The following is a 50,861-nucleotide window of genomic DNA, read 5'->3' as shown; positions in this document are numbered from 1 at the left end:
AACATTCCAGACATCGAAGCCCAGTTAATTTTTGTGTTAACGTTTTGTGCGGATTAATCGCTTATTCTCATCAACCTAAGAAACCTAGCCTTCAACTGGAGTGGCTTTTACCTTCTTATCTTTAACCCGAACTCAGGTTAGGTACTTTTCAACTTAAATAGCAACATAAAATTAATTAAGCGATTTCATTAATAGCAGCAGAAAAGATGTGATAATTCTAGCCTTGACCTGCAAAATCATTAAATTTCAGGTTAATCGCCTAGATGAACAGTGCCGATAAAATCAAAATTCTGTTTCTAGCAGCAGATCCCAGTGATGCGGCGCGATTACGCATAGGAGAAGAGTTACGTGAGATTCGCGAGCGACTGCAACTAGCGAAAGAGCGAGATAAATTTGTTTTAGAATCCCGTGAATCTGTGCGTCCGGGGGATATCAGCCAAGCAATATTTGATGTTGAGCCGCAAATAGTGCATTTCTCTGGACATGGAACAGGTACAGGTGAGCTTTGCTTTGAAGATTTACTGGGAAAATACCAGCCTGTGAAATCTGAAGCTTTAGCCGCGTTATTTGAATTGGTAGCCGATCGCATAAATTGTGTGCTGTTGAATGCTTGTGATTCCGAAGCCCAAGCAAAAGCGATCGCAGAACATATTCCGTTTGTCATTGGTATGAATAAGGCAATTGGAGACAAAGCCGCGATCGCTTTTGCTGTTGGTTTTTACAAAGCATTGGCAGCAGGGCAGACGATAGATAAAGCTTATAAGTTCGGTTGTGTAGAAATCAGACTGCAAGGCATCTCAGAACATTTGACTCCAGTTCTACATACAAAACAAAGCCCAGTGTCTCAAGTCACAGAGATACAGCAGATAGTCTCAAATAAAACAATGACTATAAATCCACGACAAAAGCAACGATTGCAGCAGCAACTAGAAACCCTTCAGGCTGAATGGAACCTGAGGCACAAGAAACTCACGCGAATACAGGAAGCTCTTGCTATTGAGACAAGTGTGACGATTAAATTTCAATTAGAACAGCAACGTCATGATGAAGAGGCTCAATTAGAAAGTCTGGCTAACGAGCTAGACAAAATTGAGCAGATATTACAGTAAATTGCTCAAAGAAAGTAGACAATGCCCACCGTTCAACTTTTACTTAATAAAGTCGAGAGGTTAAAAGAAAAATATGATAGTCTTCACGAAGAATGGAAACAGCGTAATCATAAAGTAAAGCGACTACGCACAAGTTTAGCAATAGAAACCAGTACATCCGTAAAGATTCAGTTAGAACAGCAAATTCAGGAAGAAGACGTTCAGCTTAAGGGACTAGATTGGAAGCTTCAAGAACTGGAAGAGGAGATTGAACAGGCTGAAAACTTCCTTACTAGAAATAAACAACAGGATGCTGCGAAATCTGTTAGTGATGAGCTTTTTAAGAGAGAAACACTTTACAAAGTCCTATTAGGGCTAGATTACATTGACCATGTGCGCTTATTCCGGAGCTTTCTAAAAACAAAACAAGCTGCCGCTTTTGTAATTCATGGCTCTTCGGAAGATACAGAGTGTAGTTTACAACTACTTCTGAAGCGCCTGATAGGTGTCATGATGCAGGGTAAAACAAGCTTTCCACTACTGAAAACAAAGTTATCTTGTAGAGTTCGTAGGCGAGATGTCAGTGCGCTGTGGCGAGAGTTGGGGCGTGAATTTGGTGCTAATTATGATGATTCACCTGATGAGATTGCTATTAAGGTTTGCGAAAGATTGCAAACAGAGCATGTTATCCTGCTATTCGACGATCTAGACCGTTTGAATGATATTAATCAATTCATTCAAGATTTCTGGCTACCTTTAGTGAAAGTAGCAAAAAAACATTTATATCAGACAAACAGTTGCCAGTTGCTGATGTTTCTAGTTGACTACAACGGTTGTGTTATCAATTCAACTTTTGAGTGCATCGACGAATATACTTCAACTTGGGAACCTCATATTCCTATTCGATTACCAATGGTGTCCCAATTTCCAGTGGATATATTAACTGAATGGGTTAGATCTCTAGTCGAGGATCTGCCTGATGAATTTATTACCCAGGAAAATTATGTGGAATACACAGTCAAGTTTATTTTGCAAGACGGTAATCATGGAGTTCCCGATCTAGTCATGAAACGTATCTGCGGCATTTGGGGTTGTGATTTGCACGATGAGGGAACGAGCAGATGGCTGGAACTGTAGACAGAAAACAATTGAAATATACGGGAAAGGTGCAGCCCCAGGCAGGAGAGCAAGATCCGCAGACAGGGCAAATTTTGTATCCCTACCTGCCGAGTGAAAAATTGGTAGAAGCAGTGAATTTAGCGATCGCTCTCGAACGCCCCTTACTATTGAAAGGAGAACCAGGGTGTGGCAAAACAAAATTAGCTCGTGCAGTGGCTTATGAGTTGGGTTTGCCTTATGAAGCTTGGTACATCAAATCTACCAGTCGGGCGCGAGATGGTCTTTACACTTATGATGCTGTGGGCAGATTACGGGATGCTCAACTTGCAGCTTCCAAAATAGATGAAGAAGCCGCAGTGCAAGCAAAAAATGCAGATGCCTACGTAGAGTGGGGGTCATTAGGGCGTGCCTTTCGCAACGAACAGCCCACCGTCGTGTTAATTGATGAAATAGATAAAGCCGACATTGACTTTCCTAATGACTTGTTGCTAGAGCTTGATGAGCAAAGGTTTGAAGTCACAGAAGTAAAACACAACAGTCCGCTCAAGAAAATTCAGGCGAAAGCAATACCAATTGTTTTTATCACCAGTAATGACGAGAAAGACTTGCCTGATGCTTTCTTGCGTCGGTGTTTGTTTCACTACGTTAAATTTCCCGAACGTCAGCAGTTAATCAATATTGTTAAGACTAGGTTTTCAATTTCACCTGTGGAATTGGTGGACGCAATTATTGACCGCTTTTTAGAACTGCGTGAAGAAATGCGGCGAGACAAGGGCGAAGCTGGTAAAAAGGTCAGTACCAGCGAATTGATGGATTGGGTGCGGATTCTTAGCCATCATCAAAACGATGAAATTCTCAGCAAGTTGAAAACTGAACTTTTGTATCCTGGGGTGTTGCTGAAGAGTTGGGATGATTATCGCCGCTATGGCGAACAAATGCGATCGCAGTCTGAAGCATGAAGATAGAATCTCCCCAAGAAGAACTACCACTACTCGACCTTTTTACACGACTGCGCGAGGCAGGTTTACCATTGGGTATTGATGAATACCGTCTTGTTTTGACAGCTTTACAGAAAGGCTTTGGCACAGCTGACCAAGAAGCGTTAGCAGAACTGTGCCGTACATTGTGGGTAAAATCTCAGGATGAAGAACATCTCTTCAATTATCACTTTCAGCAGGTAACAACTCCTGTAAAGCTCTCTGTTACAAAGCAAGAAGATAAAACTACTATCTCTCCTTCTCCTACGCAAGAAACGATAGAAAGTGAGAGTAATTATTCATCTGAGCCACCAAATACAACACCTGCAACTGTGGCCGTTTCATCGGAACTGATGGAAGTACAGGATGAAATGCAAGTAGCTGAAGCAGTACATATTACTACTCAAAGCAATGAGGAAATTACTGTTAATCGCTTCACCCAAACTGACGAATATTTTCCGGTGACGCGGCGGCAGATGAAACAAAGCTGGCGACATCTACGGCGAATGGTACGCCAAGGTTTGCTCACAGAGTTAGACATAGAGGCAACTATTGAGCAAGTGGTACGCCAAGGAGTTTTACTAAAGCCTGTACTGATGCCCAGTCGGGTAAATAGAACTGAACTGCTGTTACTGATTGACCATAAGGGATCGATGGTTCCCTTTCACGCCTTATCCCAGCGATTAGCTGAGACGGCATTACGAGGTGGACGCTTAGGAAAAGCTAGTATTTATTACTTTCATAATTGCCCAACTAAGTATCTTTACCATGACCAGACGCGCCAAAAAGCCGAACCTGTCGCGGATTTTCTAGCTCAGTTGCGCCCGGAGCGTTCCGCTGTATTAATTTTTAGTGATGGAGGAGCAGCACGAGGCGGTTTTAGTTTAGAACGGTTGGAGTTAACCCAAAAATTTCTTGAGCAACTAAAACAGCGATCGCGTTATATTGCATGGTTAAATCCTATGGCAACAGACCGTTGGTTTGGCACTACAGCGGGAGAAATTGCGTGTTTAGTGCCGATGTTTGAAGTTAGCCGACAGGGTTTTGATGGTGCGATCGATGTGTTACGAGGTCGGGGAATCAATGCACAATTAAGGTAAGGGCTGTAATTAATCTAACTGAGAGTATTTAAGGGTAGAGAGCATGAAGCCAGAAGTTGCTAGTCATCGAATTGAATCTTTTGGTCAACGCTTCGGAGAAGCGCACCTATATCTGGCTTACCATGCTGCTTTCCCGTTAGCCCTTACACCAGATTTGCTTTACCGCTTGTGGGCGAATTTTCAAAGAGATATTGATGGTGAAGTACTAAGTATTCCTTGGATGGCTGTGGCGGATCTGCTGCTTTCTAGTCTCTGTGATGAAGTAGGGCATGAACTCTATGAGATGAATACAGCAGTACGAAATGCCCTGTTGAAACAGTTGAAAGCAGATCCCCGTTTTGGCGAAAAGCGGATTAATGAACTGTCTGATTTTTTACTTACTTATGTGCGGCAACAGCTTGAGAGCCACGATCCCGATATGCGTGATTTTGCTCAGGCTCAGAGGTGGACAGCGTTAGCTTATACGCGCCCAAGTCAGGCAGCACATGAATTGGCATTAACTCTTTCACAATTGAAATTAGAGGAAAAAGCGGAGTGGGTTCGTATGGCATCCCTAATGGAGACGTTTACAGAACCACTTGCTGAGTTTAAGCCACTGCTAATTTATGCTCGTGGGATGGCAAACTTTGTCCGTAGTAAACAAGAACCTGCAACAGCCGAGATGATAAGTTTACTAGCAAACCCAGAGCCTCAATTACGTATTGCTGGAGTAAACTTGCCAATTCCCGAACAAATAACCAGTTCTGTTGACGAATTTAGCTCTATTGCTCAATCCCCAACTAGCTTGAATTCTTCACAATCATCTACTACCGTAGCTCGCATTCTGGTTGTGGATTATAAGCCTGCTACCATCGTTGCACTTCAAGCTATTCTGGAACGTTGGAATTATCAAGTGGACACAGCAACCAGTAGTATGACTGTAGTATCTACAATAGAAACTTCACCACCAGATTTAATATTACTTGCAGTCAGGATGCCAGAAATGGATGGTTACGAGCTTACACATCATATTCGTAATAACTCCAATCTCTCTTATATTCCAATTCTGCTAATAACTGCTTTTCCTGACAGATCCAGCATCATTAAAGGATTCGACGCTGGAGCAGACGATGTTATTGGTTTACCACTGGATATGAACGAACTACTAGCAAGAGTGCGATCGCTGTTACGACTCAAAAGCGAGATTAACAAACGTGACCAAATCTTAATATATAGAGATGGTTCTTTTCAAGAGAATGAGATTTTCTCGGATACAGAGAAAATTAAATCTATTCAAATTAGGAGTAAAGTTACCAACCCAACACCCCAACAAAAGGAAAATCTTGCTTCAGCCGCAGCAGAAATTCAACAACTTATTCAAAATATTGAGCAGACTTATCCCAGTACAACAAATACCGAAAAAATGGTAGTAGCAGCTAAAGCGGTTGAAGAAATAGAAAAAAATAAAACTCTAAAAGACCGTATACTTGGAGCGCTTAAAGCTGGTGCTACTCAAGCTTTGGAAGAGATGATAGTAGCTCAACCTGTAGTTAAAATAGTTTTAGCCGCTTTTGAAGGATGGCAGAAAACAGAATAAACATGTGCGTTTAGGCAATGTTTAAGAATTGAAGCGTATTGCTGAAAATTAATAAAATTTTTGGTTAAATCTCTCAAAATACGATCGCACCTTTTTATTAACGCGATCGCCTGACTATTTAAAGCTTATACTTTACCTTCTAACGTCTTTAGCAATTTTCTCAAGAAACTCAGGGTAATTGTCAAAGTCATCCATTGAATTCAAAGGTGGCATTGTTACCCAATTTTCTTCTGTCTTTGACTTATCCATGTAAGCATAGAAAGCTTCGTTATCGTTTTGATGAGCCAGCACATAGACTCGTAATTCTTTGAGGCTCATTTCATTAAAATTTGGTTTCATATTTAAAAGTGGTAGAACAAGAGCGATCGCGCCTTTTCTCAACGCGATCGCATTTTCATCCATGCCCTAAACAATTAGATTTATCGCTGCACTAATCAAATGATGGGTAATCGGCAGGCTATCAACCACCATGCCCAAGCACAACAGCATCATGTAGGAGATGGAATAAAGAAATAAATCTCTAGCTACAGTACGATCTTCTGGATTTTGCAACAAGCGCCAAGACTTGTGGATAAATAATCCTCCCAGACTCAGGGCGACTGCTGCATAAAAAATTCCACTTGCGTGCAAGGGATAAACCAATAACAGAGTTGCTGTGACTGTGATCAGCGTATAGTACCAAATCTGTTTCACTGTTACTGTAGTACCTTCAATCACAGGTAACATTGGTATTCCAACTTTTGCGTAGTCATCTTTAATCATCAGAGCTAATGCCCAGAAATGAGGCGGTGTCCACAAAAAGACGATCGCAAAAATCAACCATGCTGCCCAGCTTAAAGTCCCTGTGACAGCTGCCCAACCCACTAATGCCGGAATTGCCCCAGCTGCCCCACCAATAACAATATTCTGGGTGCTGTGGCGTTTTAGCCAGTGGGTATAGACCAAAACATAAAATACGATCCCCGAAAATGCCAACACTGCGGCTAAAAGGTTAGCAAACACTGCCAGCAGCGTGAAGGACATCACAGCCAGAGCGATCGCAAAAATCAAAGCATCACGCGGCTGCACCTTACCAGCAGGCATCGGACGGTGGCGCGTCCGCTCCATGTCATAATCTATATCTCGGTCATAGATACAGTTAATAGTTTGGGCGCTAGCAGCAGCCAACGTGCCACCAGTAAGAGTTACTAGCAACAGCAATGGGTCTACTTCTCCCTTAGCAGCAATCCACATACTGCCAGCAGTGGTAATCAACAGTAACGGAATAATCCGTGGCTTCGTTAACTGGTAGTAGCTTTGAACTACTTGGAGAAAAGTTTCGTGGTGGCGAGAGACATTAGTCTCAATCATGTTGACTCTACTTCCTTATTTTTCAATAACTTATGTGCAGCCCCTGCTCGGTCTGGTTCTTAACATTGAGCGAAAACACAGACTTTTTGCACCTGCTTGGGTCGCAATCTTCGCCGTTGCAGTTTTCATGAAAGAGTGCTACTAACAGCTTTATTTGTAGAGTCACTGATTTGTAGTCTCTTGGAGTGCAGGCGAAGGTTAGGGTGAGGGTTTAGATGGTTCCACCACTTCTAGTTGCTAGGTTTTGGTGCTAGATGTGATGTCAAGTTCGCTGTTTGAGACTGGGGATCGGGGATCGGGAATTAGGAATTAGGAAAATTTATGACTATATCTCTTTCCTAGTCCCTAGTACCCAGTACCCAGTTATGGATTCGATCCATTTGTTTGTGTAGTTGTACCAACTGCTGTTAATCCGGCAGGATAAGCGTCAATTTCACGACTAGCAGCCCAGTCACGCAGTGCCAGAACTGTGAAAGCCGCCAAACTTCCTAGCAAAGCAGCCCCTACAGCTTGGTGAGAGACGGTGAGTGGCTCGACTTGCAGGTGTAACCGGAAAGTCGCAAATCCCAACAGGATTTGTAAAACTAACAATACACCAGCCATATTTGCTAGTCGCCGCAAAGCTGGATGCAATGCTGGTGTACGCCAGGAAATAAATACCACTGCCAAGGTAGCTACAGTTGGCGGTACTAATCCGAAAATATGGCTGTACATCACACTGCAAAGTTGAGAACCGCCAAAGCATTGGTGCAGTGCCCAGCGCGACCCTACCAAAGCACCTAATAGACTTTGTAAGTAAACTAAAATCGCCGCAGTTAAACCTACCCAAGGCAAATTTCCAACGGTTCTAGTACCCTGATAGGGGGTGAGTGCTGTGCCGACAATCAGCAGCGTTGTGAAAAACAACAGTGCCGTTCCTAAGTGGGCAGTGACAATATCAAACCGCAACAGTTCGGTGACGGTGAGTCCACCCAAAACGCCTTGAAAGACGATTAAAAACAGGGCGAATGTGGATGCCCAAGGCAGCCAACTGGGTAAAGAACGACGATGCCACCAAGATAAACCAAACAGGGCGATCGCGCTGACTCCAATTAAACCGGCATCCAATCGATGAAACCACTCTAAGAACACTTGGAAATTCATTTGCTTGGCTGGCACTAGTTCCCCGTAGCACAAAGGCCAATCAGGGCAAGCGAGTCCAGCATTCATCACGCGGGTGGCGCTACCTATTGCCATCAAAATTAAGGTGGCGATGCACATCCTCCACACCAAGCGACGAATCACTTCCTTGGGCTTTTGCTGTTCTGCTGCCGCTTCATTTTGTTGTTCTAGGACAATTTCGTTCATGAACAATACCTTTTGCCCGCTCTTGGTAAGGCTTGGAAAATCCTCAATTTTTAGTACCGATCCATCTTTACCCTAGCGTACAGACTAAGGTTAATAAATTTAGCTTTCACTTATACTTTGAAGCACTCCAGCTAGTTTTAGCCTGAAGCTTTAGGTATTTTTCAAGTTGTCACAGATGATAAATGGCTGTTAATTTTGCTATCCTAAATTTTTCCTTAAATTTTCTCACTGATGTACGTCTATTCTTGGCAGTATCTAATAAGTCTCTTTTACTCAAGATTAGTAAATTAGCCAAAAAAATTAATAAAAATTTCAGACCAGTAGACTCAATGTCTTCTAGCCTAGACTACCTTAGTAAGTGAGTCGCTTTGAGATAACGTAGTAAATTAATTTAAGTAAACCGTGAAGATTCCAAGTTCGATCTGGACATTACTCATTGGCATTGGGCTAACGCTAGTCAGCCTTTGGTATGGTCAAAATCACGGTCTGTTGCCAACAGCCGCCTCAGATGAAGCCGTCTTGGTAGATGGTCTATTCAACGCGATGATGATCGTTTCCACAGGTATATTTCTGATAGTTGAAGGTGTCTTAATTTACTCTGCAATTAAATACCGTCAGCGTGCAGGTGACAATGAAGACGGCCCTCCAGTTGAAGGCAACGTGCCTCTAGAAATACTCTGGACGGCGATCCCAGCAGTTATCGTTATCGGCATTTCTGTCTACAGCTTTGATGTGTACAACGAAATTGGTGGCTTTAACCCCCATGCTGTTCATGAAGCCCCGATTACTCAGAATATGTCGATGAAGATGCCAGGAGCTGCGTTCGCACAGCGTGCAGGAACTGCTCTCGCCGCAACTTTAAACGATACGCAACCTAGCACAGAACCCAACCTCAATCAAGAAAAATCCGATGAGGCGATGCAAGACCCAGCCACCGCAGCAGTCCGCAACGCTGACCAAATTCCCCAAAAGCGGAATGCTCCTGGTGTCGGTGTGGTTTCGCCCACCATTGGCCCAACTCCTGAAAAAGCAGACCAACCACCAGAATTAGCGGTCAACGTCACAGGTCTACAGTACGCTTGGCTTTTCACCTATCCTGAAACTGGTGTAACCACCGGTGAATTACATGTTCCCATCGGGCGCGAAGTGCAAATTAATATGACAGCCAACGATGTCATCCACGCCTTTTGGGTGCCAGAATTCCGCTTGAAACAGGATGCGATCCCCGGTAGGCAAAGCGAGATTCGCTTCACGCCCAACAAAGAGGGTGATTATTCCCTCATCTGTGCTGAACTTTGTGGGCCGTACCACGGTGCAATGAGAACACAGGTGGTAGTTGAAAAACAAGAAGCATTTGATAAATGGATGCAAGAGCAGCTAGTTGCCAGCAAAGAAACGCTTAACCAAGCCGTTGCTGTGAACCCCGCAGATCTATCCCCAAATGAATTTCTCGCTCCTTACACCAAGGACATGGGAATTCAGCCAGAGATGCTACATCAAATTCACAAATAGTCAAGAGTCCACGTCAAAAGCAACAACTCAGGACTCTTGTACAGACGCGATTAATCGCGTCTCTACTCAATACTCAGCACTCCTATGACACAAGCTCAGTTGCAAGAAACTGCCAACATCCCCGCTCATGGTGAAGAACCACCGGTGAGAAAATGGCAAGACTACTTCAGCTTTAACACCGACCATAAGGTGATTGCGATTCAATATCTTGTCACCACGTTCATTTTTTACTGTATAGGCGGCGTTTTAGCTGACTTAGTTCGCACGGAACTGCGAACACCAGAAGTGGATTTTGTCACGCCTGAAGTCTATAACAGCTTGTTTACGCTGCACGCCACAATCATGATTTTTTTGTGGATTGTGCCAGCGGGCGCGGGTTTTGCGAACTTCCTGATCCCTCTAATGATTGGGGCAAAGGATATGGCATTCCCACGTTTGAATGCTGTTGCCTTTTGGATGATTCCGCCTGCTGGTTTGTTGCTGATCGCCAGTTTACTAGTCGGCGATGCACCCGATGCGGGTTGGACTTCCTACCCTCCCCTGAGCTTGGTAACAGGTCAAGTGGGTGAGGGAATTTGGATTATGAGCGTCCTCTTGCTTGGGACATCATCAATTTTGGGGGCAATCAATTTCCTCGTCACCATGCTGAGGATGCGTATCCCAGGTATGGGTTTCAATCAATTGCCCTTGTTCTGCTGGGCGATGTTTGCCACCTCGGCCTTAACGCTGGTGTCAACGCCAGTATTAGCAGCTGGTCTGATTCTGCTGGCTTTTGACTTATTGGCAGGAACGACATTTTTTAACCCGACTGGGGGTGGCGATCCGGTTGTGTACCAGCACATGTTCTGGTTTTACTCCCACCCAGCGGTTTACATCATGATTTTGCCTTTCTTTGGGGCAATTTCAGAAGTGATCCCCGTGCATTCTCGCAAGCCGATTTTTGGCTATAAAGCGATCGCCTATTCCTCCCTGGCTATCAGCTTTTTAGGACTAATCGTCTGGGCACACCACATGTTTACCAGTGGTATCCCCGGTTGGTTGCGGATGTTCTTTATGATCACCACGATGATCATTGCCGTACCCACAGGAATTAAAATTTTTAGCTGGTTGGCAACCATGTGGGGCGGCAAAATCCGACTCAACAGTGCCATGCTGTTTGCTATGGGTTTTGTCGGTACCTTTGTGATTGGCGGGATCAGTGGCGTAATGTTAGCGGCTGTACCCTTTGATATTCACGTTCACGACACTTATTTTGTCGTAGCGCACTTGCATTACGTCCTTTTTGGTGGTAGTGTTCTCGGCATTTATGCAGCGATTTACCACTGGTTCCCGAAAATGACGGGACGGATGCTGAACGATTTTTGGGGTAAAGTCCATTTTGCGTTGACAATAGTTGGTCTAAACATGACCTTCTTACCCATGCACAAGCTGGGAATGATGGGTATGAACCGCCGCGTTGCCCAATATGACCCGAAATTTGCCTTCCTCAACGAAATTTGCACCTATGGTGCTTATATACTGGCAGTTTCGACCTTCCCCTTCATTATCAATGCGATTTGGAGTTGGTTGTACGGAGAAAAAGCAGGTAATAATCCCTGGAGGGCACTAACCTTAGAGTGGATGACAACCTCACCACCAGCGATCGAGAATTTTGATACAACCCCAGTACTGGTCACAGGCCCCTACGACTACGGCTTGGAAAAGGCTAATGAAGGTGTACCCTTATCTGACCCCAATCCAGTCTTGTCTGGCGGCCCCAACTCCGTGTTAAGAGCAGAACCAGATCCCGCGGTTGCTGCCAATCCCGAAGACCGTAAATAAGTTCGATACTGGGGACTAGGTATTGGGTATCGGGTTTTGGGTATTGAGTATTGGGAAAACTCTTTCCCAGTGACCATTCCCTAGTCACCAGTCCCTAGTCACCAGTCCCCAGTGCCCAGTCCCCATTTACTTATAAAGATTCATGCAAAGTCAAACTATTGACCCAGCGAAAACTGAACTGAATCATCACCACACAGCAGAAGCAACGGCTGGTCATCACGAAGAACATCCAGACCATCGCCTGTTTGGGCTAATTGTCTTCCTGATCGCTGAAGGGATGATTTTTATGGGGTTGTTCGGAGCTTACCTGGCTTTCCGTGCTACCTTACCTGCGTGGCCCCCTGAAGGCACGCCAGAGTTGGAATTATTGCTACCCGGAGTTAACACCGTCAATCTGATTGCTAGCAGCTTTGTTATGCACAATGCTGATACTGCTATTAAAAAGAATGATACACAGGGTGCGCGCACTTGGTTAGCAATCACGGCGGCAATGGGTGCTGTTTTCTTGGTAGGACAGGTGTATGAATACACCCATCTAGAATTTGGATTGACTACCAACTTATTTGCCAGTGCATTTTATGTTTTGACTGGCTTCCACGGACTACACGTTACCATCGGTGTTTTAGCGATTGTTGCCGTATTGTGGCGATCGCGCGTTAAAGGTCATTACAGTAGCGAAAAGCACTTTGGTATTGAAGCCGCTGAAATCTACTGGCACTTTGTTGATGTAATTTGGATTATTTTGTTCGGATTACTGTATCTACTGTGAGTATTAATTATTAGTTGTTCACTCCACGCGAATAACTTAATACAAGCCTCCTTTTGGGGGCTTTTTTAGTCAATATTGGTGCGATCGACTGCTTTGAACGTTTTAGCGTCCTGTTTTGCACTGCATTTCCCCATAACGCTAATTCTCCAAAATTCTGCTACCCATCAATTTCCATATCTTGGATGAAAGGTAATTCCTCAGTTGTAATTGTGCCTTTTGCGAATGTTCATTATTTGCTAGAATTTTCGCATGTATTGCATAAAACTAAGATGCTTATAAAAGTATCAAATCAAGCAATCAAGCTGCTAACCCCTAGAACTGCTTTAAAGTGCATAGAAAGTATGGGAAATTGTTGCTTCAGATAAAAAAACGCAGCGGTAAATAATTCTTATCCTTAGTCTAACTTTGACTGGTCAGTAATATAGCAGGTAGAATACGCCAGATGCGTCGGTATCCTCTCATCAAACAAACACTTCAAAATGGCTTAGACACTATCAAAATTCTCAGGAGTAAAGGATCTCGCAATACCCAGTTATTATCAGATAGAATACGCCATACAACTCAGTCCCCTCTCATCAAAACAATACTTCGGAATCGTTTTGAGATTGTTAAACTTTTAGGGAGCGGTGGTTCGGGTGATACTTACCTAGCCCTAGACTTGGATTTACCAGGGCAACCCTACTGCGTCGTCAAACATTTTCAACCAAAAGATTCTAATCCAGATGCTGTACCGATCGCTCAAAACCTGTTTGCTCGGGAAGCCGAAGTTTTGTATCAGCTTGGCAACAACCACGACCAAATTCCCAGACTATTTGCCCACTTTAATGAAAATGAAAATTTTTATTTAGTCCAGGAATTTATTGACGGTCATGACTTGACAGAGGAGATTGTAGCAGGTCAACGTCTGAGCGAGAATACAGTCTTTAATTTATTGAAACAGATTCTAGAAATATTAGTCTTTGTCCACCAACACAAAATCATTCACCGTGATATTAAGCCCCAAAATTTAATGCGGCGACACTCTGATGGGAAGATTGTGCTGATTGACTTTGGGAGCATCAAGAAAATGAGTGCTTTGGGATCTGGTACCACGATTATTATTGGCACTCCTGGCTATATGCCAAGCGAACAAGCCAAGGGAAAGCCAAGGCTTTGCAGTGATATTTATGCAGTGGGCATGATTGGCATTCAAGCTTTAACAGGTTTAATGCCCAACCAACTACAAGAAGATCCCAATACAGGAGAAATTATCTGGCGTAACAAGGCACAGGTAAGTCAATCCCTCGCAGATATTTTAGATACAATGGTTCGCGATCGCCATAGCCAGCGTTACCACTCTGCCGCAGAAGCTTTGGAAGCGCTGACTTCTGCTCAAGCTGTGTCACCATCCTCACAATCTGCTGACAAAGACACAAACCCTGATGAAGACTATTTGCTACCTTATAAAAACTTTCTTTTGCTATTGGGAATAGGACTTGGCACTCTCACAAGTCTAGTACTAATAGTTTTAATTTATACATTACTTTTTACAAGTACATCACTACCAACTAATCCCACTCAATTAAAATTCAAGAGGTTTATAGAAAAATTTGTTGATTTAACGTTAGTTCAGGTGGATATTCCCATAGTCAAATCCGCAACCAACAGAGGAGTTTGCGAAAGCAATTGTGCGATCGCAGAGAATACCAATAGACAAATTACATATCGCAACATTATAAAAGATTAATTATCTGCCAGTTATCAACTGGTTGTTATATGGGACTCCTATTTTATTTATGAAAATTGTCAAGCTAAGATTCCCCAATTATCAAATCATTCAGGCATCTTAATTATTTTGATAACAGCAGTCAACTGTCAAAAGTTAACAACTTTAAGCAAGATAATTAATTTTTTAGAGTTCTCTAACAAAGATTTAGGATTGCTATAAATGTTCTTTGAACTTTTATATTTCAAAAGACCATCAGGATAAATAATATAAGTCAATAATATAAACCACACAATGATATGGACAATACAAACGAAAGAAGATCCCTAATTAAAGGAGATATCGCTGTCTTTCTTAGAGGTTTGATTATTGGCAAAGTCCTGACACTTATGGTTATTGGCGGACTGCTTTGGTGGTTACTGAAGCCGGATTTATTGACTCGAAGCAGCCTTGAAACTACCAATAGTCTCAGTTTAGACACTACCTCTGAAGGTGCATCCACCTTTGAAACAGTTGCTGATATCCCACCCGAATCATTCAATTACGGTGGTAGTACAGCTTGGGCATTTATCCGGCAATTAGTAGATTCTCAAATTCAGAGCGCTCGCCCTGAACTACAATTACGCTACGTAGACCCCGTTAACGGTAGCCCTGGTTCTACCTCAGGCATTCGTATGTTGCTTGACGGACAATTGGACTTTGCTCAATCCTCCCGTCCCCTCACAGATGAAGAACGAGCCATTGCCAGACAGCGAGGCTTTACACTTGAGGAAAAGCAAGTGGGCATTGATGGAATAGCCGTGGTAGTCAACCCATCGCTGAAGGTGCCGGGGTTAACTATTAAACAGTTGCAGCAGATTTATTTAGGGCAGATTACTAACTGGAAACAAGTGGGTGGGCCAAACCTACCCATCACTCCTTTCTCTCAACGACCGGAGGATGCAGACACAGCAATATTTTCGACAAAAACTGATTTAGACAAACAAGCCTTTAACTCTAAGATAGAGTATGTATACTCTACTACAGAGGCTGTGCGGCAACTCAGTAAAACTCCTGGTGGTGTATATTACGCTTCTGCGCGTGCAGTAGTGTCGCAATGTAGTGTGAAGCCTTTGCCACTAGGTCGCACTGTTGAACAGCTAATTTCACCCTATCGCGAACCCTTGGTACTACCCGAACAGTGCCCACGTCAGCGCAATCGAGTCAATACCGAAGCGATCAAAAATGGCAGCTATCCAATTACTACTAGCTTGTTTGTGATTATTAAGCAAAACAAAGATCGAGAACAGAAAGCTGGTCAAGCCTATGCCAATCTTTTACTTACCGACCAAGGGCAAAAGGCACTCGAACAAGCTGGTTTCCTGGGGGTTCGCCAGTAGACTTTTGAGTATTAGTTATCGAAACAGAATTCACAAGTCAGGAGCCAGAATTCATTCTGAATTCTGTGCGACTGGCAAATGAATAAACGGGTTTAAGACCCCCTCCAAATCGGAGATTTGGTGGTCTTCAATCAGTCGGGGATTCAGTCCCGCGACTGATTGATTCTGACTCCTGAATTCTGACTTCTGAGTTCTTCTTCAATAGTTATTTGCTCCAAACGCATAACTCGATCGGCCTCCTTCTGGGGGCTGATTTCATTGTCACAATTCAGTGAGAGTAAAGACTGCGATCGCGCTATTGTTAGCATACTAGTATACACCCATCTTATTTGCAAAGCAGATTGCCACATTCTGGTATTCGTGGGATAGCTTCATCAAGCTGATTCGCGATCGCGGTTATGAATATTGAATAAAATTACAAGACAACAGTTAGATAATATGGCGGAAAACCCTACTGCCTAAATGCTCTTTAAGCAGTTAGTCAAGATGTAAATTTGCTAGAGTGAACACACCAGGATTTTTTAGTCAAATCTCTGATAATGCCAGCATACGAGGCTATTCATGCTTACAAGTACGCTACTTCTATCGAACCAACTCCCCAATTTGCAATATTCTTCCACATCGGAGCGATTCGATGAAACCTGGGAAGCCCCCCTGGCTACCCTTTTAGGACTAGGACGCGCCGCTGGTGCAGACTTCATTGAATTTTTCTTAGAGCGTCGCAACTATATTAGTTGTCTTGCAGAAGATGACGCTATCACCAGTATTTCACCAAGTCTAGCTACAGGTGCCGGAGTTAGAGTATTTCGCGGCAAAGCTGATTGCTACGTTAGCACAAATAACCTTTCCTTTTCAGGTTTGAAAGCCGCCTTAGAAAAAGGTCTTTCTATCCTAGGATTACAACTACCTAATCCTAATGCTTTTATACCAGAAATTAATTTGGAATTACTAAGAGACTACGCCACCAAACGAGGCAAAGATGGGTGGTTACCTCTGTGTAGCTCCATTCGAGAAATGGGAGAAATCCTCCTTGATGGTACTACCCGCCTCAAGCAAAAAGCTAACCATGTGCAATCGCGCCGCGCTACCTATTTCCGGGATTGGCAAGAGGTCTTAGTCGCCGGTAGTGATGGCACATTTGCCCGTGACATTCGCCTCACCCAATCTGTGGGATTTAATCTCCTATGTGCTGATGGTACTAATCGCGCTTCCATCGGCGAACGGGCTGGTAACACCAGCGATGCTAACTTCCTCAGAACCTGGGATTATCAACAAGCCGCCGAACAAATAGCAGAATCCGCTGGCAAAATGCTCTACGCAGATTACGTAGAATCAGGCACTTACCCGATTATCATGGCAAATCACTTCGGTGGAGTCATCTTCCACGAAGCCTGCGGACACCTGCTAGAAACCACTCAAATCGAACGCAATACCACTCCCTTTGCAGATCAAAAAGGCGAAAAAATTGCCCACGAAAGTTTGACAGCATGGGACGAAGGGCGAGCTGAAAATGCCTTCGGTACAATTGACATGGATGACGAAGGTATGCCTGCTCAAAGAACTCTCTTAATTGAAAAAGGCGTTCTCAAGAACTTCTTAGCAGATAGAACAGGTTCTGCACGCACCGGACACCCCAGAACTGGAAGTGGTCGTCGTCAGAATTATACCTTTGCCGCTGCTAGTCGGATGCGTAATACTTATATTGCTCCTGGCGAATATACAACTGAAGATTTATTTGCCTCTGTTGATAAAGGCATTTATTGTAAAAAGATGGGTGGTGGTAGCGTTGGTGCTACAGGCCAATTTAACTTTAGTGTTGATGAAGCTTATTTAATTGAAAATGGCAAAATTACCAAACCACTAAAGGGAGCCACCCTCATCGGTGAAGCCAAAGAAATCATGAATAAAATTTCCATGTGTTCCCAAGATTTGGAACTTGCACCTGGGTTTTGTGGTTCCGTTAGTGGCAGTATTTACACTACAGTCGGACAACCCCATATCAAAGTTGATTCTATAACTGTAGGTGGACGCTAAAGAATTTTAGATTTTAGATTTTGCGGAAAGTTGCCAGGAGGGTTTCCCTCCGTAGCAAACTTTCCAAGACGGATTTTAGATTGTGAACAAGCAACAGTTTAAGGCTAGAACAAAGCAGCTTGCATTGCGAGTTATTTGTCTAGTTGAGGCACTGCCACAAACGAAAACTGCTGAATATCATTAGCAAACAATTGTTGCGTTCAGCTACTTCTGTAGGTGCTAACTATCGAGCAGCTTGTCGGTCTAAATCAGTAGCCGATTTGATTGCTAAACTCAGTATCGTGGAAGAAGAAGCTGATGAAACACTTTATTGGTTAGAGCTTCTTGTTGAATCAGGATTAATGACAGCAGAAAAACTGAAAAGTCTTATGCAAGAAGCTACCGAAATTATTGCTATGACCGTTGCGTCAATAAAAACGCTACGAGAAAAACAAAACAGAGAAAATCCAAAATCTAAAATCTAACATCGAAAATCTACTTTTTTTAATCCAAAATCTAAAATCTAAAATCCCAAATTGAATTATGCCGAATATCAATGAAATTGCAACTTATGCCAAGGACAATGCTGAGAAGCTTGGCATTAATAAATTCGACATTTATGGCTCAACAGTAGATGAAACTAGCGTACAAGTGGATCGAGGCGAGCCAAAACAAGTTAAAGCGTCAAATCGCTCTGGTGTTACTGTTCGTGTTTGGAATGAAGACAATACAATGGGTGTCACCAGTACCACAGATGTAGATCCCAAGGGGCTAGAATTAGCTTTGAAAACTGCCTATGAAGCTAGTTTCTTTGGTGTTAAGGAAAATGTCCCTGAATTTAGTCCAGAGGCTACTATTCCTATTACCAATACACCTCATGATAAAGCTCCCCAATCACCTGTTTCTGAACTAATAGAAAAACTGATCTTAGCGGAAAAAGAACTACTGGTGGCTCATCCGGCAATTAAAGGAGTGCCTTATAATGGCCTAGCCCAAAGAGATATTGATAGATTTTATCTCAATAGCGACGGCGCAGTCAGAACCGAATCTCACTCCTTGGCATCTGTTTATCTCTACAGCAAAACTGAGGAAGAAGGAAAAAAACCGCGCAGTGCAGGCGCTTTTAGAATTAACCGCAGTCTAGATAATCTAGACATTAATGGTTGCATCAAAGAAACTGCCGAGAAAACTATCAGCCACTTGAATTATGAGAAAATCAAGACTGGCAAATATCGAGTTGTTTTCTCACCGGAGGCTTTTTTAAGTCTGTTGGGTGCTTTCTCTAATTTATTCAATGCTCAAAGCATTCTGGACAAACAAAGCTTATCTACTCCTGATGATTTAGGTAAGCAAATTGCTTCTTCTTTACTTTCGGTTTATGATGATGCGCTTCACCCAGCAAATATTGGTGCAGAAAGTTTTGATGGTGAAGGAACACCTACTCGTCAGGTTTCGCTGATTGAAAATGGGGTTTTAACCAGCTTTCTCCACAGTGCTGGGACTGCTAAAAGAATGAATACTAAGCCAACAGGTAATGCAAGTATTGGTGCAAAAGTCAGTGTCAGTCCTAATTTTTATCACGTTTTTGCAGCGACCATGCCTGAGCAAGAATTGAGCTTAGAAACAGCTGAGAATGTAATTTTTGTTGATGATTTACATGCTCTTCATGCAGGCGTTAAAGCTTTACAAGGCTCTTTCTCTTTGCCTTTCGATGGTTGGATAATCAACAAAGGTGTCAGGACGAGCATTGAGTCAGCAACTGTTGCTGGTGATTTTTTGGAACTCTTGAAGTCAATTATTTATGTAGAAAAAGAGGTGGAGTTAACACCAGGAGGAGTGGCACCTAAAGTCTGGGTTAATGAACTATCGATTACTGGCGACTAAAGTTTGAGAAGTTAGGAGTTGGGAGTTTTTACTTTTAACTTCTAATTCTTAACTTTTGTACAGACGCGATTAATCGCGTCTGTATTCATTCTTCCCCTCCGACACCAAGATTGATATCAAACCCATCAGCGCCACTTATTTTAGTTCCAATCATCACAGCACCATCTACTTCAGCATTGTGTAAATTAGCATTGCTTAGATCGGCATTAGTCAGGTTAGCGTTATTGAAGCTAGTACCATTGGCAAAGGTTTCTGTTAAATTTGCACCTGTTAAATTTGCACCTGTTAAATCAGCACCTTCTAAGTTAGCACCTTCTAAATTTGCATTTTTTAAATTTGCGTTCCTCAAATCAACACCTATTAGGTGAGTACCTTTGAGGTTTACTCCTGCTAAATTACATCCAGAACATTCTCTCGTTTCTACCAAACGCTGTACAGTGTTGATGTTTTCTGCTTTGGCAGAAATAGGAGTAGCCAGGACTAAGGTACTAAATAAAGCTGCCGTCGTCAAAAATATTGGTTTCATAGTTTTTTTACCTCTGATACTTTCAGAAGTCATCAACTACTAAATTTCTACAGTACCATTTTCTCAAATTCCAGAATTTTGTCCTCATACAAGCGGAATAATTTCTGATTTAACTTAGATGCAAATATTCTTACTATAGTTAGAGCCAGAAGAACAAAATAGTTTATCTATCAGCGAGTAAGATTGAGCTAAATAGAGAAAACTCAAGCTTAAAGGTGAAATCGTCAAATTAAATTTTTATTTTTAAACATGAGATTTGAACTTTTTAGGATAATTAGTTAGATGACAACGAAGTACCTACAAGAGCTGAAACCTTTATATAGCAATGGTTAAAAAGCAAAATAAGTTAAATATGATTTAATAAGAATTTGCTATTGTAATTAAAGCTATTTCTTATGAACGATGCGATCGCCAAACATTTTCAAATTATGGCACGCAACAATAGATGGTCTAACTTTCGTCTGTTAAATGCATGTGCAAAACTCAATCAAACGGAACTTGAAGCCAAACGGACGAGCTTTTTTCCCTCAATTTTACTGACGCTGAATCATATATTGATTATAGATTGGTATAATTTAGATGCTCTAGAAGGCGGTAATCTCGGATTGTCAGTTTTTAAGGATACAACACCTTATAGAACTGTAATCGAACTCCAGCAAGCTCAAGCCGCAGCAGATCGAAGACTAATTCAGTTGTGCGATCGCTTGACATCAGAAGGCATTATTGAAAAAATCGCTTTCGATCGAGTTCAGCAGGGAATAAAACGCGATCGCATCGATCGGACGCTAGCTCATTTGTTTGTTCACCAAATTCATCATCGCGGACAGGTACATGCAATGCTATCTAAAACTACAGTTGAGCCTCCGCAACTTGATGAATTTTTAATGGAGGGTAATGCTCCAAACCGTGCTGAGAACTTGATACTCCTCGGCTTTAGCGAAGCTGATATTACTCCTTAGTGCGGCTGCAAGTTATACCAATTCGTAATTCGTAATTCATAATTCGTAATTCGTAATTAAGAAAGTCCCATTTAGTCTAGGTTTCTGGGTTTGGATCTGTATCATTATTTTTGGGAAATGGTATTAGCCAAGCAGTAAATTTTTAATTTTAAATTCCTGAAGCTTTGCCGCTGCCTAACAAATACAACAGCGCCATGCGAACGGCTACTCCACTGGTAACTTGTGATTGAATGAGACTAAATTCTGGATCATCCATCAATTCTGAGCTAATTTCAACACCACGGTTAACCGGGCCTGGATGCAAAACTTTGACGTTAGACTTGCATAGTTGCAGCTTTGCGCGTGTAATACCAAACATTTGATGATATTCTCGCAGACTTGGCAGTAAATGAGCAGTCATCCGCTCCTTTTGCAGGCGCAAAGTCATGACAAAATCAGCATCCTGTAAAGCGGGTTCTAGCTGCCAATGCAGAAAGAGTTGACGGTTGAGAATTTGGGATGAGGGAGATATTGATACTACTTCCTCTCCCCCTGCCTCCTCTGCCTCCCCTGCTCCCCCTGCTCTCTCGCCTCCTGACTCCTCCAAGACATACTCGGCAAATAACTTGGGTAAAAGGGTGGGTGGTGCGGCGAGATGCACTTGAGCGCCACTGGCTGTTAAACTCCAAATGTTCGATCGCGCTACACGAGAATGCAAAATATCCCCAACAATAGCAATTTTTTTATCCTTTAAAAGTTCTAGTCGGGGATGATTTGGGTCAATCAGAGTACAAATGGTAAATAAATCTAGCAGCGCTTGGGAAGGATGTTCGTGTTGACCATCACCAGCATTGAGGACGCTAACTTTTACACCGAGACGATTCATTTCAGCTGCGATCGCATTTGGTACTCCCGCTTCTCGATGGCGAATCACCATAATATCAGTTCCCATAGCCAAATAGGTTTTCGCTGTATCGAGAATTGTTTCTCCTTTGGTCATAGAAGAAGTAGATGCAGCAAAGTTCAGCGTATCTGCACTTAAGCGTTTGGCAGCAAGTTCAAAACTGCTGCGAGTGCGGGTAGACGGTTCAAAAAATAAATTCGCCACCACCTGTCCCTGCAAGGTTGGTACTTTCTTCGTCCGCCGTGATAGCACTTCCTGAAAACTGGCAGCAGTTTGCAAAACAGTATCGTATTCAGCGGCAGTGAAGTCAGCTAAGGAGAGAACGTGATGACGATTCCAGGTGGTAGTAGGCATAAATAGCTATCATTGGTCTGCGTAGAGATACGAGCTAGCCTCCTGACAAAGGTGCTGTGCAACGCTTTTCTACAGCTTTTTAATTTATATATGCAGAGGCAATAATACCACCTGTCCTCTATCAAAGTAGATACATCTTCTTTGGAGCTGGGGATTAAGTTGGTAAATGGAAAACCTTCAAAGCGATGGAAATTAAGGTGAGGAATGTTAAGAATCCAATTGTATCCAGCATGGTTGTCACTAACGGCCCGCTAACTAAGGCAGGATCTAGCTTCAGCCGCTTCAAACCCATTGGCAGTAAAGTACCAAGAGTCACAGCCACAATTGTATTGGTTGCCATGACCAATCCTGCAACTAAGGCTACCCATCGCTCTTGAGGGTGTGCCCAAATTAAGGAAAGCAAAAACATAGTTACGGATAAAGCTATGGCTGTGCCGAAACCAGCAAAAAGTTCCTTGCGGAGAATTTTTAGAGTATCTCTTGGTGTCACTTCACCTACACCTAAGCCTCTAATTGTTACCGTTAATGCTTGAATACCTACAGTACCACCAGTGTTAGAAAAAATTGGCATGATGACTGCCAGCACTGGAACAGCAGCAATTACAGATTGGAAAGGTGCGATCGCACTGGCTGCACCTATGTACAATCCCATAATTCCCAACAACCAAGGCAAGCGCTTGCGAATGGTAACTTGAGGAGGAGACAAAGCTGCTTCATCGCCACTTACACCTGCCAGTTTTTGAATGTCTTCTGTGGCTTCCTCTTCCAAAATATCAATCACGTCATCAATCGTGATAATGCCGACCAATCGGTCTTCCCGGTCAACTACGGGGATAGCGATTAAGTCATAGCGCTTCATGATTTGGGCGACTTCTTCTTGGGGCGTTTCGGTTCGCACTTTAAGTACGCGATTGCTGGCAATATCTCGAATCAAAACGTCAGGAAAGGTGAATAGCAACTGACGCAATGAAACAACGCGAACCAGGGTGCGGTTGTCGTCCGTGACATAGGCATAGTAAATAGTCTCCTTGTCTTCGTCCTGACGGCGGATCTTGCTTAGGGCTTCTCCTACAGTTAATCCCTCCCGTAACCGCACATATTCTGTTGTCATCACCCGCCCAGCCGTACCTTCTGGATAGCCGAGAATCGTGGCTGTTGCTTGCCTTTGTTCTGGACTTAATTCTTGCAATAACCGTTTGATGACTCCAGCAGGCAGTTCGTCAAACAATTCTGCTCGTTCATCAGGACTCATCGCCTCTACAAGTTGCACTACCTCGATATTATGCAGGGAATTTATCAGTTCTTCCTGCACCTCTGTTGGCAGATATTCAAATACATCAATTGCCTGAGCTTTATTGAGTAGCCGAAATGCGATCGCCCGCTGTTTTTCGGGCAATTGTGTAATGTACTCTCCTACATCTACAGGTTGTAAACGGTTTAAATCCCATTTGAGCTGGTTTAAATCGGTCGCATCAATGAGGGAATTGCGAATATCTTGTGTAAGCATGATACCTCCTAATGTCTCCCCCGCGCTGGGAGACTGCCTCACCAGCTTAGAGGAGGATAATACTGCCATCTTGTGGACTTTTGTCCATAAAATCTCAACGCAACAATTTAGTTTAGTGATATGAAATCAAAGCATTCCCAGGTCATAGTATTAACCTGGAATGTTTTTGTCAGATGAATGTTGACTATTAGTATGCATAATTTGTGGTGTTACGCACAAGTACGCTACTTTATTTTATTGCCTTGATTTTCGTGTGGTTATTGTAAATTTTACTACTGTTATGATTTGTGTCAAGTCAATCTAGGAATTTACTGACCAACTTCACAGAGTTAAAATATTTACAAACCAAGTAGTAGTTTTTGTTTAAAGACGAAAGAGATGTTTGTGTGCGATCGCTCTTAATCGAGTGCAAAAAATAGAGTAATGGGCAATCACAGTACTTTTTTACCATTCTTGTAGTTAGTTAATAACTATCCAGGCTGTCTAACCAAAAGAGCAATTCCCCTGCATTCGATAAATTAACAATGCTTCAGCCAAATTTACTAGTTGAATCAAAAATAGCTTACAAATGCGTTCTTTTCTTGTAAATCAGGCTCAACTTTACTAATTCGTCGCGTCAGTTGATCTGTAGTTAGTGCATATTCACCTTCTTGTTGTCCTTGTTTTATTCTCTCCTCCATCTAGCTAGTAACAAGTGTAATAACAACCTACTGTTGAACTGGTTCATAATTAGTAAATTCAGTCTAGAACTTTCTCTTATTCCTTTGCATTTAGCCGCACGTAAGTATAAATACATCAGGAATTATTATTTGTTCGTGCTGTGACAAGACGCAATTTAGGCAGCAATCTCAGACATTATGACTTGACTTTTAGGTGTTCCTGGGAGCTATGTTCATTTTAAGCATAAGCATACTAGCCATCGGATCTTGTTGGAGCCAAAAATCTCGCTAATTCAGATTATTTAGCTGAATCAGCTTATAGTTGGAGATTTATATAAAGCAAAATCAACAGAAACTTTATTAAACAATTATTCATACTTACGTAACTACCTGTTTTTACAAAGAAAAAAGTATTTATAGTTTACTTTTTCACCCATAAATTATATAGTATTTATGTACTGCATAACTTTTAAAAGTGCCAATTTACCCTATTGCATAACGATAAGTTCACTAGCTTGTGTTCTGTCATATTTAAGAGTAAAATTGTCTATTATAGCAAATTTATAGTTTAAGCTAAAGGGGTATTAAGCGTGTCTAGTCTGTACAACACTGTAATGCAACTTACATCACCAACAACAGTGCTGTCAGGTATTGATCGTGCTAGAATATTAAATGATTTTGCATATAATTTTGGGTGGACACCAAGCGATATCCTAGAAATCCCATCAATCAGTGAATTTGCTAATGCCCACCTCATTGTTGAACATGGATTAGAAACACAGGCTGTTATAACCTTTTTACATAGAAGTTATATAGACTTAAGTTATGAAGAGAAAAAGCGTCTATTAAATATATCTTATAATAACCTAGTTGATTGGCATATTCAAATTGAGCCGGAACAAATATTGTATATTTTTAACCGTAGCTATCCTGAAAAAATTGTAGACTATCGCCGTATTTCTCGTGATAATTTAGATAATTTAAGAAGTAAAGCATTTGAACAGGTTTCAGGCAAAAGACCAAACCCAAATATTCCTGCATTAGATGATGCATTAATTAATACTATTTCCTTTTGGAAACGTAATTTGTATGCTGAGATTGCAAGTTCCATCTCTAACAGAGAACTTTCTGCTTTGTTTAATGCCATTATCTTTACTAGAGCAGTTGAAGATAACTACAGTCGATTATATTCATCTCTAAGAAATGATTTATCCAATTCTCAATTTTTATTTGAAAGTGTCATTAGAGCTAATGACGAACCATTAAGTATAAGAGAAGCTATTATCATAACTCTTGAACATTTTAATCAAAGGAATATTCCACAACATTTAGTTGATGAATCACTTCTAAGATGTTTTGATAGCTTAAACCATGAAACAGTATTAGCATTATTCACAGATTTTTATAGAATTAAATATGCGAAACCTTATGAATATGATTTCTCTCTAATATCTAAACATGCTCTAAGCCGCATTTATGAACGCTATACTAGCCTTTTAAGAATTACAGATACAGAAACTGTTCAGCTTAGCCTTTTTCCAGTTTTACCAGAAGAAGAGCCTAATAAAAGTTATGGTAGCTTTTATACTCCCCAATTTATTGCACGCTTCTTTGCAAGATATCTGCGTGAACAAATGCCACCACTCACTTTCAAAAGACTTCGTACTTTTGAACCTTCGATAGGCTCTGGAATTTTTTTAAGGACACTTTTGGAAATGCAGTGTGATCCAACACAGGGAGGAATTACAACTGAATTTATCAAAACAGCATTTGGAAGTATTGTTGGATTAGATATCGATCCAAATGCCTGTCAAGCTGCTCTCTTGTCTTTATCTCTTCTTCATCTAGTTCTGACTAATGAGCTACCATCAGAACTTTCAATATATACAGAGGAATCAATTAAGTATTATCAAGAGCATCCTGAATTGAAGGAAAGCTTTGATGCTGTTATTGCTAATCCACCTTTCATTGTTTTGACAAACCAAAGTGATGCAATGCGTCAGCGAGTTGCACAATTTATGAACACGGATGCCAGTGGAAAAATAGATTTATACTTAGCTTTTTTAAAAATTAGTATAGAAGTTTTAAAACCAGGTGGATATGGCTTGTTTGTCATACCTCACAATTTTCTTTTAGCTAAGAGTTCTGCTGGTATGCGAAAAATGCTTGTCCAAGAAACTTGGATTCGCTGTTTAGTTGATTTGTCTGATGTTCGAGTATTTGAAGATGTTAATTCTTATGTTATTCTTCTAATATATCAAAAACGATTTAATCTCGAGCCAGCGCCTTTAGCAACTATTGCTCAATGTCAAGAGCTAGTAGGACGCGCTCTACAAGATGTAGTGGAAGGCCGCCAAATAGAAACGAAGTTTTACAACATTTTTAATGTCAGCCAAAAAACTTTTTTAGCCGATGAATGGGTATTATTACCTCCATCTTTATCAGCTATTCAACGCAAGTTAGAAGCACTTCCAAAAATTGGTGATTTTACGCATATCCGAGTAGGATTGCAGACTGGTAATAATAAGGTATTCATTATTCCTGATAGCAAGCTGCCTAAAAATGAGAGAGAAATTTTCATTCCGTTATTGTCTGATCGGGAAATGGAATCTTATTGTGTTCCTGAAAAAGTAAGTACCTATCTCTTCTATCCTTACATCGATGGGCATAGATTAGAAGAAGATGATATAAAAAATAAGTTTCCAAAGACGTGGGATTATTTACTCAAACATAAAAATAAACTGGAATCACGTGCTTCAGCTCGTAAAAAACAAATCTTGTGGTGGGAACTAGAAAGACCACGTTTTGAATATTTAACTCGACCTAAAATTGTTAGTCCTCACTTAGCAATTATGCCTCGATTCTCACTAGATCGTGAGGGTAAATATGCTGTAATTCGTTCTCCCATAATTTATCTTAAGCAGCAAAATGCTGAATATGATTTATTACGTTATTTCACAGCTATTTTAAATTCCACAATTTGTTACAATTATATAGCTGAACATTCACATAAATATGGAAGTGGTTATTCAATGCTAGAGCCGAAAAGCATGATGAAAACTCCAGTTCCTGATCCAACCAAAGTATCCACTTCAATAATGCACCGTCTCTTACTATTGGTTGATAAGCGTCTACTAGCTTCAGGCCCTGACATAATTAAGCTTGAAATTGAGATTGATGAAATTGTAAGCGATCTCTATGGGTTTAACGCTGAGGAGCGTTCTATCTATGGCATTCCAGCTTAAAATATGAAAATTATTACTTCTAGTGTGGAGCTTCGAGATCGTCGCAAAGCAATAACTCAGATTCTAAAACCTCTTGCTTTAGATTATAAAAAACTTTCCGTATATCCTAGTAGTACACCAGAACAATACATTATACCAGTAAGAGATTCCAATAACAAATATTCTGATAAAAACTATACTAATTTTCGCTTTAAAACTACTGTTCCTAGTGTACACGCAATGTACTATGAGAAGTGGATAAAAAATTATCAAGATAAAAAATCCAAGAAAGAATTTTTTTACTTAGAACGAGCTTATCTTCACTTTTATATTATTGAACCTTCTCTGGGGGAAGAAAAAGAGTTTTTACTTCTTCATTGCGATCCAAATGAGCCAGATAACGCTGCTCATGCAAAGTATAAACAAAGCCTTCATCTCCACATAGAGTGTTCTGAAGCTTCTTGGCCGCATTGCGATGTTTGGCCGCATGCACATATTGCTTTAAATTCCGGATATCTTAATCATGTGCTTGCAGATGTTAATTCTTTAACACAAGCAATAAAAGATGCTGTACTCATGCTTAAAGAAGAAGTTTTAGACCAGTTTCCACAAAAATGATTATGGTCAAGGTCACTGTTTGTTTTCCACAGGATATTTATAAGTATTATGGGAGGTAGCGTGTCATGGTCTATCACGTCAAAATTGCCCCACCCATCAGCCGCTCATAGCGGTACTTTAACTCTTCTTTCATCAAATACCAACGTTCTAGAGTTGCATCTATTTCTATCACTTTCTCAGCTGCTTGCCGCGCCAACAGTAAAACTTCCTCATCTTCCACTAAACTTGCCAAAGTAAAATCTGGCACTCCCGATTGTCGAGTTCCCAGCACTTCTCCAGGGCCGCGAAAACGCATATCCATTTCAGAGATGAAAAAGCCATCCTGGGACTGTTCCAACACCTTCAGCCTTTGTTGAGCATCAGGACTTCTAGAACTGCTCATCAAAAGACAGTAAGACTGAGCCGCGCCACGACCAACACGCCCGCGTAATTGGTGCAGCTGCGATAAACCAAATCGCTCTGCATTTTCGATGAGCATGACTGTTGCATTAGGTACGTCAACACCAACCTCAACAACAGTGGTAGACACTAGAATCTGCGTTTGATTATCCCGAAATTTGGTAATTGCTTCGTCTTTGTCGGCTGAACTCATGCGACCATGCAATAATCCTACTTGAAAGTCTGGAAAAACACTTTCCTGTAGCTTTTGATGTTCTTCAACTGCCGATCGCAAATCCAGCTTTTCTGATTCTTCCACCAGTGGCAACACCACATAAACTTGCCTGCCTTGGGCAATTTCTCGGCGAATCAGGTCGTAAGCATGGGTGCGTTGCTGACCTGTTAACAAAGTGGTCTGAATCTTTTGCCGTCCTGGTGGTAACTCATCAATCTGGCTAACATTCATATCCCCGTGTATGGTCAGTGCTAGTGTCCGGGGAATGGGAGTAGCAGTCATAGTTAATACATGGGGTTGTTCGCCTTTTTGTTGTAGCAGCGCTCGCTGTTTTACGCCAAAGCGATGCTGTTCGTCAATCACCACTAACCCCAATTGCTGAAAGTTGACGGTATCTTGAATTAAAGCATGAGTTCCCACTAACAGAGGTAATTCGCCAGTTTCTAACTGGGAATGGATTTCTCGCCTTTTAGCAGTTTTGGTGGAACCTGTTAGTAATTCCACTGGTAAATGCAGGAGGTTAAACCAGTTAACTAACTTACGATAATGCTGTTCTGCTAAAACTTCCGTAGGAGCCATCAGTGCAGCTTGGTAGCCAGATTGAATTGCTGCCAAGATCGCAATCACGGCGACAACAGTTTTACCCGAACCAACATCACCCTGTACCAGACGATTCATTGGCACGGATTTTTGCAAGTCGTTGAGGATGTCGTTCAGGACTCGTTGCTGCGCGCCAGTGAGTTGAAAAGGCAGTAGCTTGTAGAATTTTTCAATTAACTGACCTTTGGGGGCAAGAATGGCGCTAGTTTGGATAGCCCTTGCTTGCTGCTGACGTTGCAGTAAACCAAGTTGCAAGTAGAAAAATTCATCAAATACTAGGCGACGACGGGCAACTTGTAAGGTAGCGCTGTCATCGGGAAAGTGAATATTAGCGATCGCATCCTTTAATTCCATCAAACCATACTTCTGCCGCAAACCATGAGGCAACGGGTCTTTGAGGTGAGCCGCAGCTGGCAACGCAGCAATGACTGCCTGTCGCACCATACTTGCCATCACACCCTCAGTTAAGGCATAAATTGGCACTACCCGCCCGATAGTTAGCGACTCAATCGTATCTCCTGGATTTGCTAGAACTTCCAGTTCTGGGTTATCCAACGTCAAGCCGTACTTGCTTCCTTTCACTAACCCACACGCCGCTACAATACTACCTACTGGGTAGCGGCGTTTTAAACTTTCTTGCCAAGCACGACTGGTAAAACGCGTACCAGCCCAGAAGCGACTAACTTTAATTTGACCAGTATTATCTTTAAGTATCAGTTCTAAAATTGATAATTTCTTATTCTTCGGGCTAGTAAAGCAATTGCAACGCTTCACCGTTGCCACTGTTGTCACAGTTTCACCCGCCTGCAACTCGCGGATATTCACCTGACGTGCATAGTCAATGTGGTCGCGAGGATAGTAGAAAAGCAAGTCACGCACAGTATACAAACGCAAAACTGCCAATTTATCAGCTTTTCTGATGCCTATTTCTGGTAGATCGCTGAGTTTTTGGTCAATTTTTGGAGCCAACCTCCGACTCACCTCAGCAACAATTGGAGACTTAGAATTTGGCTGGATTTTTGATGGATAACTTCTCCTCTGCTCCTCTGCTCCCTTGCTCCCTTGCTCCACGGCAGTTGCTCCACTTGGGGAAACCCCAAGACCGCCCTGCCTCCCCTGCTCCCCTTGCTCTTTTTGCAGTTGGTAGAGATACCTACGAGCTTCCGCCACCAAGTGCTGTCTGTCTTCCAGCCCCAAATTGGGATAGTTAGCAAATTTAACTGCTAGTTCTTGCCAATAGCGGCGTTCAATAGAAGGCAAAGCTGTGGGAAATTTACCAAAAGTCAGGCTCAGAAATTCGCTGAAGCGGTATTGCTTACCCATCAAATCTGTAAAGCCATGTTCCGCCTCTATTGCCAAAGCCTTGTGCAATCGTATCCAATCTGGTATGTCATTAGTCATTGGTCAATGGAGTTAGGAGGAGCCACTGCGTTGCGGAGCCAGTCTCGTGGGCGGCTGCCTCCCCGTTGTAGCAAGTGGCGTTGAGGAGTTAGGAGTTGTAAGTTTTGAATTAATAACTCATAATTCATAACTCATAACTTTATTCAAACCAACTGGCACGCCATGCAGCTTCAGCTTCAGCAACTGAGCGTTCCCGTTGCTTTTTTTGATACTCTCGTCCTAGCTTGTTTAGCTGAACTAAGATATTGCGAATTTGCTTGCGGCTAGATGAGACCATCACGTCAGCAAATTCAATTTCACCCAGCCGTAGGTTAATAGCCATGATCTGTGTCAGACCGCTGTTTTCTGTATCCTGCTCATTTTCAATTTCAATTACTAAGTTTAAAAGGTTAGGCGGTCCTGGCATAACCTCAGCAGATGCTTCCGATACAGCCGCAGCCGCTTCTAAAATAGGTTCTGGTAATTTTTTAGGTAAAACACCAGCTTTTTGTAATAAAACATTAGCGTTATGGGAGACTTTTTTCAGCGCCTGCTGAGTCAGATATTCCAGGCTCTGTTGCCATTTTGCCAATTCTATTGGGTTAGAAAGGTCAGGAGTGAGAGCCTCTTGGACAGCAGCACTGAGGGACACAGGAGATGAAGAAAGGGACACGGGGACAGGTGAACGTGGTGAGGAAGTCGGAGTCGTGGACGCTACTTCCTCCAAATCGGCAGAATTACCCAACAGATTAGCTTCGGTTTCCGTCGAGTCTGTTAGCCCAGCGTTAGCGACGTTAGGAGCGTCACTTCCCAACTCGAAAGATGACACGGTGACATTTTCACTATCTGCGTCTTCTTCTGTTGCTCCCTCATCACCTTCATCTTCTTCATCTTCCCCCTCTGCCTGACTCTTCATATAAGTAAGCAACTGCTTAGCTGCCTGTTGTCCTAATTTGCGGATGGCTTGTTGCAATTGTTGCCGCTGATGCAATGACAACTTCAGGAAGTTTTCGGGATACCCTTGAGTACACAGGTGGTAACTTGCCAGAATCAACTGCTTCTGTAAGGCTTGCCCTAAAGAGTTTAAATAACTGGCATAAGCATTGTGAAGTTCTGTTGCGATCGCCCGTATCGCTTCTTGCAGTGCTGCAATATCCCGCTCAATTTGCTCAATTGCTCTTGCCATATCTTCTGTTGATTGCCCATTAGAACCAAATTATGGTACAAATGTACGCATTTATTCTAAAGTAACTATCCAAAGGATTTTAAATTTTAAACTTTATATTAACTATGTTCTAAGCTTTGACCAAAAATATTCATCAGTTATGGTCGGCTGAGAACTAATAAAATACAGGTCAGTATAGTTTAACTGACCTGTCCTTGAAAGAGTCTTTTGTCAGTTGTCATTTGTCAGTTGCTATTAACGACTGACTAATAACTAATGACTAATGACTAAATTACTTGCCACCCATTTGTGCGGCAACTTCCTCAGCAAAGTTACTTTCTTGCTTTTCAATGCCCTCGCCTAGCACATAGCGAACAAAGCGGCTAACTTGAATGTCTTCACCTACTTTAGCCTTAACTTGCTTCACCAAGTCTTCTACAGAAATACTCTGATCGCGAATGTAAGGCTGATCTAGTAAAGTCAATTCTTTCAGGCGTTTTTCAATCCGCCCCTGAACTATTTTTTCTTTGATGTTATCTGGTTTGTTCGCCAAATCATCCCGCCCCATTTCAATGTCTTTTTCTTTTTGAACCACTTCAGCAGGGATTTGGTCTACGCTTACATACTCAACATTCGGACAAGCCGCAACTTGCATAGCGGCATTCCGTGCCAAGGTTTGGAACTCTTCATTACCAGCCGCAGACTCTGTTTTAGAGTTCAGTTCGACCAATACACCAACTCGACCGCCAGTGTGAATGTAGCTGTCTACTTTACCTGGTGTGCCTTCTGCTAGGGAAAAATTGACAAAGCGACGCACCTGGATATTTTCACCTAGGTTGACGATGGTTTGCTTGATGAAGTCTTCTACGGTCAAGCTTTCATCTTCAATATAGGGTTGAGCTAACAAAGACTCAACACTATCAGCAGTCGCTGCTTGCTTAGCTAGGTTCTTAACTAAAGCTTTAAAAGCTTCGTTACGGGCAACAAAATCGGTTTGGCAGTTTACTTCTATTAGTACACCTACCCGACCACTGGGCTGAATGTAGGTGTCCACTAGACCTTCTGCCGCAATGCGATCGCTTTTTTTACCCGCCGAAACTAGGTTCTTTTTTCGTAGCCAGTCTACGGCTTGCTCTATATCGCCATCAGTTTCTTTCAGCGCTTTTTTGCAGTCCATCATGCCTGCACCAGTTTTTTGGCGTAGCTCTTGGACGAGTTTTGCAGATATTTCCGCCATGTTGCCTCAATTCCTAACTTGACCTCGAGTTGTAATCGCTCACGGGTGTTGAGTATTTCTATCTTACTCAGGACGATGACAAGGATGAAGTGTGAAGTGTGAAAGATAAAATTTTATCTTTCTTTAGTTATTCTTCTTCCTCTTCCTCATCGGGAATCAGCGTGTCAGTATACTCGCTTTCATCGTATTCGTAATCTTCTTCAGCACCTTCGTAATCTTCGTAATCTTCTTCCGCATCCAGCTGACCGTGACGGCCTTCATAAATCGCATCTGCCAATTTGCCGACTATCAACTTAATCGATCTAATTGCATCGTCATTGGCTGGAATAGGAATATCTACTACATCTGGGTCACAGTTTGTATCCAGCATAGACACAATTGGAATTCCCAGTTTTTGACATTCTTGAACTGCGTTGTACTCCCGCCGTTGGTCTACAATTACTACGACATCGGGGACTTTCCGCATTGTTTTAATGCCACCTAGGTATTTCTGAAGCTTCGCCATTTCTCGACGCAGCATAGAAGCTTCTTTTTTCGGCAATAAATCAAGAGCGCCACTTTCTTCACGACGTTCCAAATCTTTGAGGCGGTCTGCTCTGGTTTTAATGGTCGCCCAGTTGGTGAGCATTCCACCCAACCAGCGCTGGTTGATGTAGTGAGAACCACAACGAGCAGCTTCTTGGGCGATAATTCCTGCTGCTTGCCGCTTGGTGCCGACGAAGAGGAATTTTTTCCCTTGCTCAGCTTGGGTACGCATGTAGTTGTAGGCATTATCCATCAACTGTGCAGTCTGTACCAAGTCGATGATGTGTACGCCATTGCGGGATGTGTAAATGTATGGAGACATTTTCGGGTTCCAGCGGCGGGTCTGATGCCCAAAGTGAACCCCTGACTCCATCATTTGAGCCAATGAAACGACTGGCATATATTTTTTAACTCCTATTCGGGTTAAACCTCCACCCAAGCGTATTTCCCAAAGCAGGAAACACCCGAATTCTTAGGTGTGCGAGATTAGTCAACTCTCCTAGGATAGCACAGTACTAGGTTAACCTAGTCTATTTTGCTAGAGAATTTACTAGTGGCAATCGCTGATGTGTTTGACTTCAGGTAGCACGTTTAATTAGATATATCTGGGTTAACCTAGCGTTTTACATCGAAAATTTACTAGCTGGCGCTCATTATGATGCTTTCTGCACTTGAGAATAAGCTTCGTAAACGCCTTTGACGTTGTACCAGTTCAGAAAAATTCGCGCAATTTCTAAAGCTAACTGGGGTTTACCTAGATTAATTAACCATTGCAATAATGGAGCCATTGTCTTTTCGTTCAGGCTGCCATTGAGTGAAATAATTCCCCAAAGTAAGCGATGGAACCAAGTCATTTGAATCATCATCTTCACTTCCCAAGTGGGGTGCTTTTGATAGAATAAAACTCCCATCCTTCCGCGTTGAATTTCTTTTTCTATCAAGCTAGGAATTTGTTCTAATTTAAATGCTGGATGCCAGTGATAGCCAACAGCTTCTGGACATTTAATAAGTTTTAAACCTAGCTGTTTCAGCCTTACACCTAATTCTAAATCTTCCCAACCGTAAAGTTGAAAGCTGGTATCAAACAATCCGGCTTTTTCTAGCCAGTGTTTGGGAATTGCTACATTTCCAGTGGCAAAAAAAGCAGCTGAGAAATCTGTGATTTTATAGGGTTCAGCAGTGGGATTATCGAAATTACAAGTATTAATAACTGCACCATAAGTAAAAAAGCGATCGCTGTTAAATTGCTCTTTTACCTGTACCAGTGCCTCTGTATGAGCTTGTAAGAAATTTTTCAGCACTACTAAATCACTATCAATAAAAATAATTGTGTCTCCTAGTGCTTTTTCTACACCTAAATTCCGCGCCGCAGCTGGGCCAGCATGATCTTGCTGAAACCAGCGAACATGAGGAAATTCATCTTTGTGTGCTGCCAACCACTCTAATGTGCCATCAGTAGAACCATCATCTACCAAGACGATCTCATAACCACTAATGGCATTTGATGTACCCAACTCCTGTACTTCTAAGGCTCGGAGGCACTTTTCTAAAATTGACTGGCGATTATAAGTCGGTATAACAACGCTGAAAAACACAGTCTCACCCAAAACAATATTACATTATCTCCAGGATAGGACAGGGGGGTACTGAGCACTGTTCCTTATGGAGCTAGCAGTTTTTGTCCCAAAAATATTTTGTGTAAAAATTAAATTTCAAATATTCAGATTTTACTAATTATTTATACAAAATTATCAGTTATTTTACTAGTGTAATTACTGTTTTTGCAGGAATATTTATAAGCTTTGTGTAGAAAAAAATCAAAATAACTGGGTAATTTTCTACGGACTATTGCTTAGTAATTTTGATGCAATTACTAAGTGAAATCCTGGCAATATAAGAAACGTTAATAAGCCATCTAATTCTTCCTGTATCCAATCGAACAAACTTGACACATACAAGAAAAAAACAAATAGGTTTTGAGTTTATCTAAAAATTCTTTCAGTGATCCCACCCATGACACTGGATCGACAGATGCGATAAAAGAATTGTAATCTGAATCAATAAAAACCCAATCCCAAATAGTAGATTGAAAATTAACTTATTTAGACGAGACAAAGACCAAGCGACGACTGCGAAGCGTCAATTGCTCGAGGCGCTCCGTTGTCGCGATCTAGCTGCTATTAATACTTTAATTGCGCGGTGGCAAAAAACTATAGGGGAAGAAAAGTTAACTGATGTGATAGTTAACCAGGTAATGGTCGAGTGCGATTCTGATAGCCACCGTTGGTTTTTGCAACGTTTTCTTGAGCAATCAAAGTATCAACAAATGCAGCAACAAGCCCAAAATCATGTCTTTCACATTTTAGTGAATACGGGCTTAGAACCTGGCAAAGACTTCAGCTTCGGGTCAGACAGTGAGATGATTATTAGCGATCGCGCTAAGCAAACCTTACTCAACCATCTGCCACAAGAACATCGGGCATTGTTTGAGGCACAGTTGCAATCCTCGCCGATTTCAGATCCAATTATTGCGATCGAACAACAGTTAGGATGTGCATTTTTTACGAATTTAACCAAGATAGCATCCGAACAGATGCAGGTACTGGATAATTCTCAGGCGGCTGCTTATCTAGGAGTATTGCTAGCTGGTTTGATAAAGCGTCATCCTGCACTGCAAGAGGTAGACTTCCCCACGCGATTTATTTTTAACGTTCTCCAAGGGTTGTCACCAGAGCGAGCAACGGCCATCCTTAATGATGAAGAAACAAATCCTCAGTTCGATGAAAGTATCATTTGCCAGGATTTACTAGCTTCGCTCGGAGAACACCAATTTCATAGCCTTGCTGAGGGAGAAGGTAATATGAGTGTCGAGCAGCTCAAACAACTGGATTTGGTTTGGTTTGGTGAGCGTCGGTTGGCGGAAATCGTAGCTGTCATACCGAGATAGAGCAGAAAGTAAGGTGCAAATGTATCTACCAAAAAATCAATGTGTGCCTTGTCCAGCAGATATAACAATGCTAGGCAAGGCACACTTTATAAAGCTATGACTTGGCTAGGCCAAGCTTAATAAATTCCAAATACTGACCCCACAGTTGACTTAATCGAATCTCTTGCATCCTTCAAAGTCTGGGCAATAGGATGCTTACTCTGTAAAAACAAACGGGCACAATTGCGTCCTGGCATTCCGGAAATGGAACCACCTGGATGAGTTCCCGCACCAGTCAGAAATAAATTCTCAATTGGGGTTTTGTAGTTCGCTAATTCTGGCAAAGGACGGAAAAATACCATTTGATCTAAGGACATATCAATGTGGTAGTAATTTCCTTTGTATGCACCCAATCTTTCGCCTAATTCCGCTGGACTCTCTACACGACGGGCGATAGTTGCGTTTTTGACATTTGGTGCATAAGTTGCCAACTTGTCAACTACTCTATCTGCAACTTTGTTTTTTAATTCATCCGTCCAACCAGTACCTTTTAAGCCTGTGCCTTCTGCACCCGCAATTTGATAAGGGGCGAAAAACTCAATCCACAAGGTATGCTTACCCGGTGGTGCTAAGGTTGGGTCAAGGGCGCTAGGCATGACGACATACATTGATGGGTCAGAATCAGGTATCTCGCCCAAGGTACATTTACTATGAGCCTGTTCGACATGTGCAACGGAATCTGCAATCAAGATAGATCCAATGAGATATTCATCTTTGTGCGCGTGGTATGGAAAGCGCAGGGGTTCATCTAAAGCCAAATCTATCTTGAGGATAGTTTCGTTATTGTTAACAATGCGGCGTTCTAATCTTTCCCACAAGTCTGGTTCAACTGCATCGATATCGCTTTTATCAGTCATTTGCAAAAATAACCGTTTAGCATCGATGTTAGAAATTACCCCGTATTTGGCGCGATATTCTTTACCACCAGCTACCCGCACGCCAACTGCTTTGCCATCGTCAATCAAAACTTTTTCAACGTGCTGGTCTGTGAGAATAACGCCACCTTTACTTGTGACTAAATTCACCAAAGCTTGTACAAGTGCGCCAGTACCGCCGCGAGGTCTGGCCATGCCAGGGTTATGACGCATTGCCATCATGATTGCACCGATGGCAATGGTTTTTTGCGATGGCGGCGCACCGAGTTCTGCTGCTAGTCTTGCTAGTGGTGCTTTGAGAAATTCTTCATCGAACCATTCGTTTAGTAAATCTTCGGCGCTGGTCAGCATATTGCGAATAAAGTCCAGCGTCTTGTTGGGAGAACCGATGACAGAAAATAAATCTTTCAGTTTTGTGATGTCGTAGTTGCCGACTATATCTATAACTGATTTTGGTGGTGCGTTGAATATAGGAATCATTGCACCGAGTGCCCGTTGCCAGTAGTCTGTAAATTCTGCGTATTTTTTAGCATCGCGATCGCTATATCTGGCAATTTCTGCACAAGTCTTGTCCACAGATTTGTGTCCTAAGAAATACTTGCCGTCGGGATGAGGACAGAAGACAACTGGATCGCACTCCAAATATTCCAAGCCGTATTTTTTCAGTTCTAATTCTTCAACAACTGGCCCGAGATGAATAAATTCGTGGTCAATGGCACACAAATTAAATTTAAATCCTGGTGCTTCTTGTGGTAAACATTCTTCAGTTGTTGCTGCACCACCAGGAACGGAACGCTTTTCTAGTAGCAGAACACTATAACCAGCTTTTAGCAAATAAGCTGCACATACTAGGCCATTATGTCCCGCACCAATAATTACAACATCATATTCTTGCATATTTGTTTTTTTAGAATCAACTAGCTTTTCTAGCTTAGAAAATTTTTAATATATTACCATCACTCATTAGTTACAAAAATTAGCATTCTTGGTTGATTCTACTATCTATATATCCTACTGAGGAGATAGTACATTTGAAGATAAGGGTATTTGCTTTACATAAGCTTCTACCAAAAGCGTTAAACTACCCTTTTCTAACTCTAGATTTTTAACACTAAACTTCATATCATCCCACTCAAAGTATGGTTGGTTTACTAATTCTTTGACCTTTTGCATCAATGCTACAATTAATTCTATTGACATGCCCTGTCCTTCAGTGCAGTTGAAACTCTCCAGCATCAATGGTTGTGAAGAAGTACGTGGATGAACGATCGCCTGATAAGCTAATGAGCGAGTGTTTCCCTTTTCTTTCAACAACAATTTGCCTCGAAATTCAATTTGGTCATCTCCAGGTAAAAAAACCTGAATTTTTTGCGACTCAAAATTCACTATTTCGCCATCGACATTCACATCAAAATTTATCCCTAAACTGCGAGTAAAATCTGAAGATAAAGTCCGGTTGATATCTGTTTCTGTGAGTATAATACGCGCAAGGGCTTTTACTGGCTCATCTAATTTAATTTGACCCAAAAGAGCGCTTAACGGATTGATAGCAATGCTGTCTGTTTGCAGTTTTATTTCCTGGACGCGGATATCTTCTCTTATTACTAATCCTTGACCGGAAACTGAAACTGCGTTCGCCTGTCCTTGAACTATTTTTAACACATCGGTTTGCACTTCTATGTCTATTTGTTCGACTTCATCCAACTCGTGCAATACCCTTCTTTTTGCTTCCTGCGATAGCAATTTCCCTTCTAAGCTTTGCTCGTCACGCATAAAATGATAATCTCCTAATATCCTATTACTCTTTACTGTAGATGTTGGATATCAAGAGTGTATCTATAAAACGATATATCTAAATTGGAAGATAGAATAACTACCTAAAAAATAATTTTCACCTATTTATTTTTGCCTTTTTACCGCTCGCAATTTTAAGACAATGAAGTAAGTTTGTGTATTTCTTGAGAAATAGCGATCGCTTCATGATTTTAACTTAATAATATGGTCAAAAATCACTTGCGATCGGGAATTTAAGTTGGAACGTTTCGATCGCTGTCTAATGGATTTAGTAGAATACTTTTCCCCAGTGTATTTTACCACTAGACTTAGCTTCCGTTTGTCTTTTTAGATGCCGAGCCTCGATAAATTCGATCCATTTGCTCTGGAGAAAGTAGTGTCATCGGAAAACGTTGAGATGCAGAAATAGTAAATTCCTCAGGTGATTGAAACTCCTGTTGTTGAGTTTTGCTAGAAGGAATTTCTTGATTGCTAATTGGAAGTGGGAGTATCTTATCTACCTCCGATGGTGGAAGCTGGCTTTGAGGTAATACATAGCCATGATCTTGTGCATCATATGCCAAAATTTCTCCTGTCTCAATTTGATAAATCCAAGCATAGATGTTGAGTTGCCCTCGGTAGAGCTTAGAGCGAATCACCGGATAAGTCCGCAAATTCTCAATTTGGGTGAGTACATTCTCGGCAATGATGATTTCTAACAGTTCTTCCCCTTCATAGTGGCTGTAGTGGTCTAGAACCAGTCGTCGGGTTGCCTCTGCATATTTGAGCCAGTCATGTACAAGTGGCATTTCTGCTCGCAGGCTGTCTAACTTCATTAACCCTTTCATTGCACCACAATGCGAGTGACCACAGACGATAATTTGTTGAATATCTAATGCTTGAACAGCATATTCAATTGTTGCCCCTTCACCACCATTAGTAGCACCAAATGGTGGAATAATATTGCCTGCATTACGGATCACAAACAATTCACCCAACTCGGCTTGGGTCATCAGGTTTGGATCGATCCGCGAATCAGAACAGGTAATAAATAATACTCTGGGCTTTTGACCATGAGAAAGTTGTTCAAATAGTTCTTGATGCGTGTGAAAATAGCTAGCTTTGAATTCGCGCAGACCTCTAATCAATTTTTTCATAAGTTCTCTATCTTTTTTGCTGTTTCTTGAGGATGAAAATTCTTGTTCCCCACTCCCTAGTTCATTTTTCACTGAACTGCCTTAGGCATATTTGCGCCCATGGCTGTGGGCACTTTACTACCCGACAATTATGTTTAACTGCATCGTATCATCTTTGGCGCAGACGCTTAGCGTCTGCGCCAAAGCAAAAGTAATCAGAGAAATTTTTAACTTTTGGGAACTCCAAAAAATAAATTATCCAATTCCTTCATGCAACACTAACATCAGATTCTTCTTCACCAGCCTCCCCAGTTCCACGGCAGTTGCTACAACGGGGGGAAGTCCTTTTACAGTACTTCTGGCGGGGCAATATCAGTCCCAACGCTGACACCAATATGACTAGATTTCAGACCTGGTTTGGCAGTTGGTTCGCTTTTTTGGGATGATTGAGACAGGGATGAAGATGGGGGAATAACACTATCTGGATTCAGTGCCCTGTCCGCATTTGCTTGCTGAGAAAGCAGCGATAATCCTCCTACTGCGCCAGCCACTAGGGCTGTATAGCCTACATACAAATGCATGGGACGTATATCCACTGCTAATTTCCCAGAAATATTTTTAGACTCAGACCAAGAGGGCAAAACTGATTTCACTGTGTCGGGTGCAGGTAAAGAAGCAGCCAAAATTGTCCCGTTTAATCCTAAAGCATTTCCCATGAGGCGGATAAAACCGCGCACAATGACATCTTCTGCCAATAACTCAGCGCTACAATTTTCTACTGCCTCCATTTGATGGATTGGGATGTGAGTGTAAATGTTCAATTGACTCAGAGAAAGATTTTGAGACTCACGGGCTTGTTTGAGTTGCTGAGCTATTTGCCGCAGTTGTTCCAAGCGTTGTTCAGCAGCTATTTGCTTGGCTATTTCAGTTTTGGAAGGTTTTTTATTTGGCTTTAGCCACTTCATCACTGTTGCTACTGGAGTGCTGTTTTCTGAGTTTTTTGCTGGATGTGTGGTTGTATTTGTCGCTACTTGAGGTGGCAATGCTACACTTTCGTTGCTAGTATTCGCACTATTTTTGAGAGAATGTAATTTAACACTAGCTATACAACTTGACAAATCACTAGTGTTTTCTTGTTCAACATTGGTTGCAACATCTGAATGTTGATGAATATCTGCTACTTGTTGATGTTGAGCAAACTGCTGGAATGCTAAACCAATAGCTTCTCTGCCTACAGCTTTAAACAAAATTTTAGCCTGTTCGCTTGAAGAACCTAGCAACTTTTGTAACCTAGCGACAGCACGACGATAAACTGTACTACGATGCAGTTCAGCTTCAATTTCACCTAGTAGCGATCGCAATTCATCTTGAGAAATTTCAATAGTATGATTTTCAGCAATTTTTAATAAATACGTAGATGTTATCGTCATGATTGCAGTATCTCCCAACACTTACCCACAGAAAGTAGTTTTATCTGTATAAATTATTCTTCTGTTTTTAAATAGGTCAGGATATTTCTGTATCATTTTTTTTACTGGATGATATTAGACAACCTGCGAGCATGTACTTGTTGAACGAAAGACTTCACCCATTGCAGATATTCTGTCTCGGCAACTACAGCTACATCGTTATGTTCTGCACCTGGAACTAAAATCAACGTTTTAGGTTCAGGTGCAGCAGCATACAGTTTTTGGCTCATGAAAGACGGTACGGTAGAATCGGCAGTACCGTGAATGATTAAAACTGGCGTTTTCAATTGTGGTAATTTTTTAATTGACTCAAACCGCTGTGTCAATATCAAATCGACGGGAAATATCTGAAACAGGTTCCGATAAGCTATTAACTCTCGGATAGAAGTAAAAGAACTTTCCACAATCAATCCCGCTACTTCTGGAAGTTTGACTGCTAAATCAATAGTTATTGCGCCTCCAAGAGAATGTCCATAAAGAAAAATTTGGTTGGGTGGAATCTGGCACTGGTGTACCAGATAATTCCAAGCTGTCACTGCATCCTGATAAACGCGCTTTTCATTAGGAAATAGCCCCTCACTGCGACCATAACCCCGATAATCAATTAATAAGACCGAAAATCCAAGTTGATAAAACCGATTGGTATGAGATATATTTGCGCCGATATTAATACCATTCCCGTGCAGATACAACAATACCCTGGCATCAGGTTGGTTGGACTCTATCCACCAACCATGGATATGTTCTACCGTACCTGATTTAGTTAGCACAGGTAAGTAAATATCCTCATAGGGGAGATTAAAAAATTCTGGTGTCTTTTCAATTACACGGGAGGGAAAGAAGATATACCGAGGTTGCTGAACAAAAAGATATAGACAAATCGCCAAGTAAGCGATCGCCGCAACTATCCCTAACAGAAGTAGCAGTTGTAACCCTAATTGTGTTGCTAGTTGCAGTTTGTTTATTGTCATGCAAGAGATTTTATAGTTTTATAAGTACTGTTAAATATGGTAATTATCTACTAACCAAGTGAGGTTAGTGATTTCAATTTAGAATTAAACAGAACAAAAAAAATCGTATTTCAGTAAAAATATTTACCTTACTTAAGAAGTTATACAGTGGGAAAGTAAGCATTAGTCAAGACTAGGAGAAGGCCGTGACACTTTTAAATGAGGCTCAACTTGAGCAACTCAAGGAAATAAGTCAATATTTATTGCAAGTAAGACAAGAGAAATCCATACGTATAGAAGAAGTAGCTGCTAGAACACATATCCAACTAGCTTCTTTGAAAGCTTTAGAAGCAGGGAAATTTGAAGAATTACCAGAGCCTGTTTACGTTCAAGGATTCATCCGTCGCTACGGAGATGCTATCGGACTGGATGGTAATAGTTTAGCAAACACTTTCACAATTAATATCATTCCTTCAGGTGCCAAAGTTAGTAACACTACAAACAATCATAGTCAAAATTTAGACACAAGACGAAATATACACATACCTCTTTTCGTACCCTACATTCTATTGTTAGTGGTTGCTTCTATTGGACTCATCTATGTACTCAATCCCAAACTAATAGTAGAAACCTTTGCTTTGTTGGCTAAACAACAAAACCCAGTATCTACCTCCAAACAAAAAACAACACCATCACCTGTACGTTCATCGCCTCAAGTCGAATCTATAGCCCAGCAACACAACTCAGCATCTACCTCCAAAGCAGCACCTGCACCTTCATTGGCTGTAGCACCTTCTGAAAGCACAGCAAAAAATGTGGAAGTCACTTTAGAACTTCAAGATAAATCGTGGTTAAGAGTGAAAGTGGATGGAAAGACAGAATTCGTGGGTGAGTTAACCAAAGGAGAACGAAGAACCTGGACAGCAGAAAAACAGTTAACTGTCCGTTCTGGTAATGCGGGTGCTGTTTTGATTACTGTTAACAATCAACCAGCAACACCTTTAGGAAATCAAGGTGCTGTTAAGGAAGTTATATTCACGCCAGAAGTTAATAGTCAGGAGTCAGGAGTCAGGAGTCAGTAGCTTTTGTACAACTAACAACTCAGCACTTCTAACTCCTTACTTTTTACTCAGCAACGCCAGTCCGCTGAAGTCAGGTAACCCTTGACGCTCGAGAACTCGCGCTTCGCTGCGCTAACGGCAGTTCCTTATGGGGGAAACCACGCCACTTGCTACCCTGCGGGAAGCCCTTCGGGTGACGCTCCTAACGTCGCTACCGCTACGCTAACACCAGTCGCTCATGGGGGAAACCCCCAAGACCGCGCTGGTTCACCGCGCAGAGCGCGTCTACAAGTCGGCAGAGCCGACGACACTTGCTTCAATGCTCTTAACCCGCGCAACGCAGTGTCTCCCCAAGACCGGACTGCCTCATCACGCGGCTGGCTCTTCAGCACTCAAAGTTGTGGCTGGCGTAAATGCCAAGTAGTTGATTGCTCGTAAGCGTAAGCAACCTGAAGTAGTTGGTCTTCTCTTAGTACTTTACCCATGAGTTGCAAACCAATTGGCAGGTTATTGTTATCAAAACCACATGGCACACTTATACCTGGTAAACCAGCAAGATTTGCAGGAATCGTCATCAAGTCAAGTAAATACATGCTCAAGGGGTCAGTATTTTTTTCTCCTGTTTTAAAAGCTGTGGTGGGAACAGTAGGACAGGCTAGCACATCAACTCGATTGAAAGCCCTTTCAAAGTCTTGCTTAATCAAGGTACGGACTTTTTGCGCTTTCAGGTAGTAGGCATCATAATAGCCAGCAGAAAGGGCATAGGTTCCAATCATTATCCGGCGTTTGACTTCTGCACCAAAACCACTGGCGCGGGTACGAGTGTACATTGACAACAGATTTTCTGCATCAGGAGCGCGATAACCGTACTTAACGCCATCGTAACGGGCTAAATTGGCTGACGCTTCCGATGGTGCGATGATGTAGTAGCTAGGTACACCATAGCGGAAGTTAGGACAGGAAATTATATGAATTTCGGCTCCCAAACTTTGTAGCTGGTCAATGGCTTTGGTAACAGCTTGTTCGACACCAGAGTCTAAACCTTCACCAAAAGTTTCTTTGATGATACCAATTCGCAACTTTCTTCTAGCTTTAAAGTCTGGTTTTAAGCTGGCGGCGTAGTCGGGAATTTCAACTTTGAGGCTAGTAGAATCTTTGGGGTCGTAGCCTGCGATCGCACTCAACAATATTGCAACATCTTCTACTGTGCGTCCAAACGGGCCAATTTGATCCAAAGACGAAGCGAAAGCCACCAACCCGTACCGAGAAACTAATCCATAAGTTGGTTTTATGCCCACAACACCACAGAAAGATGCGGGTTGTCGAATCGAACCGCCAGTGTCTGAACCAAGTGAAACCACGCATTCTTCTGCCGCCACTGCTGCTGCGGAACCCCCAGAAGAACCACCTGGAACCCTTGATAAATCCCATGGATTTGCCGTGATGTGGTAGGCAGAATTTTCTGTGGAACCACCCATTGCAAACTCATCTAAATTGGTTTTGCCTACCATTACCGCTCCTCCATCAACCAGTTTTTGTGTCACTGTTGATTCATAAGGCGGTACAAAATTTTCCAAAATTCGGGAGGCGCAAGTGGTAGGAATCCCTTTGGTACACATATTATCCTTAATACCAATGGGAATACCTGCTAGCAATCCAATTTCTTCTCCAGCAGCAATTTTGGTATCCACAGCACGAGCCTGTTCTAACGCCTGTTGTGCTGTTACATGTAAGAAACTGTGCAACTTCGGCTCTAACGCTTGAATGCGGTCTAAAGCTTCTTGGGTAATTTCAACGGCGGAACGTTCTTTTTTGATTAGCTGTTCGTGCAACTCGCGGATGGATGCCATGATTGCTCCCTTTGTGACTCAAGTCATTGATTTTAGTACATATTTACGGGGACTGGGTACTGGGTATTGGGGATTGGGTACTGAGGATTAGTTCTTTTCCCTCATCTTCCCACTCCTCCACTCCTACTCCCTTTTTTAAGATAGATTTTGTAGTATTAGCATGGGCTAAAATTCAATACTGGTTAATTTATAAATTAATTTTAAAAATTTTATTTGGGGGGTTGGGAAAGATGGTTAAAATAATTGCTCGCAGATATGTAGGCACAGAAAATGTCTATGACATTGGGGTTGAACGCGACCATAACTTTGCTATTAAAAATGGTTTGGTCGCTTCTAATTGTTTCAACAAATCCCATTCAACTGCTTATGGATATGTCACTTATCAAACTGCATATTTAAAAGCTAATTATCCATTAGAATATATGGCGGCACTGTTGACGGCTAACAGTGGCGACACAGATAAAGTGCAGAAATATATTAACAACTGCACGAGTATGGGTATTCAAATAGATCCGCCAGATATTAATCGCTCTGGTCTAGATTTTACGCCCGCGGCAGGTAAGATTTTATTTGGATTTTCAGCAGTGCGAAACGTAGGACAGAATGCGATCGCCTGTATCTTGGAAGCCAGAAATGAGGGAGGGGACTTTACATCACTTGCCAATTTCTGCGATCGCGTCGATTTGCGTGCTGTTAATCGCCGCACTTTAGAGTCGCTAATTTATTGTGGAGCCTTTGATAAACTCGAATCTAATCGCCATCAGTTAATCAAAGACCTGGAACTTGTGTATGAATGGGCGCAGTCCCGTGCTAAAGATAGGGCTAGTGGTCAAGGAAATCTCTTCGATTTATTGGGTGGATTTTCTACTGTTAGTAATACAACAAAAAATAATGGCTTTGACAGCGCTCCCAAAGCTAGCGCTATTCAGGATTTTCCCCCACAGAAAAAGTTGCAGATGGAAAAAGAGTTATTGGGATTTTATGTATCAGACCATCCGCTAAAATCCTTAAGGCAAACAGTATCACTCTTAACTCCAATTAATCTTTCACAACTTGGCGAACAAAGAGAAGATACAAAACTTTGTGCGGTTGTCATGCTCAATGGTGTGAAAAAAGTGATGACCAAAAAAGGCGACCCAATGGCAATTTTGCAAATAGAAGATTTAACTTCACAATCGGAAGCAGTTGTTTTTCCTAAAACTTACGAACGCATCGGTTTTCTACTTGTAGTTGATACTAGGTTAATTATTTGGGGTAAAGTAGACCGACGAGATGAGCAAACTCAATTAATAGTTGAAGATGCAGAACCAGTGGAAACAGTACAAATGGTGATGGTGGAACTCAATCCCCAACAAGCAGCCAACATTGAAGAACTGCATCGCTTGAAAACTATTTTGCAAGAACAGTCAGGAGACAAAGAAAAGGCTAAAATGCCAGTGATTGGAATTGTACAAGCTGAAAATTCTCGTAAACTGGTTCGCTTAGGTTGGCAATTCTGCGTGCAAGATTCTCGAATCACAGTTCAAGCTCTGCAAAACGCCAGATTTACTGCTCATTTAAAACCTTTACTTAGTAATTAAAAAAATTTTAGATTTTAAATTTAATAATTCAAAATTGGGGTATTACTAAATATATAAGTGCTGCAAAACAGAAGTCATTTCCGTAGAAGAGTAGCAGTAAGACAGTCCAGTTTTGGGGAACCAGTCCGTTGCTTTGGTTCCCCCGATGAAGAACTGCCAAACCCTAACTACTAAGGGACTTCCAAATAACCGCACTTCCTACAAGTCGGGAAACCCGCGCACGCAACTTCTCTGTGTATCTGTCTCTTGAAAAGTTGCGACACCGTAAGTCAGCGCTCATACTTTTCGCTGTGTCTGCTTAGTAGCCTGCTTCCTCGCAGCGGTACGAGAACGCCTAAAGCAGATCTGAAGGGTAGCAATTGATGTCGCCGAGTAAAGACATAGGCAACATCGCATTTCTACTTATTAATACTGTTTATCTTGATATAAGTTTTATGTTTTAGATAACAGTATATTGCTGTATCAATATTGGATTTTCATCTTTTTTTCGTTACTTCTGCGGATGATGCTTTACCTTAATGAATGGTATATTTTTATGCTAAGGGAATACTTGGGCGATAGTCAGGGGAAGGAGCTAAAACTTGATGATTGCAAACGATTTATATCAATTTGTTTCTTATTGTAAAAAAATTCAACCCCAAACTCAGCAAGACATTCAACAATTTTTTGAAGGGGTTATTGTCTTTCCTTATGATAATGAACTTCTATTACAAGCTTATTTATTTCTGAATATTAAATCCTTGTTTCCTTCATGCCGTGAGTTACTATTATTTGAAAAATCTCCAATTGCAGATTATACAGATTTAGGAAAGTGCGATTTTGTCTACCTGACATTTCAAGGCAATCTATTTTTAATAGAAACTAAATTTATTGATACAGAGGCAAAAGGAGCAACAGAAAGAAAAAGAAGAAACAAGCATAGAAATAAAGTTTTTGAGCAAGTTATTACTTTAAAAAGTAGATTTAGTGAATATTGGGATATCAGGCTTGAACAATTAGAATGTGGTGTTTTTACAACCGATCCAGAAGTTGACTGGCGAGGCAATGATGTTAATGTCATAACAAAATCAATATCTATAGAGTATCTAGAAAGATGGCGTAGAAATTATAAAAATAATAACTATATTTGAAATCTTAAAATATAAAACATTACATAAAATTATTATTCGCCCTTACTATAGCAATCTTAAATAAAAAATAAGATTCCCGATTTACTCAAAAGTCGGGAATCTCAGCTTTGGTAAAACACTATTAAGACAAGAATAGCCAGTTGCTTTTCTAGAGCGTAATAAGTAGTGTTGGAGAGTAATCCAATCAATCGAAAAACATTGTAAACCTCAAGCACAGCTAGGCTTTTGAGACACAGGCTTGTGAGTATATTTATTTTAAGTACAAATGTACTAATTTATTGCTAAAATGCCTTACAAGCTCAGTAGCCTTGCAAGAGAAACTATGAGAGAAATCGAACACAGTTACAAACAGCACATTTCGCTTCCGTTTTCCTTGTCACAACCTACAACTGTGACTAATGCAATAATGCCACTGCAACCACAACAAGAAAACATCGTTGGTGAATGGGAGCGTTTAGTAGCGCAAGCGCAACGTATTAATCAGATGGCGGCGGAGTTAGAAGCTACGATATTGGAATTGAAAGCAATAGCCAATACACTCAACAGTCAAAGAAGCCGTCTGCAAGAGAATGGTAAGGCATACAAAAGCATTTGTAAGTATTTGACAGTGAGTGTCCCTTGGGTGAGACAAAAGCCAGATGAGTCATTTATCCTTACAACACGGAAAGTTGATTTATTCCGAGCAGAAAGGGAAGCCGCACTGTTAGCCCAGAAACTTCGCCAACAAACTAAAAGAAAAAGATTGGCATCGCAGCGACATAGAAAAAACAAGAATACGACTGATGCTGACACAAGTCGCTTTTTCTAAAGGGCGCTAATCAACAAATCTTAAAATTATGAAGATTCAACCACAGCCCACGTCTTAGGCTGTAACAGTTATGCTGAGTGAAGTGGTAGCTAGTACTTCTTCCCCAAAGTTACCAGATGCCATACTGCTATAGCAATTCCAACAACTCTCCCAACTTCTCAGCAGTAGGAAAAGTTGCTTTCGGAAGCAAAAAGGCAGAACTACCTTAAGCGTTGCACTCTTGGAAAAAACGAGAGTGCAACATCAGGGAAAATCAATCAGCGTATAAAAGAGGTAAAAAGAAGGTGTTAAAGACACTTTTGGTAATTGCCATTGGTTTTTTACCCTCCCTATTTTCGCTGTGGATGATCCGTAAAACCCACTTGCGAACACGTTTACGGATGAGGCAAGCAGCCATGAATTTTTCAGGGGTAAGGGTACGGCAAATCCGACCTGTTGAAGGCGATCGCTACTATTTAGAAGGGGTAGGCTACCTCATTGGCGATATTAGTTGTAAATTTAATGCCGAGTCGGGTTATATCCGTTGTGCTGTCAATCCCAGTGGCCCTTGTCAGGGTTGCCGTCACTATGAGCCAAAGGAATTGGCTGCTAGGGAACATAGGGCTTAAGAATTCTCACTCTCTAAATCTTAGGGTTTGTCAGTATGTCTGCCAAATTTTATATACTAGTAGATTAATTACCCATCCCTTAGAAGTAGTTACTAACGTCGCTAGAAAAATTACCCAAGAGTCAAATTTCCAACTCAGAGCTAATGTCACAAGCAAAGATGAAGTAGGAACATTAGCTATTTCACTGAATAAATTAGTGGAATGGGTAGGAGATTACACTCAGGAGTTAGAGCTAGCTCGCCAAACTTTAGAGCAACGTGTAGAAGAACGAACCCATGAACTTCAACATGCCTTGGAAGACTTGAAAGCAACCCAAGCACAATTAATATAAACAGAAAAAATGTCTTCTCTTGGGCAAATGATAGCAGGTATAGCTCATGAAATTAATCATCCTGTTAACTTTATTTATGGTAATATTGAATGTGCCAATGAATACATTGAAGTTTTGCTCGCTCTCGTAGATTTATATCAGCAATGTTACCCAGATTCAGACTGGATAATTAAAGAAAAAATTGAAGAAATTGATTTGGAATTTATTAGCAAAGATTTATTGAATATATGTTCTTCTATGAAAATAGATGCTCAGCGTATCCGAGAAATTGTGTTACAGCACTTCCCGTTGTTATGAGGTACAGTTAGTAAGAAGAAAAATAATATCTTTTCATGAAAGCATATTCAATCGATCTCCGAGAAAAAATAGTTGCAGCACATATTCAGGAGAAAATATCAATTCGTCAAGTGGCAA

General features: G+C 41.6%; 44 protein-coding genes. 25 read left to right on the top strand and 19 right to left on the bottom strand.

Going from position 1 to position 50,861, the window contains the following annotated elements:
- Nucleotides 1-263 precede the first annotated feature (263 nt).
- Genes RMY31_RS16635 through RMY31_RS16615 form a run of 5 tightly spaced genes read left to right on the top strand, consistent with a single transcriptional unit; the run spans nucleotide 264 to nucleotide 5,860 of the window.
- Nucleotides 264-1,109: a CHAT domain-containing protein gene (locus RMY31_RS16635; RefSeq protein WP_322663459.1), complete on the top strand. Its 846-nt coding sequence runs from the start codon at nucleotides 264-266 to the stop codon at nucleotides 1,107-1,109.
- Between the two features lie 21 nt (nucleotides 1,110-1,130).
- Nucleotides 1,131-2,225 carry a hypothetical protein gene (locus tag RMY31_RS16630; RefSeq protein WP_322663457.1) on the top strand — a complete coding sequence of 365 codons (1,095 nt, stop codon included), beginning with the start codon at nucleotides 1,131-1,133 and terminating at the stop codon, nucleotides 2,223-2,225.
- Nucleotides 2,210-3,166 (top strand): MoxR family ATPase, encoded by a 957-nt coding sequence (locus RMY31_RS16625; protein WP_322663454.1) that lies wholly within the window; start codon nucleotides 2,210-2,212, stop codon nucleotides 3,164-3,166. Before RMY31_RS16630 ends, RMY31_RS16625 begins: the two co-directional genes overlap by 16 nt.
- A complete protein-coding gene (locus RMY31_RS16620) occupies nucleotides 3,163-4,284 on the top strand; it encodes a hypothetical protein (protein WP_322663452.1) in 1,122 nt (373 codons plus the stop codon). Before RMY31_RS16625 ends, RMY31_RS16620 begins: the two co-directional genes overlap by 4 nt.
- A gap of 43 nt (nucleotides 4,285-4,327) precedes the next feature.
- Nucleotides 4,328-5,860: a PleD family two-component system response regulator gene (locus tag RMY31_RS16615; protein ID WP_322663450.1), complete on the top strand. Its 1,533-nt coding sequence runs from the start codon at nucleotides 4,328-4,330 to the stop codon at nucleotides 5,858-5,860.
- Between the two features lie 132 nt (nucleotides 5,861-5,992).
- Here RMY31_RS16615 and RMY31_RS16610 read toward each other — a convergent pair whose 3' ends face one another.
- From RMY31_RS16610 to RMY31_RS16600, 3 genes are all read right to left on the bottom strand, one after another.
- Nucleotides 5,993-6,262: a DUF6887 family protein gene (locus RMY31_RS16610; RefSeq protein WP_322663448.1), complete on the bottom strand. Its 270-nt coding sequence runs from the start codon at nucleotides 6,260-6,262 to the stop codon at nucleotides 5,993-5,995.
- Between the two features lie 3 nt (nucleotides 6,263-6,265).
- Nucleotides 6,266-7,210 carry a heme o synthase gene (locus tag RMY31_RS16605; protein ID WP_322663446.1) on the bottom strand — a complete coding sequence of 315 codons (945 nt, stop codon included), beginning with the start codon at nucleotides 7,208-7,210 and terminating at the stop codon, nucleotides 6,266-6,268.
- A 363-nt stretch (nucleotides 7,211-7,573) separates the two neighbouring features.
- Nucleotides 7,574-8,557 (bottom strand): heme A synthase, encoded by a 984-nt coding sequence (locus RMY31_RS16600; protein ID WP_322663444.1) that lies wholly within the window; start codon nucleotides 8,555-8,557, stop codon nucleotides 7,574-7,576.
- A gap of 402 nt (nucleotides 8,558-8,959) precedes the next feature.
- Here RMY31_RS16600 and RMY31_RS16595 point away from each other — a divergent pair, with 402 nt between their 5' ends.
- From RMY31_RS16595 to RMY31_RS16575, 5 genes are all read left to right on the top strand, one after another.
- Entirely contained in the window at nucleotides 8,960-10,069 is a 1,110-nt protein-coding gene (locus RMY31_RS16595) for a cytochrome c oxidase subunit II (RefSeq protein WP_322663442.1), read from the top strand.
- 84 nt (nucleotides 10,070-10,153) lie between these two features.
- On the top strand, nucleotides 10,154-11,890 hold the full coding sequence (gene ctaD, locus RMY31_RS16590; RefSeq protein ID WP_322663440.1) for a cytochrome c oxidase subunit I: 1,737 nt from the start codon (nucleotides 10,154-10,156) through the stop codon (nucleotides 11,888-11,890).
- 142 nt (nucleotides 11,891-12,032) lie between these two features.
- Entirely contained in the window at nucleotides 12,033-12,659 is a 627-nt protein-coding gene (locus RMY31_RS16585; RefSeq protein WP_322663438.1) for a heme-copper oxidase subunit III, read from the top strand.
- Nucleotides 12,660-13,101: 442 nt separating this feature from the next.
- On the top strand, nucleotides 13,102-14,385 hold the full coding sequence (locus RMY31_RS16580) for a serine/threonine-protein kinase (protein ID WP_322663436.1): 1,284 nt from the start codon (nucleotides 13,102-13,104) through the stop codon (nucleotides 14,383-14,385).
- 278 nt (nucleotides 14,386-14,663) lie between these two features.
- Nucleotides 14,664-15,743: a PstS family phosphate ABC transporter substrate-binding protein gene (locus tag RMY31_RS16575; RefSeq protein ID WP_322663434.1), complete on the top strand. Its 1,080-nt coding sequence runs from the start codon at nucleotides 14,664-14,666 to the stop codon at nucleotides 15,741-15,743.
- Between the two features lie 143 nt (nucleotides 15,744-15,886).
- On the opposite strand, the gene RMY31_RS16570 is transcribed toward RMY31_RS16575, so the two are convergent.
- Nucleotides 15,887-16,051: a hypothetical protein gene (locus tag RMY31_RS16570; RefSeq protein WP_322663432.1), complete on the bottom strand. Its 165-nt coding sequence runs from the start codon at nucleotides 16,049-16,051 to the stop codon at nucleotides 15,887-15,889.
- Between the two features lie 253 nt (nucleotides 16,052-16,304).
- Between RMY31_RS16570 and RMY31_RS16565 the strand changes: the two genes are divergently transcribed.
- From RMY31_RS16565 to RMY31_RS16555, 3 genes are all read left to right on the top strand, one after another.
- A complete protein-coding gene (locus tag RMY31_RS16565; RefSeq protein WP_322663430.1) occupies nucleotides 16,305-17,777 on the top strand; it encodes a TldD/PmbA family protein in 1,473 nt (490 codons plus the stop codon).
- Between the two features lie 194 nt (nucleotides 17,778-17,971).
- Nucleotides 17,972-18,241: a four helix bundle protein gene (locus RMY31_RS16560; RefSeq protein WP_322663428.1), complete on the top strand. Its 270-nt coding sequence runs from the start codon at nucleotides 17,972-17,974 to the stop codon at nucleotides 18,239-18,241.
- A gap of 58 nt (nucleotides 18,242-18,299) precedes the next feature.
- On the top strand, nucleotides 18,300-19,640 hold the full coding sequence (locus RMY31_RS16555; RefSeq protein WP_322663423.1) for a TldD/PmbA family protein: 1,341 nt from the start codon (nucleotides 18,300-18,302) through the stop codon (nucleotides 19,638-19,640).
- A gap of 85 nt (nucleotides 19,641-19,725) precedes the next feature.
- On the opposite strand, the gene RMY31_RS16550 is transcribed toward RMY31_RS16555, so the two are convergent.
- Nucleotides 19,726-20,166 (bottom strand): pentapeptide repeat-containing protein, encoded by a 441-nt coding sequence (locus RMY31_RS16550; RefSeq protein ID WP_322663421.1) that lies wholly within the window; start codon nucleotides 20,164-20,166, stop codon nucleotides 19,726-19,728.
- 395 nt (nucleotides 20,167-20,561) lie between these two features.
- Between RMY31_RS16550 and RMY31_RS16545 the strand changes: the two genes are divergently transcribed.
- Nucleotides 20,562-21,125, top strand: coding sequence for a DinB family protein (locus RMY31_RS16545; RefSeq protein ID WP_322663419.1), 564 nt, complete (start codon nucleotides 20,562-20,564; stop codon nucleotides 21,123-21,125).
- Nucleotides 21,126-21,273: 148 nt separating this feature from the next.
- On the opposite strand, the gene RMY31_RS16540 is transcribed toward RMY31_RS16545, so the two are convergent.
- The gene (locus RMY31_RS16540; RefSeq protein ID WP_322663417.1) at nucleotides 21,274-22,362 is read right to left on the bottom strand and encodes an aspartate carbamoyltransferase catalytic subunit; all 1,089 of its coding nucleotides are present in this window, start codon (nucleotides 22,360-22,362) and stop codon (nucleotides 21,274-21,276) included.
- Nucleotides 22,363-22,516: 154 nt separating this feature from the next.
- Nucleotides 22,517-23,869, bottom strand: coding sequence for a magnesium transporter (gene mgtE, locus RMY31_RS16535; protein WP_322663415.1), 1,353 nt, complete (start codon nucleotides 23,867-23,869; stop codon nucleotides 22,517-22,519).
- Between the two features lie 1,273 nt (nucleotides 23,870-25,142).
- Here mgtE and RMY31_RS16530 point away from each other — a divergent pair.
- A complete protein-coding gene (locus RMY31_RS16530) occupies nucleotides 25,143-27,773 on the top strand; it encodes an Eco57I restriction-modification methylase domain-containing protein (RefSeq protein WP_409878024.1) in 2,631 nt (876 codons plus the stop codon).
- Nucleotides 27,774-27,776: 3 nt separating this feature from the next.
- Nucleotides 27,777-28,370: a hypothetical protein gene (locus RMY31_RS16525; protein WP_322663410.1), complete on the top strand. Its 594-nt coding sequence runs from the start codon at nucleotides 27,777-27,779 to the stop codon at nucleotides 28,368-28,370.
- Between the two features lie 73 nt (nucleotides 28,371-28,443).
- Here the strand turns inward: RMY31_RS16525 and recG are convergent, their stop codons facing one another.
- The 6 genes from recG to RMY31_RS16495 form a co-directional block, all read right to left on the bottom strand.
- The gene (recG, locus tag RMY31_RS16520; protein WP_322663409.1) at nucleotides 28,444-30,984 is read right to left on the bottom strand and encodes an ATP-dependent DNA helicase RecG; all 2,541 of its coding nucleotides are present in this window, start codon (nucleotides 30,982-30,984) and stop codon (nucleotides 28,444-28,446) included.
- Nucleotides 30,981-31,112 carry a hypothetical protein gene (locus RMY31_RS16515; protein ID WP_322663408.1) on the bottom strand — a complete coding sequence of 44 codons (132 nt, stop codon included), beginning with the start codon at nucleotides 31,110-31,112 and terminating at the stop codon, nucleotides 30,981-30,983. The genes recG and RMY31_RS16515 overlap by 4 nt, the downstream gene beginning before the upstream one ends.
- Before the next feature lie 11 nt (nucleotides 31,113-31,123).
- Complete coding sequence (locus tag RMY31_RS16510) at nucleotides 31,124-32,149, bottom strand: hypothetical protein (protein ID WP_322663406.1); 1,026 nt, start codon at nucleotides 32,147-32,149, stop codon at nucleotides 31,124-31,126.
- 271 nt (nucleotides 32,150-32,420) lie between these two features.
- A complete protein-coding gene (gene tsf, locus RMY31_RS16505) occupies nucleotides 32,421-33,365 on the bottom strand; it encodes a translation elongation factor Ts (RefSeq protein WP_322663404.1) in 945 nt (314 codons plus the stop codon).
- Between the two features lie 127 nt (nucleotides 33,366-33,492).
- Entirely contained in the window at nucleotides 33,493-34,290 is a 798-nt protein-coding gene (rpsB, locus tag RMY31_RS16500) for a 30S ribosomal protein S2 (protein WP_322663402.1), read from the bottom strand.
- Nucleotides 34,291-34,543: 253 nt separating this feature from the next.
- Nucleotides 34,544-35,485, bottom strand: coding sequence for a glycosyltransferase family 2 protein (locus RMY31_RS16495; RefSeq protein WP_322663400.1), 942 nt, complete (start codon nucleotides 35,483-35,485; stop codon nucleotides 34,544-34,546).
- A gap of 491 nt (nucleotides 35,486-35,976) precedes the next feature.
- Here RMY31_RS16495 and RMY31_RS16490 point away from each other — a divergent pair, with 491 nt between their 5' ends.
- Nucleotides 35,977-36,837 (top strand): hypothetical protein, encoded by an 861-nt coding sequence (locus tag RMY31_RS16490; RefSeq protein WP_322663397.1) that lies wholly within the window; start codon nucleotides 35,977-35,979, stop codon nucleotides 36,835-36,837.
- A 116-nt stretch (nucleotides 36,838-36,953) separates the two neighbouring features.
- Here the strand turns inward: RMY31_RS16490 and crtO are convergent, their stop codons facing one another.
- From crtO to RMY31_RS16465, 5 genes are all read right to left on the bottom strand, one after another.
- A complete protein-coding gene (gene crtO / locus RMY31_RS16485; protein ID WP_322663395.1) occupies nucleotides 36,954-38,648 on the bottom strand; it encodes a beta-carotene ketolase CrtO in 1,695 nt (564 codons plus the stop codon).
- Nucleotides 38,649-38,762: 114 nt separating this feature from the next.
- Entirely contained in the window at nucleotides 38,763-39,524 is a 762-nt protein-coding gene (locus RMY31_RS16480) for a DUF2993 domain-containing protein (protein ID WP_322663393.1), read from the bottom strand.
- 329 nt (nucleotides 39,525-39,853) lie between these two features.
- Nucleotides 39,854-40,681, bottom strand: a complete 828-nt coding sequence (locus tag RMY31_RS16475) for a carbonic anhydrase (RefSeq protein ID WP_322663391.1) — start codon at nucleotides 40,679-40,681, stop codon at nucleotides 39,854-39,856.
- 326 nt (nucleotides 40,682-41,007) lie between these two features.
- The gene (locus tag RMY31_RS16470; RefSeq protein WP_322663389.1) at nucleotides 41,008-42,090 is read right to left on the bottom strand and encodes a helix-turn-helix domain-containing protein; all 1,083 of its coding nucleotides are present in this window, start codon (nucleotides 42,088-42,090) and stop codon (nucleotides 41,008-41,010) included.
- Nucleotides 42,091-42,191: 101 nt separating this feature from the next.
- Entirely contained in the window at nucleotides 42,192-43,100 is a 909-nt protein-coding gene (locus tag RMY31_RS16465) for an alpha/beta hydrolase (protein WP_322663386.1), read from the bottom strand.
- Nucleotides 43,101-43,285: 185 nt separating this feature from the next.
- On the opposite strand from RMY31_RS16465, the gene RMY31_RS16460 reads away from it, so the two are divergent.
- Together RMY31_RS16460 and RMY31_RS16455 are read left to right on the top strand one after the other, a co-directional pair.
- Nucleotides 43,286-44,161, top strand: coding sequence for a RodZ family helix-turn-helix domain-containing protein (locus RMY31_RS16460; RefSeq protein WP_322663384.1), 876 nt, complete (start codon nucleotides 43,286-43,288; stop codon nucleotides 44,159-44,161).
- Nucleotides 44,162-44,242: 81 nt separating this feature from the next.
- Nucleotides 44,243-44,578, top strand: a complete 336-nt coding sequence (locus tag RMY31_RS16455) for a hypothetical protein (protein WP_322663383.1) — start codon at nucleotides 44,243-44,245, stop codon at nucleotides 44,576-44,578.
- Here the strand turns inward: RMY31_RS16455 and gatA are convergent.
- Nucleotides 44,533-45,990, bottom strand: a complete 1,458-nt coding sequence (gene gatA, locus RMY31_RS16450; RefSeq protein ID WP_322663381.1) for an Asp-tRNA(Asn)/Glu-tRNA(Gln) amidotransferase subunit GatA — start codon at nucleotides 45,988-45,990, stop codon at nucleotides 44,533-44,535. The two genes, RMY31_RS16455 and gatA, sit on opposite strands and share 46 nt — an antisense overlap.
- A gap of 230 nt (nucleotides 45,991-46,220) precedes the next feature.
- Between gatA and RMY31_RS16445 the strand changes: the two genes are divergently transcribed.
- The 6 genes from RMY31_RS16445 (at nucleotide 46,221) to RMY31_RS16420 (ending at nucleotide 50,744) form a co-directional block, all read left to right on the top strand.
- Entirely contained in the window at nucleotides 46,221-47,570 is a 1,350-nt protein-coding gene (locus RMY31_RS16445) for an OB-fold nucleic acid binding domain-containing protein (protein ID WP_322663379.1), read from the top strand.
- 584 nt (nucleotides 47,571-48,154) lie between these two features.
- Nucleotides 48,155-48,700, top strand: coding sequence for a hypothetical protein (locus RMY31_RS16440; RefSeq protein ID WP_322663378.1), 546 nt, complete (start codon nucleotides 48,155-48,157; stop codon nucleotides 48,698-48,700).
- Between the two features lie 391 nt (nucleotides 48,701-49,091).
- On the top strand, nucleotides 49,092-49,508 hold the full coding sequence (locus RMY31_RS16435) for a hypothetical protein (RefSeq protein ID WP_409878023.1): 417 nt from the start codon (nucleotides 49,092-49,094) through the stop codon (nucleotides 49,506-49,508).
- Nucleotides 49,509-49,792: 284 nt separating this feature from the next.
- Complete coding sequence (locus tag RMY31_RS16430) at nucleotides 49,793-50,116, top strand: DUF6464 family protein (protein WP_322663374.1); 324 nt, start codon at nucleotides 49,793-49,795, stop codon at nucleotides 50,114-50,116.
- On the top strand, nucleotides 50,076-50,447 hold the full coding sequence (locus RMY31_RS16425; protein ID WP_322663371.1) for a HAMP domain-containing protein: 372 nt from the start codon (nucleotides 50,076-50,078) through the stop codon (nucleotides 50,445-50,447). Before RMY31_RS16430 ends, RMY31_RS16425 begins: the two co-directional genes overlap by 41 nt.
- 9 nt (nucleotides 50,448-50,456) lie before the next feature.
- A complete protein-coding gene (locus RMY31_RS16420; RefSeq protein WP_409878022.1) occupies nucleotides 50,457-50,744 on the top strand; it encodes a hypothetical protein in 288 nt (95 codons plus the stop codon).
- Nucleotides 50,745-50,861 lie beyond the last annotated feature (117 nt).

This window comes from Dendronalium sp. ChiSLP03b (assembly GCF_034531165.2).
Taxonomy (GTDB): Bacteria; Cyanobacteriota; Cyanobacteriia; order Cyanobacteriales; family Nostocaceae; genus Dendronalium; species Dendronalium minutum.
This window is presented reverse-complemented; position numbering and strand designations above follow the sequence as displayed.

What these genes read in the sequence shown, in the direction of transcription:
- RMY31_RS16635 (WP_322663459.1), top strand. Translation starts at nt 264, where the DNA reads ATGAACAGTGCCGATAAAATCAAAATTCTGTTTCTAGCAGCAGATCCC.
- RMY31_RS16630 (WP_322663457.1), top strand. Translation starts at nt 1,131, where the DNA reads ATGCCCACCGTTCAACTTTTACTTAATAAAGTCGAGAGGTTAAAAGAA.
- RMY31_RS16625 (WP_322663454.1), top strand. Translation starts at nt 2,210, where the DNA reads ATGGCTGGAACTGTAGACAGAAAACAATTGAAATATACGGGAAAGGTG.
- RMY31_RS16620 (WP_322663452.1), top strand. Translation starts at nt 3,163, where the DNA reads ATGAAGATAGAATCTCCCCAAGAAGAACTACCACTACTCGACCTTTTT.
- RMY31_RS16615 (WP_322663450.1), top strand. Translation starts at nt 4,328, where the DNA reads ATGAAGCCAGAAGTTGCTAGTCATCGAATTGAATCTTTTGGTCAACGC.
- RMY31_RS16610 (WP_322663448.1), bottom strand. Translation starts at nt 6,262, where the DNA reads ATGGATGAAAATGCGATCGCGTTGAGAAAAGGCGCGATCGCTCTTGTT.
- RMY31_RS16605 (WP_322663446.1), bottom strand. Translation starts at nt 7,210, where the DNA reads ATGATTGAGACTAATGTCTCTCGCCACCACGAAACTTTTCTCCAAGTA.
- RMY31_RS16600 (WP_322663444.1), bottom strand. Translation starts at nt 8,557, where the DNA reads ATGAACGAAATTGTCCTAGAACAACAAAATGAAGCGGCAGCAGAACAG.
- ctaD (WP_322663440.1), top strand. Translation starts at nt 10,154, where the DNA reads ATGACACAAGCTCAGTTGCAAGAAACTGCCAACATCCCCGCTCATGGT.
- RMY31_RS16585 (WP_322663438.1), top strand. Translation starts at nt 12,033, where the DNA reads ATGCAAAGTCAAACTATTGACCCAGCGAAAACTGAACTGAATCATCAC.
- RMY31_RS16580 (WP_322663436.1), top strand. Translation starts at nt 13,102, where the DNA reads ATGCGTCGGTATCCTCTCATCAAACAAACACTTCAAAATGGCTTAGAC.
- RMY31_RS16575 (WP_322663434.1), top strand. Translation starts at nt 14,664, where the DNA reads ATGGACAATACAAACGAAAGAAGATCCCTAATTAAAGGAGATATCGCT.
- RMY31_RS16570 (WP_322663432.1), bottom strand. Translation starts at nt 16,051, where the DNA reads ATGCTAACAATAGCGCGATCGCAGTCTTTACTCTCACTGAATTGTGAC.
- RMY31_RS16565 (WP_322663430.1), top strand. Translation starts at nt 16,305, where the DNA reads ATGCTTACAAGTACGCTACTTCTATCGAACCAACTCCCCAATTTGCAA.
- RMY31_RS16555 (WP_322663423.1), top strand. Translation starts at nt 18,300, where the DNA reads ATGCCGAATATCAATGAAATTGCAACTTATGCCAAGGACAATGCTGAG.
- RMY31_RS16550 (WP_322663421.1), bottom strand. Translation starts at nt 20,166, where the DNA reads ATGAAACCAATATTTTTGACGACGGCAGCTTTATTTAGTACCTTAGTC.
- RMY31_RS16545 (WP_322663419.1), top strand. Translation starts at nt 20,562, where the DNA reads ATGAACGATGCGATCGCCAAACATTTTCAAATTATGGCACGCAACAAT.
- RMY31_RS16540 (WP_322663417.1), bottom strand. Translation starts at nt 22,362, where the DNA reads ATGCCTACTACCACCTGGAATCGTCATCACGTTCTCTCCTTAGCTGAC.
- mgtE (WP_322663415.1), bottom strand. Translation starts at nt 23,869, where the DNA reads ATGCTTACACAAGATATTCGCAATTCCCTCATTGATGCGACCGATTTA.
- RMY31_RS16530 (WP_409878024.1), top strand. Translation starts at nt 25,143, where the DNA reads ATGCAACTTACATCACCAACAACAGTGCTGTCAGGTATTGATCGTGCT.
- RMY31_RS16525 (WP_322663410.1), top strand. Translation starts at nt 27,777, where the DNA reads ATGAAAATTATTACTTCTAGTGTGGAGCTTCGAGATCGTCGCAAAGCA.
- recG (WP_322663409.1), bottom strand. Translation starts at nt 30,984, where the DNA reads ATGACTAATGACATACCAGATTGGATACGATTGCACAAGGCTTTGGCA.
- RMY31_RS16515 (WP_322663408.1), bottom strand. Translation starts at nt 31,112, where the DNA reads ATGAATTATGAGTTATTAATTCAAAACTTACAACTCCTAACTCCTCAA.
- RMY31_RS16510 (WP_322663406.1), bottom strand. Translation starts at nt 32,149, where the DNA reads ATGGCAAGAGCAATTGAGCAAATTGAGCGGGATATTGCAGCACTGCAA.
- tsf (WP_322663404.1), bottom strand. Translation starts at nt 33,365, where the DNA reads ATGGCGGAAATATCTGCAAAACTCGTCCAAGAGCTACGCCAAAAAACT.
- rpsB (WP_322663402.1), bottom strand. Translation starts at nt 34,290, where the DNA reads ATGCCAGTCGTTTCATTGGCTCAAATGATGGAGTCAGGGGTTCACTTT.
- crtO (WP_322663395.1), bottom strand. Translation starts at nt 38,648, where the DNA reads ATGCAAGAATATGATGTTGTAATTATTGGTGCGGGACATAATGGCCTA.
- RMY31_RS16480 (WP_322663393.1), bottom strand. Translation starts at nt 39,524, where the DNA reads ATGCGTGACGAGCAAAGCTTAGAAGGGAAATTGCTATCGCAGGAAGCA.
- RMY31_RS16475 (WP_322663391.1), bottom strand. Translation starts at nt 40,681, where the DNA reads ATGAAAAAATTGATTAGAGGTCTGCGCGAATTCAAAGCTAGCTATTTT.
- RMY31_RS16470 (WP_322663389.1), bottom strand. Translation starts at nt 42,090, where the DNA reads ATGACGATAACATCTACGTATTTATTAAAAATTGCTGAAAATCATACT.
- RMY31_RS16465 (WP_322663386.1), bottom strand. Translation starts at nt 43,100, where the DNA reads ATGACAATAAACAAACTGCAACTAGCAACACAATTAGGGTTACAACTG.
- gatA (WP_322663381.1), bottom strand. Translation starts at nt 45,990, where the DNA reads ATGGCATCCATCCGCGAGTTGCACGAACAGCTAATCAAAAAAGAACGT.
- RMY31_RS16445 (WP_322663379.1), top strand. Translation starts at nt 46,221, where the DNA reads ATGGTTAAAATAATTGCTCGCAGATATGTAGGCACAGAAAATGTCTAT.
- RMY31_RS16440 (WP_322663378.1), top strand. Translation starts at nt 48,155, where the DNA reads ATGATTGCAAACGATTTATATCAATTTGTTTCTTATTGTAAAAAAATT.
- RMY31_RS16425 (WP_322663371.1), top strand. Translation starts at nt 50,076, where the DNA reads ATGAGCCAAAGGAATTGGCTGCTAGGGAACATAGGGCTTAAGAATTCT.
- RMY31_RS16420 (WP_409878022.1), top strand. Translation starts at nt 50,457, where the DNA reads ATGTCTTCTCTTGGGCAAATGATAGCAGGTATAGCTCATGAAATTAAT.